This window comes from Streptomyces iconiensis (genome assembly GCF_028657195.3).
Lineage (GTDB): Bacteria > Actinomycetota > Actinomycetes > Streptomycetales > Streptomycetaceae > Streptomyces > Streptomyces iconiensis.
The window spans coordinates 1-57671 of record NZ_JANCPR020000009.1; the positions used below are offsets into that span (position 1 = coordinate 1).

Sequence of the window (57671 nt, forward strand, 5' to 3'; positions counted from 1 at the left end):
GCCCGGGTGTGCTGGGGGGTGTGAGGGCGCTGGAGGGCGCGAGGGTGGCGGAAGGGGCTGGTGGTGGCGGGCCAGGGGTGGGGGCCGTCAGTTCGCGTAGCGCCGCGTGGCCTGCGCCGAGCAGGCCGGCGTCGGGGCCCGAGACGCTGGCCGCGATGGTGAGGTCGCTGGTGGTCATCGGCAGGCACCGTTCGTAGAGCATGCCGCGCACGGCCGCCACCAGCGGTTCCGCCTCGGCGAGCGCACCGCCGAGCACGACGGCCTCCGGGTTGAAGAAGTTGACGACGACGGAGAGTACGGTGCCGATGTGCCGCCCTGCCTGCCGTACGAGGGTCGTGGCCTGCGGTTCTCCGTCGCGTACGGGGCGCAGCACATCGGCTGCGCCGTCCACGCGCAGTCCGCGCTCGCGCAGCGCGGTGACGATCGCGGCGCCGCTGGCGACCGTCTCCAGGCAGCCGATGTTGCCGCAGGAGCAGGGTCGTTCGGCCGCCGCCTCGACCCGCACATGGCTGATGTCGCCCGCTGCGCCGCCCGCGCCCCGGTAGACGCTGCCGTGGCTGATGACGCCGGAGCCGATGCCCCGGCCCGCCTTGACGAACACGAGGTGGCGCAGTGCGGGGTGCGCGGTGCGGTGCTCGCCCAGGGCCATGACGTTGGCGTCGTTGTCCACGAGGACGGGCAGGCCGAGGCGTTCGCACAGCTGGTCACGCAGCGCGTACAGGTGCCAGCCCGGCATCCGGGAGGGTGCGACGACCCGGCCTGTCGCGGTGTCGACGGGGCCGGGGAAGCCGACGCCGGCGCCGCGCACGGTGCGTCCCCGCGCGCGCTGGCGTTCGGCGAGCGCGTGCAGCCGTTCGGCGAGCAGCCCGAGGGTGGGCTCGGGGCCCTCGGTCAGGTCGAACGCGTGCTCCTCGGTGTCCAGGAGCGTGCCGGTGAGTCCGACGGCGCCCAGCCGCATGTGGTGGCTGCCCAGATCCGCCGCGAGCGCGACGGCGCCGTCGTCCGGTATGCGCAGCAGGCGTGGCCTGCGGCCCCCGCGCGAGGTGCCTTCGCCGTCCTCGGTGAGCAGCCCCTGGTCGACCAGTTCCTGTACCCGCGCGGAGACGGTGGAAGCCGCCAGCCCCAGTTCCCTGACCAGGTCGGCCCGGGAGGAGACGGCACCGCTCGCGACGAGGTCGAGCACATGCGCCGCTGACCCCGGCGGGCCGGGCGGCCTGGGCGGGCCGGGCGGGCCGGGCGGACCTGTGGGGTCGGGCCGCTGCGGTGCGGGGGGCATAGACACCTTTCGGGATGACTGGTGGCCGGACGACTGGGTGGCCGGACGACCGAATGACCGGGCGACCGGATGACCGGATGACCGGATGACCGGGCGACCGGATGACCGGGACGCGCCGGAGAACCGAACCGGACGAGGCCGGAAGGCCGGGCGGCCGGGACGCCGGAGAACCGGGCAGCCGGATGGCCCGGTGGCCGGGCGGCGGCATGAACGTGGACCAGCTTTGTTCGTGTACCGAAGTAAGTGGGCGGCTCAACTCCCGTCAGTAGACACGAGTTCCGGAGATTTCGCCAAGAGGTCTTGACCTTTTTTCGTTGGCCTCCGTACTTTTCTCGCTATCTTCGACCGCCGCTCTTCCGGAGGCAGCATGCGCCAGCCCAGGACTCGCACAGGCGGCCGTACCCGGCGCGCTTCGATCGCCGGACTGCTGCTCGCGGCCCTGGTGCTGACCGGCTGCGGCCCCAAGGTGGAGGCGGTCACCGATCTCGGCGCCGACGAGGGCACACCCGTCGAGGGCGGTACGGCGACCATGGCGCTGCCGCCGGCCGCGACCCCCAACTGGATCTTCCCGATCGGTGCCCCCGGCTATCTGGCCACGCACAACAGCGCCATCCAGAACCTGCTCTACCCGCCGCTGTTCACCCCCGAGGAGAACAAGAGCGGCAAGGTGACCATGGACAGCCCGCGCAACGTCGCGGAGAAACCGCGGTTCAGCGACGGCAACCGGACCGTCACGATCACCCTCAAGAAGCACTACCGCTGGACGGACGGCACACCCGTCACAGCCGACGACGTGCGCTTCTGGTTCGAGCTGATACGCGCCAACAAGAACGACTGGGGCGGCTACTCGCCCAAGCTGATGCCGGACAACGTCAAGAAGTTCGAGCTGCTCGGCAAGCACAGCTTCCGGCTGCACCTGGACCGCGGGTACAACCCGGACTGGTTCGTCGCCAGCCAGATGGAGTCCATCAAGCCGCTGCCCCGGCACGCCTGGAGCAAGAAGGGCGAGGACCCGAAGAAAGTCTTCAAGCGGCTGCTCTCGCACGCCAAGCAGCTGTCGAAGTTCGACAGCGACCCACTGTGGAAGACGACCATGGGCCCCTGGCGCGTCGAGAAGTGGACCACGTCGGGCGTCGTCCAGCTCGTCCCCAACAAGCGTTACGCGGGCCCCGACAAGCCGCACCTCGACCGCGTCGTCCTCAAGCCGTTCACCACGGCGGGCAGCGAGTTCAACGTGCTGCGCTCCGGCGGCCTGGACTACGGCTACATACCGCCGTCCGTCATGGCACAGTCCGAACACTTCAAGAAGACCGGCTACCGCGTCGAACCGTGGGACTCCTGGGGCATCACCTACATCGTCCCCAACCTCAACAACCCCAGGACAGGGCCCCTGATACGTCAGCGCTACCTGCGCCAGGCGCTCCAGTCCCTCATCGACCAGAAGTCCGTCGCCGAACACGTGTGGCACGGCAGCGCCCAGCCCACCCTCGGGCCCGTACCGGCCGCCCTGATGGACGGCAACCCCTTCCCCTACGACCCGGCCAAGGCCCGCCGACTGCTGACAGGCCACGGCTGGAAACGGGGCGATGACGGCACCCTGCGGTGTGCCGAGCCCGGAACCGGCGAGGGACAGTGCGGCAAGGGCATCGGCAAGGGCCGGCGGCTCGCGCTCGAACTGCTCTCGCAGTCCGGGTCGACCGAGAGCTCCAACACCATGCAGGAGATCAAGTCCTCGTTCTCCCGCGCCGGTGTCTCCCTCCAGGTGCGCGAGCAGCCGCTCAACACCGTTCTGGGCACGACCGTTCCGTGCAAGCCGGAGGAACTCGTCTGCTCCCAGTGGGAGATGGGCTTCTTCGGTACGGCGGGCAGCTGGATCTTCCCCGCCGACCCCAGCGGCGAGAAGATCTTCGCCAGCGGAGGGCCCTCCAACATGGGCAACTGGTCCGATCCGGAGACCGACCGGCTCATCAAGCGCACGGAGTACTCCGACGACCCCTCCGCCCTACGCGACTACGCACGCCACCTGGCCCGCGAGGTCCCCGTGCTGTGGACGCCCAACCCCGCCTACCAGGTGTCCGTCATCCGTAACGACCTGCGCGGCGTCGACCAGAACCCCACCCTCACCCTGGCCCCACAGGACTGGTACTTCGTGAAGAAGAACGGCAAGAGCGGCGCGCGCGGCGGCGGCAAGGGAGCCGGCCAGTGATCCGTTTCCTGGTCAAACGCACGGGACAGGCCCTCGTCGTCCTGCTTCTCGTCTCCGCGATCGTCTTCCTGCTCCTCCACCAGCTGCCCGGCGGCCCGGCCCGCGCGATCCTCGGCCCCACCGCGACCCCCGAGGCCATCGCGCACTTCAACCACCTACAGGGATACGACAGGCCGCTGCCCGTGCAGTACGGCATGTTCCTCAAGCGGCTGGTCGCCGGTGACCTGGGCGAGTCCTACAAGCTCAACCAGCCCGTGTTCACCCTGCTCGCCGAACGTCTCCCCAAGACCCTGCTGCTGACCGCGCTGTCCGTCGCACTCGCCGCGCTGCTGGCGATACCCCTCGGCATCGTGCAGGCCGTACGCAGGGGCCGGGCCTCGGACTACGTACTGACGGGCGCCGCGTTCCTCGCGTACGCCACCCCCGTCTTCTTCCTCGGCCTGGTACTGATCCTCGTCTTCTCCCAGCAGTGGCCGCTCTTCCCCGCGGAGGCACCGCAGGCCGACTCGGTCGGCGGCATCCTCAAGGAACCCGGCGGACTCGTGCTGCCCGTCGTCACCATGGCCCTGGGCATCATCGCCATGTTCAGCCGCTACATGCGCTCGGCGGTGCTCGACAACCTCGGCGAGGACTACGTACGCACCGCGCGCTCCAAGGGCCAGTCCCAGGCTCGCGTGATGGCCCGGCACGTGCTGCGCAACGCGCTGATCCCGCTCGCCTCCCTGCTCGGGCTGTACCTGCCGACCCTCTTCAGCGGCGCCCTCGTCGTCGAGTCGATGTTCAACTACCCCGGCATGGGCCTGCTGTTCTGGAACGCCGCCCAGAGCAACGACTTCCCCGTCCTGCTCGGCGTCACCCTCGTCGTCGGTGTGGCCACCGTCCTCGGATCCCTGCTGACGGACATCGCGTACGCCGTCCTCGACCCCCGCATCAGGAGCGTCTCTTGACCGCTGAAGCCGCACCCGTATCCGGCGAGGGGCCCGTTGGCTCCGGTGCTCTTGAGGAAGCCGGTGCTCTTGGGAAAGGTCCCGGGGCCGCCGGGGGTTCGGGTGCCGGTGGAGAATCCGGGGCCACGCCCAGCCTGGCCAGGCGTACGCTCGCCGTCTTCACCCGTAACCGGCTCGCGCTGCTCGGCGCGGGCGTGCTCGCCGCGCTGCTGGCGTTCTGCTTCCTGGGCCCGTTCTTCTACCACACCGACCAGGTGCACACCGATCTCGACCAGGCGAGCCTCGCGCCCGGCAGCCACGGGCATCCGCTGGGCACCACGGACGTGGGCTACGACATGCTCGGCCGGCTGATGCACGGGGGCCAGACCTCGCTCGAAGTCGGCCTCGCCGCAGGGCTGTTGGCCACGCTGTTCGGCACTGTGTACGGCGCCGTCGCCGGTTACTTCGGCGGCTGGGTCGACGCGGTGCTGATGCGGATCACGGACGCGGCACTGGCGATCCCCGCGCTCTTCCTGCTGGTGGTGGTCGCCGCGATCGTCACGCCCAGCAAGCCCGTTCTCATCCTGATCATCGCCTCGGTCGCCTGGCTCTCGCCCGCCAGGCTCATCCGCGGCGAGGCCCTGTCCCTGCGCAGCCGCGACTACGTACACGCCATGCGGCTGATGGGCGGCGGGGGAGGACGCGCCGTCTTCCGGCACATCCTGCCCAACGCGGTCGGCACGGTGATCGTCAACGCCACGTTCCAGATCGCCGACGCCATCCTCTACGTCGCCTACCTGTCGTTCCTGGGCCTCTCCATACCGCCGCCAGCCGCCGACTGGGGCTCCATGCTCAGCTCCGGCATCACCTACACCCAGGTCGGCTACTGGTGGCTGATCTTCCCGCCCGGCCTCGCGATCGTGCTGGTCGTAGCCGCGTTCAACTTCATCGGCGACGGCCTGCGGGACGCCTTCGACGTACGGCTCCAGAAGAACTGAGGGACCACTATGACGCCCACCCCGTCGCCCTCCGGCAGCGGCGCCTCCGCTTCTGGCTCCGAGCCGGCCTCCGTTTCCGGTCCGGGATCCGCCTCCGCCTCCGGTTCGGGCCCGGCTTCTGCCGCCGCCTCCGGTTCGGGCCCCGCTTCAAGCCGCGCTACGGGCTCGGCTTCCGCCTCCGCTTCGAGCCCCGCTTCTTCCTCTGCCTCTGCCCCTGTCGGCTCGGGCGCCGGGCGGCTCGGGGCGGTGCGTTCCGGGCCGGGCCGTTCCGGAACGGCCCGGAACCTGCTCAGCGTCGAGGACCTGCACCTGCGCATAGCGGGCCGCGACCGCATGGGCCGCGACCGCACCGTGCACGCGCTCGACGGCGTCTCGCTGGACCTCGCACCGGGCGAGGCGCTCGGCCTGGTCGGCGAGTCCGGCAGCGGCAAGACGATGACCGCGCTGTCCATACTGGGCCTGCTGCCGCCTGGGGCCCGTGTCACGGCGGGCCGGATCCTGCTGGACACCGGTTCGGACGGAGCCGCCTCGGGCGGAGCCGCCTCGGGCGGAGCCGCCTCGGTTGGAACCTCCTCGGGCGGAGCCTCTTCGGGCGAGGCGGGCCCGGACGACGAGGGCCCGGGCGACGAGGGTGCGAGGCACGTGGGCCCGGAGGGCATCGATCTGGCAGCAGTCGGTGAACCCACGCTGCGCGGCATACGGGGCAACTCCGTCGGCATGGTCTTCCAGGACCCGCTCAGCTCCCTCAACCCCACCATGACCATCGGGGCCCAGGTCGCGGAACCCCTCCTGCTGCACCGGCGGGTCAGCCGTGCCGAGGCCCGCGAGAAGGCCGAGGAGACGCTGCGGATGGTCGGCCTGCCGCAGCCGGGCGAGCGGATGAAGAACTATCCGCACCAGCTCAGCGGAGGTATGCGTCAGCGCGTCGCCATCGCCATGGCGCTGGTGTGCGAGCCGAAGCTGCTCATCGCGGACGAGCCGACGACCGCGCTCGACGTCACCACCCAGCACCAGATCCTGGAACTCATCGCCGAGCTGCGCGAACGCCTCGGCATGGCCCTCATCCTCGTCAGCCACGACCTCGGGGTGATCGCCCGCCGCGTGGACAAGGTCGCGGTCATGTACGGCGGCCAGGTCGCCGAACAGGCTCCCGTACGCGCCCTGTTCGCCGCGCCCCGGCACCGTTACACCCAGGCCCTGTTCGCGGCCCTCCCCGAACGCGCCGCCGGAACAGACCGCCCCCTGGCCACCATCCCCGGCCTCCCACCCACCCTCACCGACACCCTGACGGGCTGCCGCTTCGCCCCACGCTGCACATTCGCGACGGACGAGTGCCGTACGACGGAACCGGTCCCGCACAGCACGGGGGAACACGTCTTCGCGTGCTTTCACCCCGCAGCCCCGGACGCCGACCCGGCGACGGACACGCTCGCGCCACACGGGCCGACCGACGCGCCACACGGGCCGATCGGCACGATGAACGGGCCGATCAGCACGACGAACAGGCGGCCCGAGGGGGCACCCGGGCGAGCGGACGCGGGGTGCGGGCAGGCCGGTGACGACGCGCCGCTCCTCGAACTCTCCGGTGTCAGCAAGGAGTACGCGCTACGTGGCGGCCCGTTCACCCGGCGCCGCGATCGGCGTCAGGTCAGCGCCGTGGCCGACGTGTCGTTGACCGTACGACGTGGCGAGACGTTCGGCATCGTCGGCGAGTCCGGCTGCGGCAAGTCCACGCTGGGCCGGCTCGCCGTCGGGATGGAGGAACCCAGTGGCGGCGCCGTCCGGTTCGGTGGCCGCGACATGGCCTCGCTGGACCGCGCGGGGCTGCGCGCGCACCGGCGCGAGGTCCAGCTGATGTTCCAGGACTCCTACGCCTCCATGGACCCCCGGATGCGCGTCGGCGCCATCCTCCGCGAGCCCTTGGTCATCCAGGGCATCGGGGACCGCGCAGCGCAGGAACAGCGCGTCCGGGAGCTGCTGGACGAGGTGGGTCTTCCCCGCGGTGCCGTGCACCGTTACCCCCACGAGTTCAGCGGCGGCCAGCGCCAGCGCCTCGGTCTCGCCCGGGCGCTGGCGCTGGCCCCTTCCCTCGTTGTCGCTGACGAGCCGGTCTCCGCGCTGGACGTGTCCGTACAGGCGCAGATCCTCAACCTGATGCGGGACCTTCAGCGCGACAAGGGCCTCAGCTATCTGTTCATCTCCCACGACCTGGCCGTGGTGCGTTACCTCGCCGACCGGGTCGGCGTGATGTACCTCGGCAAGCTCGTCGAATCCGGCCCCGCAGAGGAGGTGTTCGCGAACCCCCTGCACCCGTACACCCGCGGCCTGCTCGCCACGGCCGACACCGCCGACGACACCCCGGACGGCCCCGCCGACGACGCCCCCGGGACGGACGCTCCCGTGACGGACGCCCCCGGGGCGGACGGAGCCAGGCCGGAAGGAGCCGTTCCCGGAGGAGCCATGCCTGGAGGAGCCGCGACGCCCGACGCGGCCTCGCCCCTCTCCGGCGAGACCCCCTCGGCCGCCGACCCTCCCTCCGGCTGCCGGTTCCGCACCCGCTGCCCCCTCGCCACCGACCTGTGCGCCACAACTCCGCCGGAGCCGACGGAACCGACCGGGCCCGGCCACCAAGTCAGCTGCCACTACCCGCTGATCGCGGCGTGACGGGCGCCCCGTCACGAGACGGACGGGACGGCCCGGACGGGACGGGATCGGACCGACACCGGGGCCGGGGCCGGGGCCGAGCCGGGCCGGAAGAGGAGCGACCCGCCTGGCGGTTCTCCGCACAGCACGAACGGGCCTTAGTCACGAACGGGCCTTAGTGAAGACGGCGGAGAAGACAGAGACGGCGGAGAAGACAGAGACGGCGGAGACAGCGGAGACAGCGGAGACGGCGGAGACAGCGGAGAGAACAGAGAAGAAGGCGAAGAAGGCGAAGGCGGAGAAGACAGAGAAGGAGGAGAAGGCGGAGACGGCGGTGCCCGTGGAGACAAGGAGTGATGGAGACAAGGAGTGACCAGCATGTTCACCACCCGACCAACCCTGCACGGCACCTTCGGCATGGTGTCCTCGACCCACTGGCTCGCCTCGCAGTCCGGCATGGCCGTACTGGAGAACGGTGGTAACGCCTACGACGCCGCGGTGAGCGCCGGTTTCGTACTCCACGTCGTCGAGCCGCATCTCAACGGCCCTGCGGGTGAGGTCCCTGTGCTGGTGGCACCGGCTGACGGCGAGGTACGGGTGCTGTGCGGGCAGGGCGTGGCCCCGGCCGGAGCGACGGTCGCGCACTACCGTTCGCTCGGGCTGTCCCTCATACCCGGGACGGGCCCGTTGGCTGCCGCTGTGCCGGGGGCGTTCGACGCGTGGATGGTGCTGTTGCGCGATTACGGCACCATGCCGCTGTCCGACGTGCTCAAGTACGCCATCGACTACGCCGAGAACGGTCATCCGGTCATGGCGCGCGTAGGGGACACCGTGGAGACCGTTCGCGGTCTCTACGAGAGCGAATGGACCTCTTCGGCTGACATCTATCTGCCGGACGGCGCGTCACCGCGCGCCGGGGAACTGTTCCGCAACCGGGCGTTGGCGGCGACCTGGCGGCGTCTGATCGCGGAGGCGACCTCAGCGGCCGGCGGAGCCGACGGGTGCAGGACCGCCCAGATCGAGGCCGCGCGGCGCGTCTGGCGTGAGGGTTTCATCGCGCACGCGCTCGTGGCACAGGCGGGGCGCCCCACCCTGGACAGCTCAGGGGAACGGCACACCGGAACCCTGAGCCTCGCCGACCTCGCCGCCTGGGAGGCCACGTACGAGCGACCCGCGACGTACGACTGGAACGGTTGGACCCTGTGCAAGGCGGGCGGCTGGAGCCAAGGGCCCACGCTCCTCCAGCAGTTGGCGCTTCTTCCGCCCGAGCTGCCCGCGTACGGGTCGGCCGAGTACGTCCATCTCCTCATCGAGGGCAGCAAGCTCGCCATGGCGGACAGAGAGGCATGGTACGGAGACGCCCTGGCCGAGGGTGTGCCCCTGGACGCGCTGCTGTCGGACAGCTACAACGCCGGCCGGCGGGCGCTCCTCACCGGCGAGGCGTCGTACGCGCTGCGGCCAGGACGCCCCGGCGGGCGGGAGCCCCGGCTGCCCTCGCATGTGCGAGCCGTCGCCGAAGTCCCCCGGCCCTGCGCGCCCGGACTCCCCGCAGGGATCGGCGAACCCACGGTCGCGCCGGACGGAACCACCCGCGGCGACACCTGCCACCTGGCCGCCGTCGACCGCTGGGGCAACATGGTGTCGGCCACGCCCAGCGGCGGCTGGCTGCAATCCAACCCCGTCGTACCGGAGTTGGGCTTCCCCCTCGGCACTCGCCTCCAGATGGCCTGGCTGGAAGAGGGCCTGGCCAACTCCCTCACACCGGGGCGGCGCCCCCGTACGACGCTGACGCCTTCGGTGGCCCTGCGCAACGGAGTGCCGTTCCTCGCGTTCGGCTCCCCCGGCGGCGACTCGCAGGACCAGTGGCAGACGCACTTCTTCCTCACCGTCGCACTGAACGCCCCCGCCCGCGGCCCCCTCGACCTGCAAGCCGCGATCGACGCCCCCAACTGGCACCAGGAGAGCTTCCCCAGCTCCTTCTACCCACGCGCCACCCGTCCTGGCAGCGTCACGATCGAGTCCCGCATGGATGAGGCAGTGCTCCAGGACCTGCGACAACGCGGACACGACATCACACTGGCCGACGCCTGGTCCGAAGGCAGACTGAGCGCCGTCGCCCGCGATCCCGAAACCGGCGTCCTCTCCGCAGGAGCAAACCCCCGCGGCATGCAGGGCTACGCAACCGGCCGCTGACCACCCGCCCCGGACTACCCGGCCCCTCCTCTGAACGCCCCTCTGGGGACAGGGCTCCCCCCTGAACGCGCCTCGGGGGACAGGGCTCCCCTCTGAACGCGCCTCGGGCTACGGGCTCCACTGAGCGCCCAACTGGCCCTGGACCCGCCCCAGTTGTGCGCCAGACGAGTTGGATACGGGGTGACCGGGGCACCCGTTGGCCGGACGTGAGGTGGGCCGCTGCCCCCACCCGGTCGCGGAATGGCGGGGACCGCTTCACCCAGGCTATGACCCCCGACGGCACGTGGGCCTACACGTACGACCCCCTCGGCCGCCGCCTCACCAAAACGGGCCCCGACGGCAGCGCCCTCACCTTCGCCTGGGACGGCGCGCGCATAGCGGAACAGACCGCGCCGGACGGCACGACGATGACCTGGGACTACGCCCCCGGTACCCACCGCCCCGTCACCCAGACCGAGGGTGGGTACAGGCGGCTGGCGGAAGCGTTCGCGGACCGGTGGGATACGGAGCGGCGGCCAGGTAATGGATGGGCGCGAGCGATTCCGTCGGTGGGCACCAGTTACGGCGCATCACACTGCACCAGGCGGCCCGCACCGCACGGGCGGGCTCCAGGCCACCAACCCCGGGCCCCGCACCCGCTGAGCACACCCACTCACGCAACCGGACCCGCCCGCGCGAACGCACACCCGCGCGAGCGGACCCGTTCACCGATTCGTAAAGATATTCCCCTGATTCTGCCCGTGCGCGCCGCCCTGCCCCATGCCGTATTGGGCGCGGAGGCCGCTGCCGATGTCGGCGCCCTGGGGCGGGAGTTGTTCGCTGGGTTGGACGAGGGCGTAGCCGTGGCCGAGGAACGAGAGTTCCCAGCCCTCGCCCGTTTCGCCGCGGCGGCGCCAGACGCCCTGGGACGAGGTCTGGGCCTGCATTTGTACGCGCAGTGAGGTGGACCAGGCGACGACGGCGTCGGAGTCGGCGTTGACGTAGGTGTCGGGGGTGACGTTCAGCAGCAGGGGCTGGCCCGAGGTCATCAGGGCGACCTTGCCGTGGCCCGTGATGTTGAGGTTGTACGCGCCGGTTCCTGAGATGCCGAACTGGCTGTCCACGGAGATGATCTCGTGGTGCAGCGTGGTGTCCATGGCGAGGACGTACGAGGCGTCGACGGTGAGGCCGTCCCGCTCGACGTCCACGACGTGGATGTACTGCGCGAGGTTGGCGAGGAAGACGGAGCCCTGGCCCGAACAGCGCATCAGGGACAGCTTCTCGCGGCTGGGGCCCCGGCCGCGCCCGCGACCCTGGTACTCGGCGTCGAACTCAAGGAGGCCCTGGTAGGCGACCATGGCGCCCTTGCGGGCCAGCACGTCGTCGTGGCCGGTCAGTGCCACCCGCAGCAACTGCGGGTTCTGTACAGCCCAACGGTCCTGCGTCTGGACCTCGGCATATCCGAAAAGCGAACTCTGCACGGCTGTTCTCCTCCCCCGTCAGCCCCGGACCCGGATGCGGTCCGTGCTGTCCTCGCTCGGCTGGACGACCACGAACCCCTGTCCGGAGAACGCGATCTGGTACGCCTCGCCGCTGCCGCGGCCGATGAGCGCGCCCGCCTTCATGCTGCGCTTGCCCTTCATCTTCAGGCCGCTCGACCAGGCGACGAGCGCGTCGGGATCGACGTACGTCTCGTCCTCACCGCGCCCGCAGTCCACGACGATCGGCGCACCACGCGAGGTGAGCGCGACCCAGCCCGTGCCCCGGATGCCGACGTTGAAGAGGCCCTGTCCCGCGAACTTGGCGAGCCCCTTGACCCGTTCGACGCCCCACTGGAGGTGGGCGTCGAAGGCGAGGAGGTTGGTGCCGTTGACGGAGAGCGACTCCTCGTTGAGGTTGACGCAGACGGTGTCGGCGCCGTAATCAGCGAGGTAGAGCAGGCCGTCGCCCCGGCAGAGCATCAGCGGGTTCTTCTCGCCCGACAGCCATTGCGAGGCCATCTGCCGTACGGCGGGCGGGTTGGCCTCGTACTGCACGAAGCCCTCGTAGGCGACCATCGAGCCCGGTCGCGCGAAGAGGTCCTGGCCCGACTGCATGGCCACCTTGACCATGTGCTGGCCATGGTTCTGCATACGGGCACCGACGGGTGCGGGTGCGAAGCCCGCGAGTGCTGCTGGCTGGTTCACTGAGATTCACCTCGCGAGGCAGTTGAGGTCGCACCCCTGACCGGGGCCTTTCGCGGGGGCACGGGGGGTCGCCCCCCGGGGGAATGCGGCATGACGGGCTCCCCCTAGACCTCGTACGGCTGGACGACGATGAAGTTCCCCGGAGCGCCCCGGAACTGGAGATTGACGGTCTCCCCGCTGTGCCCCGGATAGGCGTTGCGGTGCAGCCGCACCTGGCTGGAGACGATGACCTGCGCCGCCGCAGACCAGGCGACGACCGCCTGTGCGTCGGCGAAGGTGGTCGGTGTCACCGGAAGGACGACGGGCGTGCCCTGCGTCTTGACGACGACCGTGCCCGTACCGGTGAACTGCATGGTGAACAGGGCACCTCCGGGGATGCCGTGCCCCTCGATCCTGCGGACCTCGTGCTGCAGTGACTCGTCGAACGCCAGGACGTTCTCGGCGGAGACGCAGATCGCGTCGCCCTGCAGTTCGACCGGGTGGACATGCGCGGTGTTCTCGGCGAAAAAGACCTGGCCCTTGCCGGAGCAGCGCATGAGCTGCATCTCCTGGCCGGTCGCATTGCCGACCACCCGCCCGGTGAAGCCGGCGCCCTTGTGGGAGAAGTCGACCTTGCCCTGGTAGAGCACCATGCTGCCCTGCTTGGCGAGGACCGGCTGGCCGTCGATGCCGATGTCCGCGCGGATGAGCGACGCGTTCTGCAACGTCCAGCGCTGCCCGGTCGGCACCTCCCGGTACTTCTCCAGCGCCGCCCCCACACCCGCCGCCGGACCCTGCGGTATGTGCGGTACGTGGGGCGCCTGCGGAGCACCCATTCCGCCCTGCCCCTGCGGCGGAGCGAACGGGTTGGACAACTGCTGCCCCGGCGGCCCCTGTTGCTGCGGCGGCTGTGCCGTCTGCGGCGGCGCAGGAGGCGCGTACGGGTTGCTGCCCACCTCCGGGAACCCGGTCTGCCCCTGCGCGGGCGGCGCGAACGCCTGCTGCGGAGGCTGCTGCCCACCAGCCGGCCCCGGCGGCCCGGGCGGCTGCGGCACCTGCGGCGTCTGAACGATCGGCGCGGCCACCGTGGGCGCACCGTGCACATCAGGCACGTAAGGCTGCTGCGGAACCTGCGGCTGCTGGGCGACTTGAGGCTGCTGGACAACCTGCGGCTGAGGCGCCTGCGGTACCTGCGCCGACCCGGACGGCGCCCCCGCGCCGGGGCCCGGCCCGGGAGGCGGCGCGAACGCCGGCGGCGCCTGCTGCACCCCGGGCCCGGGCGGCGGCGCGAACCCGGGAACGCCACCCTGGGACCCCGGCTCGGGTTCCTCCTCCGCGACCTCACCGCCGAAGTTCTTCAGCAGCGCGTCAAGTCCGCCGTCGAAGCCCTGTCCGACGGCTGCGAACCGCCAGATGTCGTTCTTGCGGTAGATGTCACCGAGCATCACGGCGCGCTCGGTGCTGAACTCCGAACCGTCGAAGGCGTACCGCGCGACCTCCTCGCCACCCGCGACGATCCGGATGCAGCCGGGCCCTACCTGGGACATCTGCCCCGGTCCGTCGATCGTCGCCGTGAACGAAAGCCGCTGCACCAGCGGCGGTATCCGGTCCAGCGTCACACGGAAGGACTCGGTGTCCCCGGCCTGCGCGCCCAGGAGCTGGAGTGACTCCTCGGGGGAGGTGGGCTGGTTGAAGAAGATGAAATAGCGCTCGTCGGACAGGCGTTCTTCCCCGTCCAGCCCGAAACAGCTCATGTCGAACGAGAGACCGGCTCCGGCGATCTGTACGCCGATGTACAGGTCCGTGCCCGCCGTCAGATCACTGATCTTCGCTTTGTGGCCGCGCTGGAATTCCCTGGGCATACGAACGACCGTCCCCCGTCCCGTGTGGTGCGTGCTGGTGCCTACGGCCTGCCGCGCACAGCGCCCGCGGGCGTACGTGCCCGTCAGGCAGTGCCCACAGGCTAACGGGTGCCCCGCTGAGCCTTACCCGGCGTGCCCCAAGCCCCCCACACATGCCAGACCCACGCCTCCCGCCCCCCAACTGTTCACGCTCACCCTCAATCTTCCCCAGCCTTCCGCCAGGGGGTGCCCAAGGGACGGGCTCGAACTAGCCCCCCTCAGACTTTGACTCCAGGGCTGGTCCCGATACGGCCGGGGGAGTCCAGAGGGGGCGGAGCCCCTTTTGGCGGGGGGCAGTTGGGGGGCGGAGCCGCCCCAACGCCCGGCCGGCGAGGCCAACGGGGCAAGGGGCGAAGCCCCATTAGGAACGGAAAGCCGAAAACAAACGGAGGCCGAACGAGGAAGGCAGGCGCGAGCCACCTCGCGAACCGAAACCCCCATGCGCTTCGCGCCCCGCTCTTGTACGTTCACGGGCCGTGAAGATCAGAGACGTGAAGATCAGAGAACTGGCCTACGACCACCCAGACGCAGTCAAGCTGACAGAAGAGGTACAGGCCGAGTACGTCGCGCGCTACGGCTCCGGCGACCGAGACCCCCTGACGCCCTCCCACTTCGCGCCGCCGGGCGGCATCTACCTCGTCGCGTACGACACGTCCGGCGCCCCCGTCGCCTCGGGCGGCTGGCGCGCGCAAAACATGACCGCGGACGGATACGAGAAGGGCGACGCGGAGATCAAGCGCATGTACGTGACCCCGAGCGCCCGTGGGCAAGGGCTCGCGCGGAGCATCCTCGCCGCGCTGGAGGACAGCGCGCGCGAAGCGGGCCGCATCCGCGCCGTACTGGAAACAGGCACCCCGCTCCCAGAGGCCCTCGCCCTCTACACCTCCAGCGGCTACGTCACAACGACCGCTTTCGGTACGTACCGCGGACACCCGGAAAGCAGATTCTTCGCGAAGCCGCTGTAAAGCAGGCGGCGTCCGTCGGACGCCAGGCGTCCGACGGACGGAACTCAGACAGAACTACGGAACTACGGAACTACGGAACTGAGGGAACTGAGGGAACTCAGACAGAACCCAAGCGACGTCAGACGGACGCCAGCCCGAACGCCCGCTCAGCCTGCGGACTCTTGTTGACCGCCTGGTAATACGTCTCCGCAGCCGACACACAACTGGTCTGCCGAAGCGGAGTCTTGTACGTGTCACGACACGTACGGACCATCTCCTCGCGGAACCTCCCGTCGATCCAGTTCTTCGTCTCCCGCGTCGGACTGAGCTTCAGCTCATGCTTGCCCCCGTAGTTGCGATAGCCGAAGTCGTGGAGGTTGCACGCGAGCTCGAAGACCTCGCGGTACGGCGTGATCGAGCTGGGCACGGAGCACCCGTCGGTCGTCCAGTTGAACGGCGCGATCCGCGGGGTCTCGGCGAACTCGCCATAGCTCAGCGACATGATCCGGTCGGCCTGTTGCCTGACGCTTCCGCCAGGTGCGCCCGCCACGCCGGACGGGGGCGAGGCGGCGTGCTGAGGCGAAGCGGCGTGCGCCTGCGCCGTACCCGTGCCGGCGAGCGTGCCGACGGTGACGAAGGCAAGGGCCACTGCTGTGCTGGGAAGCTTGGGGTGCATACGTTCTCCGGTGTGCGAGGTGCCGTTCGGGACCGGCCGCGAGCGACCGTGTGGCCCTGAAAACGAGAAGCGGCGGCCCGGGTGACGTACGCCGCCACGCACACCGATGCGCCGCACACAAAGGAGGACCGCACGGTCCAGGAACCCACCGGCCGCGACCACGCACGAAGAACCGCACACGAAGGAGGACCGCACGGTCCACGACTCACCCGCCGCGAGCACGCACGGAGCGGCACGCACGGAGCGGCACGCACGGAGCGGCACGCACGGAGCGGCACCCACAGTGCGGCACGCACGGAGCGGCACCCGAAAAGCGCCCCCAAAAAACACCCACACAGCGCCCCCCAAGGCCCCCCAGACGCCTCGGGGCCAGCACACATCCACCCCACGACCTTTCGCCCGTCACTTTCCTTGGATACGGTCCCTGACGCACAGTTCAATGGCGTGTACATGAACCATTAGGAGGCGGCGACGGTGACCGAGGGGATATCGCGCAGGAAAGCCCTGGGCCTGGGGGCCGGGGTGCTGGGCGCGGGGGCCGCGGGATCGCTGTTGCCGCCCTCGCTCCGCGAGGCGATCGCGGCGCAGGCCGGGGAGACCCGCGGCGGCGGACTCCGGGACATCCGGCACGTGGTGATCCTGATGCAGGAGAACCGTTCGTTCGACCACTACTTCGGCACCCTGCGGGGCGTACGCGGGTACGGCGACCGCAACGCGGTCCAACTCCCCGGCGGCAAGAGCGTGTTCGAGCAGCCCGGGGTGCTCGGCGTCGGGACGGTGCTGCCGTTCTCCGTACGGAAGGCCGCCGAGACGCAGAAGCAGGAGGCGCAGTACATCAGCGACCTCGACCACGGCTGGGAGGGCGGCGCTTCGGCCTGGCACGGCGGCTGGATGGACAACTGGATCACAGCCAAGAGCGCCGCGACCATGGCGCACTACGACCGGCGGGACATCCCGCTCCAGTTCGAACTGGCCGACACCTTCACCGTCTGCGACGCGTACCACTCCTCCATCCACTCCTCCACCAGCCCCAACCGCAATCACCTGGTGAGCGGCTGGACCGGCTTCGAGCCCGGCAGCGGTGACAGGGCCGTCGGCAACGACGCCTACTCCGAGGACACCCACACCGGCTACACCTGGACGACCTACGCAGAGCGGCTGGAGAAGGCGGGGCACTCCTGGCAGGTCTACCAGGAGTGGGACAACTTCACCGACAACAACCTGGAGTTCTACGCGTCCTTCAAGGCGGTGGCGAAGAAGGCGCTCGCCAAGGTCGACGGCGTGCAGAACATGACCGCCTTCTACGGCAAGATGGCCGCTGCCGACGACGCCTGGCGCAAGCTCCTGCTCGCTCGGCTCGACGAGGGCCTCGCGGCGCTCAGCAAGGGCGAGCGCCGGCTGTTCGACCGGGCGCTCTTCCGGGGCGAGCCCGGTTCGACGGCCGACGCCTTCGCCGCCGACGTGGACAAGGGACGGCTGCCCGAGGTCAGTTACCTCGTGCCGTCGGCAGCCGACTCCGAGCACCCCGGCAGCTCCTCGCCCCTCCAGAGCGCCACTTTCGTCTACAAGGTGCTCGACGCGCTGGGCCGCAACCCGCAGGTGTGGAAGCACACCGCGCTGCTGCTGATGTTCGACGAGAACGACGGCTACTTCGACCACGTGCCCCCGCCCGTACCGCCGGAGGGCGTGGACGAGGAGCGCTGGAAGGGCAATCCGACCGGACTCGGCATGCGCGTTCCCATGACCGTCATCTCGCCCTGGACGGTGGGCGGTTACGCCTGCTCCCAGGTCTTCGACCACACCTCCGTCATCCGCTTCCTGGAGAAGTGGACAGGCGTGCGCGAGCCCAACATCACCTCCTGGCGGCGCACCGTCACCGGCGACCTGACCAGCGCGTTCGACTTCTCACGGCGGCGCGCGCAGCCGAGCGTCGAGGAGCCGGGCGCGATCCCGCCGTTCACCCGGCGCTGGCGCCCGCAGCCGCCGGCGCGGCAGGAGATGCCCCGCCAGGAAGAGGGCCGCCGCAAGGCGCGTCCGCTGCCGTACCAGCCCGATTCGGACGGCGTCTACGACAGCGGCGCCGGCCACTTCCGCCTCTCGCTGCGCAACGGCGGCACCGCCAGCGCCCACTTCACGCTCTACCCCTACGAAAAGGAGTACGACCAGCCGCTGCACCACGACGTGCGCGGCGGAAACGGCGAGGGCGGCCGGAGCGACAGGAACGGCGCGAGCGACACGAACGGCCGGAAGGGCGAGGCCGAGGTGCGTGTCCCCGTCAAGGACGGCAGATACCGCTTCACCGTCACGGGCCCGAACGGCTTCCGCCGCGAGTACGCGGGAACGAGCGGGGGAGCGGCGGCGGCCACCGCACTCACCACCCGCGTCGGAGTGCGCCGCCGCGAGCTGCATCTGACCCTCGCCAACGACGGCGACCGGCCCCTCACCTTCCGCATCGAGGCGCTCGCCTACACCGACGACCAGCCGCACACCGTCCGGGTCCCGGCAGGCGGCAGGCGGACGGTCACCCGCCGCACCGCCGCCGCGCACGGCTGGTACGACCTCGCGGTCACGGCCCGCGAGGACGACTCCTTCCACCGCCGCCTGATGGGTCACATCGAGAACGGCGAGGAGTCGGTCACGGGGTGAGCCCGGCGGGGCGGGCCGCCACCACCGAAGGCCCGCCCCGCACGCCAACGGCCCGCATGCCAGGGGCCCGCGACGCCAAGGGCCGCACACCACGGGCGCCCGCACACCAGGGGTGCCCGCACGCCAAGAACCCGCACGCAGACGCGAGCCCCACCCGACGCCCCCCACATGGCATCCCGCAGGGTCCTCACATGGCACCCCCGCAGGGCCCCGCATGGCACACATCGCGGCCCCGGGGGGCGGGAGGGGCGGGATGACACCGGAGAGGATGAGTTCCTCCGAGGGACACCTTGTGTGTATCGCCACAAAGGTGTCAAAGGATCTTTTCGGGATGCCACGCTGCTCGGAACCGCCCGCTCCGCGTGGGCATCCCGTCCCCGGCCCACCCCGACCGGGCCGTCGGGAGCAAACCCGCATAGCGCCCCATACGGCCCGTCCTCCCGGGAGAGCCGGCGCACAAACCCGGGAAGCAGGCGACTGCCCGTGACCGCTCTTGCCCGTTGGTGCCTGAAGCGCCGCGCACTCGTTCTGCTGCTGTGGCTCACCGCGCTCGTGGGAGCCGTGACGGCCTCGGCCCTCATCGGCAGCTCCTACTCGAACGACTACCAGGCGCCGGGCACGGAGTCGGGCCATGCGGCCGAACGGCTGGACTCCGCCTTCCCCGACAGGAGCGGTGACAGCGACACCCTCGTCTGGCACACCGGCAGGGGCACCGTACGGGCGGCGGCCGTCGAGGAACGTATGGCGGACGCCCTCCGCGAGATCGAGGCGCTGCCCGGCGTCGGTTCCGTGGACTCCCCGTACGGCGCCGACGGCGAGACGCAGATCAGCAGGGACGGGCACACCGCCTACGCCAACCTCACCTTCGAGCGGCCGGCCGAGGAACTGGGCGAGGAGCAGGTCCAGCGGGTCGTGGACATCGCCAAGGCCGCCGGGGACACCGCAGGCCACGGTCTCCAGGTCGAGGCCGGAGGAACGGGCATCGCGACCACCGAGGCCCCCAAGGCACAGCTCGCCGAGATCATCGGGGTCGCGGCTGCCGCCATCGTCCTCTATCTCGCCTTCGGCTCGCTCGCGGCGACGGCGCTGCCGCTGATCACAGCCCTCGTCGCCGTCGGCACGGCCGCTGCGGGCATCGGGCTGCTCAGCAAGGCCATGACCGTCGCCGACTTCGCCCCCATGCTGGGCATGCTCATCGGGCTCGGCGTCGGTATCGACTACGCGCTGTTCATCGTCACCCGGCACCGCAGAGGACTGCGCTCGGGGCTGTCCGTGCACGAGGCCGCCGTACGCGCCGTGACCGTCTCGGGGCGCGCGGTGATCTTCGCGGGGGCCACCGTCTGCATCGCCCTGCTCGGCATGCTCATCCTGCGGCTCAGTTTCCTCAACGGGGTCGCGCTCGCCGCCTCGCTCACCGTCGTCCTCAGCGTCGCCGCCTCCGTCACCCTGCTCCCTGCCCTGCTCGGCATGATCGGCACGCGCGCGCTCAGCCGCCGCGAGCGCAAGGAACTGACGGAGAACGGGCCGCGCCCTGACCGGCCGACGGGCTTCGCCATGCGCTGGTCGGCGTTCGTCGAGCGGCACCCCCGGCTGCTCGGAGCGGTCGCGGCCGTGCTGATGGCGGTCCTCGCGCTTCCCACCCTCGGCCTGCACCTGGGCACCTCCGACCAGGGCAACAACCCGGCGGCCAGCACCACACGTCAGGCGTACGACCTGTTGGCCAAGGGCTTCGGGCCCGGTACGAACGGTCCGCTCACCCTGGTCGGCGAGGTGGACGGCGCCGGCGACAAGCTCGCCTTCGACCACCTGCCCGAGGTGATACGGGAGACCGGTGGTGTGGCGCAGGTCAGCGGGCCTGAGTTCAGCGCCAGCGGCGACACCGGCGTGATCACGGTCGTTCCCGACAGCTCGCCGCAGTCGCAGGACACCTCCGACCTCGTCGACCGGCTGCGCGGTGACGTGCTGCCCAAGGTGCAGGAGGGCACGACGCTGGATGTGAGTGTGGGTGGGGTGACCGCGGGCTACGACGACTTCGCCGAGGTCATCGTCGACAAGCTGCCGCTGTTCGTCGGCGTCGTCATCGGCCTCGGCAGTTTGCTGCTCCTGCTCGCCTTCCGCAGCATCGGCATCCCGCTGAAGGCCGCCGTCATGAACATCGCCGCCGTCGCCGCCGCCTTCGGGGTCGTCATCGCCGTCTTCCAGTGGGGCTGGGGCAGCGAACCGCTCGGGCTGGGCAGCGCCGGGCCCATCGAACCCTTCCTGCCCGTGATCATGGTTTCGGTGCTCTTCGGGCTGTCCATGGACTACCAGGTCTTCCTCGTCAGCCGTATGTACGAGGAATGGCGGCTGACCGGCGACAACAGACGGTCCGTACGCGTCGGCCTCTCCGAGACGAGCCGCGTCATCAACTCGGCCGCCGTCATCATGATCGCCGTGTTCGGTGCCTTCGTGCTCAGCGGTGACCGGATCATCGCGATGTTCGGCATCGCGCTGGCCGCAGCCGTCGCGCTGGACGCGTTCGTGCTGCGCACCCTGCTGGTCCCCGCGCTGATGCACATGCTCGGGGGCGCGAACTGGTGGCTGCCCGGATGGCTGGACCGCAGGCTCCCGCGCCTCAGCATCGAACCCGCTCCCGGGACCGGGCCCGGATCCGCTCCCGGGACCGGGCTCCAACCCGCTCCCGAATCAGCCCCCGGACCCGGGCCGGAACCGGTCGCCGGGCACGTCCTGGAGCCCGCGGTCGGTGCCGCTGCGGGGCCCGCAGCGGGGAGGGTGCAGGAGGGCCGTTCCGGGGTGCCGGAAATTGCTGGGGTCACGATTTCGCAGCAGCGCGGGGAATCTCTCATCGCTCTCTCAGAATCGGCCCCTACCGTGGCGGCCCATGGCTACCGAGAGCACCAAAACCGGGAATGACGACAAGACCGAGAAGGCCGACGCCGCGCCGGAGGAGCGCGACGAGAGCGTAGAGGCCCGCGAGGAGGAGGGCGGCGAGAAGAAGTCCGGCGCCGCTGACGATTCCCCGGCCCTCTCCAAGGACGGCACTGCCGCCGTCGATGACGACGACGATGACGATGAGGACGACGACGACGCCCTTCTCGCCGCCGACAGGGAGGCCGCTGACCTGCGGTCCTCGGGTGGCCGGGGCTGGGGCGCCGGAGCGGGCGCCGTGGTCGGCGCCGGGCTCGGACTTGCCTCTCTCACCGGCACATCTCTGAGCGAGATGCTCCGCGAGCGCAAGTCGCTCATCGGGCAGATCGAGAGCAACCCGCAGACCGGCGGGGGCGGCGACCAGATCCAGGCGCTCTACGGGGCGCCCTGGCACACCGCTGCGCTGATCAACGGCATCTTCGCGCTGCTGGCCGTCCTGGTGGGCGGACTCCTGCTGGCCGCGCTCAGCGGGCGCTCCGACGCACGGCCGTGGGTCAAGGCGGTCGCGCTGGGCGGGCTGGTGCTCGGCGTGATCGGGCTGATCGTCGCCGGCGGCATGTACTTCGACCTCTTCGCTTCGGCACCGGAGATGCCGAGCACGGGCGGCGCCGGCGGCGCAGGTGGCGCGGGTGGCGCGCAGTAGGCACCCCCAGTAGTGGCACGTAGGCAGTGGCACAGCGCGAGTGGCGCGCAAGTAGTGGCACGCAAGTAGTGGCACAGCGCGAGTGGCACGCAAGTAGTGACGCTATGAAAGCGGCACGCAAGTAGTGCGCTGTCCGAACGGAACGCAAGTAGCGCGCTGCCCCGTGGCATGCGACTAGTGGCATGCCTCGTGGCACCGCGCGGAGGGCACGCGAGCAGTGGCCCGGCGAGCAGTTGCACAGAGAGCAGCTGCCCGGCGAGCAGTGGCACCGTCCGAGTGGCCCGTAGGAACACCGGGCCGTGTCCCTAGGGCAGTTGTCCGGTGTCCCTAAGGCCCGCGGGCCCGCAGGACCGGGCAGTTGCCCGATGTGGCGGGGTCTCCTCAGAGAGGAGTGTGGAACCTGAGCGATCCACACAACTCCCGAGGGGACACCATGCTCAACAACACCGAACACCACATGCTGCGTATGGACGATCTGCGGCGCGAGGCCGCACGTGAGCGCATGGCACGCGAGGCCCTCGCCGCACGTAAGGAGTCCGGGCACGGCGACCGGCGGTTCCACCTGCCGCTCAGCTGGCGGCGCGTAGGCCGCAGGCAGCGGGAGGACTGGGTACGGGCCGTTTGAGCTGTGCCGGCCTCCGCGACCGTGCCTGCGTACCACGACCGTGCCGACGTACGGTGCCCGTTGTCGGTCCCGGGTGCGATGCTGAGCGGCGTGCCTCTGCAACCCGCTGTCAGCCCCGTATTCGTCGGCCGCAGAACCGAGTTGGCCGCGCTCATCGACGCGCTCGCCCGCGCGGAAGCGGGCGAGCCCCAGGCACTGCTGCTGGGCGGTGAGGCGGGCGTCGGCAAGACGCGGCTGCTGGAGGAGTTCCTCTCCGGCGTCCGCGCCTCCGGCGGCGTCACCACCACGGGCGGCTGCCTCGAACTGGGTGCGGAGGGGCTGCCGTTCGCACCCTTCACCACCGCGCTGCGCGGCCTGCGCCGCACCCTCGGCGACCCCGCGCTCGCGGCGGCGGGCGAGGGCCGCGAGGCCGAGCTGGTCCGGCTGCTGCCCGACCTGTCGACACCCGCGACACCCCCAGCGCAGACGTCCCACACCCCGGCAGGGGGTGCGGGCACCCCCGTGCCTGCCGAGCGCCAAGGCACTCCCCAGCGTGAGGAGTCCGAGGAGGGCGCCGACGGCGGCAGGGCCCGCCTGTTCGAGGCGACGGCGCAGCTCCTGGAGCGCCTGGCCGCCGACCGTACGGTCGTGGTGGCGCTCGAAGACCTCCAGTGGGCCGACCGCTCCACCCGTGAGCTGCTGGCCTACCTCTTCCGTTCCGTGCGCGCCTGCCGCCTGGTCCTGCTCGCCAGCTACCGTACGGACGACATCCACCGCCGCCACCCGCTGCGCCCCTTCCTCGCCGAGCAGGACAGGCTGCGCACCGTCGTGCGGGTCGGACTGCCCCGGCTCACCCGGAGCGAGGTGCGCGCCCAGATCGCGGGCATCCAGGGCGTCGAGGAACCAGAAAGCGACCTCGTCGAGCAGGTCTTCGCCCGCTCGGAAGGCATCCCCTTCTTCGTCGAGGAACTGACCGCCACCTGCGTGGATTGCGCCATCAGCGACCCGCTCCGCGACCTGTTGCTGCTCCGGGTCGAGGCGCTGCCCGAGAGCGCGCAGCAGATGGTGCGGCTCGCCGCCGGCGGGGGTTCGGCCGTCGAGCACACCCTGCTCGCCGCCGTCTGCGGGCTCGCCGAGGATGCCATGCTGGACGCCCTGCGCGCCGCCGTGGGCGCCAATGTGCTGCGGCCGACGGAGGACGGCGCCGGGTATCAGTTCCGGCACGCGCTGCTGCGCGAGGCCGTACGCGAGGACGCGCTGCCGGGTGAACTGGCCAGGATCAGCCGCCGGTACGCGGAGGCGCTGGAGGCCGAGCCCTCACTCGTACGGGCCGAGGAGCGCACGGCCCGCCTCGCGCACTACTGGTACCGGGGCAAGGACCCGGCCAAGGCGCTGCCGGCCGCGCTCGCCGCCTCCGGCGACGCCCGCAGAAGACACGCGTACGCCGAGGAGCACCACCTGCTGGAGCGGGTGATCGAACTGTGGGACGAGGTGCCGGAGGAGACCAGGGCGGAGCTGCCGCCACTGGTCATTCCACGCACCTATCCCGCGGGGCCCGGCGGCACCGGCGAAGTACGTTCCGGACCGTCCGTCGTGCGGCCCCGTTCCGGACCGTCCGTCGCGCGGCCCCGTTCCGAACGGCCCGTCGTGCGGCCCCCGCACTTCATGGAGGTGCTGGCCGAGGCCGTCGTCGCCGCGCGTACGGGAGGGAACGTCGAGCGCGCGCACGCCCTCACCAAGCGCGCACTCGCGCTGCTGGACGAGGCGAAGGACCCGGTGCCCAGCGCCTGGTTCCGGATCAAGCGCGCACTCCTCGTCGAGGACCTGGGCAAGGGCGACGGCTGGGAGGACATCGCCAGGGCGCAGGAGCTGGTGCGTGGCCTGCCCCCGTCGGCCGTACACGCCGAGGTGCTGACCAGCGCGGCGAACTGGGGCACGCAGCACCGCCCCGGCAGGGAGGCGCTCGCGACCGCCGTACGCGCCGTCGAGCTGGCACGCGTCGTGGGTGCGACCGCCATCGAGCAGCAGGCCAGGGTAGCGCTCGGCATCCTGCTCGTCGGCTCGGGCGACCTGGAGGGCGGGCTGGCCGAGATGGCGCGGGCCCGCGACGAGGCGGCCGAGGCGGGCGCCACGGGGGTGATGACGCACGCCGCCATCAACATCGCCCGGGAGCTGGAGGCGGCGGGCCGCTCCTCGCAGGCGGCGGCCGAGGCGGCGCGCGCCGCGCATCTCGCGGCCGAACGCGGCCGGCCCGACTACCACGCGGGAGCCCTCGCGGGACAGGCGGAGGCGCTGCTGTCCACGGGGGACTGGGACGCGGCCGAACGCCTCATCGACCAGGCCAGGGGCACGGCGCGCGCCGCCGACACGCGTGGCTGGGCCGCTCTCCTGCGCGCCAGGCTGGCCAGGGACAGGGGCGATCTGGCCGCGCTGGAGGCAGCGCTGGAAGAGGCGGTCGACGTCATGGGCACGGCGCCGGTCCCAGAAGCGGTGAAGCCCGTTCCGCTACGGCACTTCGCGTTGGTCCTCGCCGCGGCGCGCGGCGACTTCGAAGCCGCCAGGGGCGAGTGGGAAGGCGCGCGCAAGGACGGTTTCCGGCCGGGTACCCATCCGCACGTCTGGCCGCTGCTGCACACAGCGGCGGCGCAGGAGGCGGAGACCCGCGGCCTCCCGGCAGCCGAGCCGGGACGTGCCGGAACGCTGGAGGGCATCCGGCGCACCCTCCGCCGTCTGCCCCGCCTGGCGCCCGTGTGGGAGGCGTACGCGCTGCTCGTCGAGGCCGAACTCGCCCGTGCCGAAGGGGAGTCGGCACCCGCGAAATGGGCCGGGGCCGTACGCGCCTTCGAACAGCTGGAGCGCCCGCACCCCCTCGCACGTGCCCGGCTCAGATGGGCGGAGGCACTGCTGGACTCGGCCGAGGGGACAAGCGGCGGCGGTACGCCTGACCCCGCTGAGCTGCTGCGCCAGGCGCACGAGGCGGCAGCGCGGCTGGGCGCCGCGCCGCTGTGTGCCGAGGCCGGGCAGCTCGCTGCGCGCGCCCGTATCGCGCTGGACGGACAGCCGCGCGAGGCACGCGAGCGGGGCACAGCGCCAGGCCCGGCGGATCCGGCCGACACCTTCGGCCTCACGCGGCGCGAGCGCGGGGTCCTCGCACTCGTGGCCGAGGGGCACAGCAACCGTCAGATAGCGGAGCGGCTGCACATCGCGCCGAAGACAGCGAGCGTGCACGTCTCCAACATCCTCGCCAAGCTGGGCGTCTCGGGCCGCGGCGAGGCAGCGGCCATGGCCTTCAGACTCCGCCTCGTTCCCCCGCCCCCGAGCACAGCCACTCCGGCACGCCCGAGCACGCTCGCCCCGCCGTCACCGGGTGCGATCGGCGCGCAGTAGCGGGGCCGGGACGAGGCCAGGTGCCCCGGTCCGGGTACGAACCCGCGTGCGGCCGGGCGCCGTCGAGCAGCAGGCCCGTCGGCCGGGGCACCCAGACCGGTCGGCCACGGGCGGCAGGGGCCGCGTGCGGCCCGGGGCGCCGCTGCCGGTCCTGCCGCTGCCGGCCTTGCCATTTCGGCCCTGCCGCCGCCGGCCCTCGCGCTGCCGGCCCTCGCGCCGCCGGCTCTCGCACTGCCGGCCCTCGCACTGCTGGCTCTTGCCGCTGTCAGCCCTTGCGCTGCTCGGGCGGGCGGATGAGTACGTGTCCCGAGGCGAGGTCGATCGGCCCCTCGCCGGGGTCGCTGCTGGCCTCGTCGACGCGGTGTGCTCCAGCCGTCTGCGCTCGTCGTCCTCGTGGCGCCGGCTCGGTGAGAACAGCTCCTGGATCAGGTTGAACATACGGTCACCTCAGCGCACCTTGAGTCGAAGGACGCGGTCGTCCCCCTTCTCCGGTGATCCACGACCGTCCGTCTCGCTCGTGACCAGCCAGAGTCCGTCGCCGCCACTGGTGCCGTGGTCGGCGACGACCGTACGGAGACGCCCGTACTTCCCCTCCAGGAACGCCTGGGGCTTCGCCGCTTGTTCCGCCCCCTTGAGCGGGATCCGCCACAGTCGCTCCCCGCGCAGCCCCGCCATCCACACGGAGCCCTTGGCGAAGGCGAGCCCGCTGGGCGAGGCTTCGGCTGTCTTCCACTGGGCGACGGGGTCGGTGAATCCCTTGCCGCCCGCTCCCTTGTCCGCGCCCTCGGCGTCCGGCCAGCCGTAGTTCTTGCCGGGTTCGACGAGGTTCAGCTCGTCCCAGGTGTCCTGGCCGAACTCGGAGGCCCACAGGCGCTTGTCGTCGTCCCAGTCCAGCCCCTGCACATTGCGGTGGCCGTAGGAGTACACGACGGAGTCCGGCTCCGGGTTGCCCTGGCCGGGCGGGTCGCCGTCGGGCGTCATCCGCAGGATCTTGCCGCCGAGCGAGTCCTTGTCCTGGGACAGCCCGCCCTCGCCCGACTCGCCCGTGCCCGCGTACAGCATCTTGTCGGGGCCGAAGGCGATACGGCCGCCGTTGTGGACCGTGCCTTTCGGGATGCCCTTGAGTACCGTGTCGGGCGCCCCGAGCTGTTCACCCGCGTCCTTGTCGCCGTCGTAGACCATGCGCACGATGCGGTTGTCCGACTCGGTGGTGAAGTACGCGTAGAGCATGTTGTCGCTGCCGGGCGCCAGCGCGAGCCCCAGCAGTCCGCCCTCGCCGCCCGGGGCGACGCCGGGCACGGTGCCCGCCTCGGTCTTCTTGCCGCTCTTGCCGTCGACCCGGACGATCTTGCCGGTGTCGCGCGAGGCGATCAGCAGGTCACCGCCGGGCAGCGGGGCCAGCCCCCAGGGCGACTTGAGGCCCGTCGCCACGGTCTTGACGACCTCGACCGAGCCTTTGGCCGGGGCTGCCGTGGCCGACGTGTCCTCGTCCGGGGTCTTTCCGGGGCTGCTGCCGAGACCCGTGGGCCGGGGCGACTTCCCGCCTCCGTCGCCGTCCCCGCCCGAACAGCCCGCCGTCAGCAGGACGGTGAGGGCGAGCCCCAGCCCCACGTTCACACCCGTCGTACGTCGCACGCCGACTCCTCCTCGCTCGCGGCAGCGGTCGGACCCAGGGGACCACACCGCGCGGGGCGAAGGGGAGGTCACCGGTATGGACGTACGTTCTGAACGTACGTCCTGAACGAGCGTTCAAACCTGCGGTACGGTGTCCGCATGGGACATCGCGAAGAGCTGATGGCTGCGGCCCGCCGCTGCCTGGAGAAGCGCGGCTACGCACGGACGACCTCCCGCCATCTGGCGACGGAGGCGGGCGCACCGCTGGGCACGATCAACTACCACTACGGGTCCAAGGAGGCCCTTCTCAACGCCGCCCTGATGGAGTCCATCCGCGAGTGGGGCGACCGGATGCACGCCCAGGGCGGGTCAGGACCCGCGTCCGAACCCGCTGACGGGGGCGGCGTCACCGAGCGCCTGGAGCGCATGTGGTCGGGGGTGCTCGACTCGGTACGCACCGACAGGCCGATGCTGGTCGCCACCTTCGAGGCGTTCGCGCAGGCGGAGCACTCCGAAGAGGTGCGCCGCCAGATCGCCGACGAGTTCGAGCGGGCACGCCCCGAGATGGCGGCACTCCTGCACGGCACCGGCCCCGCCGGGCCTGAAGCGACCCCTGGGCCTGAAGAGGCTCCCGGACCTGAAGCGACCCCCGGCCCCGAAGCGGCCGAGGCCACCGACGCGAACGAGGCCACCGGCAATGCCGAGGGCTCTGGCGAGGCCGAGGACCCTGGCGCGACCGGGGCCGGCGGAGGCAGCGAAACCGGAATCAGCGAGGCCGCAACGGCCCGTGCCGTCGGCTCCGTCCACATGGCGCTGGTCGCGGGGCTCACCCAGCAGTGGCTGGTCGATCCCGAACGCGCGCCCAGCGCTGCCGAGTTGGCTCACGGCCTGCGTGTCGTCGCCCGCAGCCTCGAAGCCGAGCGGGACACGAGCGGGACACCCGCCCTCCGGCCGGCACCTGACCGCCTGCCCACCTGACCGCTCGCCTGCCCACCTGACCGCTCGCCGGGCCGCCTGACCGCTCACCGGCACGCCTGCCCGCCCGACGACCGACCGACGCCCGACACCGACCAGGGGAGCGGGAGTGCCAGACCCCTTCACCCACCTGCACGTCCACACCCAGTACTCGCTGCTGGACGGTGCCGCGCGGCTCGGTGACCTGTTCCGTGCCTGTGGCGAGCTGGGCATGACACACCTCGCCATGACCGACCACGGCAACCTGCACGGCGCCTACGACTTCTTCCACCGGGCCCAGGACGCCGGGATCACGCCCGTCATCGGTATCGAGGCATACGTGGCACCCGACTCGCGCCGCGACCGGCGTCCCGTGCGCTGGGGGCAGCCGCACCAGAAGCGCGACGACGTGTCCGGTTCCGGCAGCTACACCCACAAGACCCTCTGGGCAGCGGACGCGACCGGGCTGCACAACCTCTTCCGGCTCTCCTCCGACGCGTACGCCGAGGGCTGGCTGCGCAAGTGGCCGCGGATGGACAGGGAGAGCATCGCCCGGTGGTCCCAAGGGCTGATCGCCTCCACCGGGTGCCCCTCGGGCGAGGTGCAGACGCGGCTGCGGCTCGGCCAGTTCGACGAGGCGCTGAAGGCGGCCTCCGACTACCACGACATCTTCGGCAGGGGCCGTTACTTCCTGGAACTGATGGACCACGGCATCGAGATCGAACGCCGGGTACGCGACGGACTGCTGGAGATCGGCCGCAAACTGGGCATCCCACCGCTGGTCACCAACGACTCGCACTACACGTACGCGCACGAGGCGAGCGCGCACGACGCGCTGCTGTGCGTACAGACCGGCAAGAACCTCGCCGACCCCGACCGCTTCCGCTTCGGCGGCAGCGGCTACCACCTCAAGTCCACCGAGGAGATGTACGCGCTCGACTCCTCCCAGGCGTGGCAGGAGGGGTGCGCCAATACGCGGCTCGTCGCCGAACAGGTCGACACCACCGGCTGGTTCACCAAGCGCGACCTGATGCCCCGCTTCGGCGTCCCCGAGGGCCACACCGAGATCACCTGGTTCCGCGAGGAGGTCGAAAGGGGCCTCGCCCGCCGCTACCCCGGCGGTGTCAGCGAACAGCACAGGCGGCAGGCCGAGTACGAGATGGACGTCATCGTCCAGATGGGGTTCCCCGGCTACTTCCTCGTGGTCGCCGACTTCATCAACTGGGCCAAGGACAACGGCATCGCGGTGGGTCCGGGGCGTGGTTCTGCGGCGGGCTCGATCGTGTCGTACGCGATGGGCATCACCGACCTCGACCCGGTCGTGCACGGGCTGATCTTCGAGCGGTTCCTCAACCCGGAACGCGTCTCCATGCCGGACGTGGACATCGACTTCGACGAGCGCAGACGCGGCGAGGTCATCCGCTACGTCACCGAGAAGTACGGCTCCGACAAGGTCGCCATGATTGGCACCTACGGCACCATCAAGGCCAAGAACGCCATCAAGGACGCCTCCCGTGTCCTCGGCTACCCGTACGCGATGGGCGACCGGATCACCAAGGCCATGCCGGCGGACGCGGGCGGCAAGGGCATCGCGCTGTCCGGCATCACCGACCCCGCCGACCCCCGCTACGCCGAGGCGGGCGAGGTGCGGGCGATGTACGAGGGCGAGCCGGACGTACGCAAGGTCATCGACACCGCGAAGGGCGTCGAGGGTCTGGTCAGACAGATGGGGGTGCACGCGGCCGGGGTGATCATGTCCAGCGAGACGATCACGGATCACGTGCCCGTATGGGTCCGGCACAGCGACGGGGTCACCATCACCCAGTGGGACTACCCCAGTTGTGAGTCGCTGGGCCTGCTGAAGATGGACTTCCTGGGGCTGCGCAACCTCACGATCATGGACGACGCGGTCAAGCTCATCCAGCGGAACAAGGGCGTCACGCTCGACCTGCTCTCGCTGCCGCTGGACGACGCCAAGACGTTCGAGCTGCTGGGGCGGGGCGACACCCTCGGCGTCTTCCAGTTCGACGGCAATGCCATGCGCTCCCTCTTCCGCCTGATGAGGCCCGACCACTTCGAGGACATCACCGCCGTCACCGCGCTCTACCGCCCCGGCCCCATGGGGATGAACTCCCACATCAACTACGCCCTGCGCAAGAACGGCCAGCAGGAGATCACCCCGATCCACCCGGAGCTGGAGGAGCCGCTCAAGGACGTACTCGGCCTCACCTACGGCCTCGTCGTCTACCAGGAACAGGTCCAGAAGGCGGCCCAGGTCCTCGCCGACTACACCCTGGGCCAGGCCGACCTGCTGCGCCGCGCGATGGGCAAGAAGAAGAAGGAGGTTCTCGACAAGGAGTTCGTGAACTTCCAGAAGGGCATGCGGGACAACGGCTACTCCGACGAGGCGGTCACGGCCGTCTGGGACGTGCTGGTGCCGTTCGCCGGCTACGCCTTCAACAAGGCACACGCGGCGGCCTACGCGCTGGTGTCGTACTGGACCGCCTACCTGAAGGCCAACCACCCGGCCGAGTACATGTCCGGCGTCCTCACCTCCGTGGGCGACGACAAGGACAAGATGGCGCTGTACCTCAACGAGTGCCGCCGGATGGGCATTCAGGTGCTCCCGCCCGACGTGAACGAGTCCGACGCGACGTTCACGCCGCACGGCGACACCCGTATCCGCTTCGGCCTCACCGCCGTACGCAACGTCGGTTCGGGCGCCGTCGAGGCCATCACCCGCTGCCGCCGCTCCCGCGGGCGCTACGGCTCCTTCCCCGACTACCTCGACAAGGTGGAGGCCGCCGGCTGCCACAAGCGCACCGTCGAGTCGCTGATCAAGGCCGGCGCCTTCGACGCCATGGGCCACACACGGAAGGGCCTCACCGAGCGCTTCGAGCCGATGGTCGACAGCGTGGTCGCCGTCAAGCGGAAGGAGGCCGAGGGCCAGTTCGACCTCTTCGGCACCGGCGGCGCGGCCGGCACCGCGGCCGACGAGAGCGTGCCCGCGCCCCCTTTCGGCCTGGACGCCGTCTTCGACGACCACGAGTGGGACAAGCGGTACCTGCTGGCCCAGGAGCGCGAGATGCTCGGTCTGTACGTCTCCGACCATCCGCTCTTCGGCCTGGAACATGTGCTGGCCGACCGTACCGACGCCGCGCTCTCGCAGCTCGCGCAGGGGGAGTTCCCCGACGGCGCCGACCTCACGGTCGGCGGCATCGTCTCGGGCCTCCAACGCAAGGTCACCAAACAGGGCAACCCGTGGGCCATCGCCACCGTCGAGGACCTGGCGGGCACGCTCGACTGCCTGTTCTTTCCCGCGACGTACGAACTGGTCTCGGCGCAACTGGCCGAGGACGCCATCGTGTTCGTCCGCGGCCGGCTCGACCGCCGTGAGGACGCCCCGCGCCTCGTGGCCCGCGAACTCCGCGTCCCCGACCTCACCTCACTGGGCACCTCGGCACCTGTACGCCTCGACATGCACGAGGGAGCGGTGACGCTGCGCGCTGTGCGTGCGTTGCGTGAGGTGCTGGTGGCCCATCCGGGGGGCAGCGAGGTGCACTTGCGGGTTCGGGGTGCGGAGAAGACCACCGTGTACCGGCTGGGCCCCCGGGTGACGCCCGGTGCCGGGTTCTGGGCCGACGTCAAGGCCGCCGTCGCGCTGCTGGTCTGACGGGGTCCTCCCGCCCCGAGACCGGGGTGCCCCTTGTTGTGCGTCGCGGGCTGCGGGCCCGTCGTGGCCGTTCGCGCAGTTCCCCGCGCCCCTGACGGGGGCGCTCCCTCTTCTGCGTGCTGCTGTGCTGGGGAGGTCTGCGCCGAGGCGCAGGGCTGGCAAGCGCAGCACCCCTATGCGGGGCACGCAGGAGTGTGGGATTACTCCCAGGAGCCGACCGCGCCTGGTAGGGCGCCGATCTCCACCAGGTCCTCGGCCGTGAGCACCAGATCGGGCGCGGCGGCGTTCTCGCGTACCCACCGCTCCTTCTTCGTCCCCGGCACCGGAATCACATGGCGGCCCTGCGCCAGCAGCCAGGCCAGTGCGACCTGGGCGGGCGTCGCGTCACCGTGCCGCCGGGCCACGCGGCGCAGCCCGGCGACGATCGGCTGGTTCGCTGCCATCATCTCGGCGGTGAAGCGGGGGTGCCGCGCACGCACGTCGTCGGGCTCGAATCCGCCGCCGGTGGTGAGCGCGCCGGTGAGGTAGCCGTTGCCGAGGGGCATCGCGGCCAGGAAGCCGATGCCGCGCGCCTCGCACCAGGGCAGCAACCTCTCCAGCGGCTCGCGTGACCAGACGGACAGTTCGGCCTGCACTCCGCTGACGGGGAACACCTGCTGGACGCGTTCGAGCTGCCGTATGGTCGCGTCGTGCATCCGCGTGCCAGCGCGCCGGTCGGCACGTGCGCCGACAGCGCAGAACCCCAGCGCGCGCACCTTCCCCGCTGCCACCAGGTCCGCCATGGCGCCCCACGTCTCTTCCACGGGCACCTCGGGGTCGGCGCGGTGGAGCTGATAGAGGTCGATGACATCGGTCTGGAGCCGCCGCAGCGAGGCGTCGCAGGCCCGCTTCACGTAGCTGGGACGGCCGTTGGCGACGAGGTGCTGTTCGCCGGCGAGCAGCCCGCACTTGGTGGAGACGAAGGCGTCGGAGCGCCGCTTCCTCAACACCCGCCCGATCAGCAGCTCGTTGGTGAAAGGCCCGTACATGTCGGCCGTGTCCAGCAGCGACATCCCCGTGTCGAGCGCGGTGTGCACGGCTTGCAGCGAGCCCTCGCCGCGCTGTTCCGAGGTGGAGTACGCCCAGCTCATGGGCATGCACCCCAGCCCGACAGCGCCCACTTCCAGGGCTGCCGCACCGATAGTCCTGCGCTCCACCTGGACGAGCTCCCTCCTGAACGGCCCCCGAACTAGCGGTTGCCTCTGGCGTCACACGCGCACCCTCTGATCACAGGGGCCACTCCTGATCGCCCTACGTGCGCACTAATCTTTCCCCATGGCTCCCGCGACAGAGATCTGGCTCTCGCTTCCACCCCACTCCGTCGAGGGTCTCCCGGACTCTCTGACGTACCACTATTGGAACGGTGCGGAGGAGTTTCCGGCGGACCCTGCCGACTGTGCCTTCTACGTCGTTCCCTATTACCAGGGTCCGACGGTCGCCGTACGGCCGCTCCCCCTGATGACGGGCTTGAGAGTGGTGCAGACCCTGACGGCAGGAGTCGACCATCTCATGTCCGCCATCCCGCGCCTCCCCACCGGGACCCGGGTGTGCAACGCCCGTGGTGTGCACGACGCGAGCACCGCCGAACTCGCCCTCGCGCTCACCCTCGCCTCCCTGCGTCACCTCCCGGAATCCGTCCGTGCGCAGGATCGCGGAGCGTGGCTGCCCGAGCTGTGTCCCGCGCTCGCGGACAAGACGGTGCTGATCGTCGGCTACGGGGCGATAGGCGCCGCGATCGAGGAGCGGCTGCTGCCCTTCGAAGTCGCCGCCGTGCACCGCGTGGCCCGTACCGCGAGAACCGCTCCGAGGGGCCCTGTACACGCGCTGGACGATCTCGGTCAACTCCTCGGGCCCGCCGATGTGGTGATCCTCGCGACGCCCCTCAACGAGCGCACCAGAGGGCTGGCCGGACCTGACTTCCTCTCCCGTATGAAGGACGGAGCGCTGCTGGTCAACGTCGCGCGAGGGGGAGTGGTCGACACCAAGGCGCTGCTCGCCGAAGTCGGCACACCCGCCTCGGAGCCCGGTGCGGAGGACGGCGCTCCGGGGCGGCTGCGTGCGGCGCTCGATGTCACGGATCCCGAGCCCCTGCCGGAAGATCATCCGCTGTGGAGAGTGCCCGGCGTGCTGATCACCCCGCACGTGGGAGGCGTCACCTCCGCGTTCTACCCCCGTGCCGGAAGACTGCTCAGCGAGCAGTTGAGGCGCTGGGCGGCCGGTGAGGAGCTGGAGAACACGGTGGCCGTGGCGTAGCCGCCGTAAACCCTCGGAGGCCGTCAGAAGCCACTCTACGGAGGCGTACGACTGCACCCTGTACTGAAGGGCCCTCTTGTCGTTACCGTCTGTATTGGGACTATGTCCCTGAGTGACGAACCTGGTGTATCGTCCCGACGGGGGGCGAAACCCGGACACGAGGGGGGCGACGGGCGAATGCGCGATCAACGGACGAACTGTCGGGCGCGGCATACGGATTGGCCGCTACCACACCCCACCGGCCGTGCGCGGCCCCCGCGTTCAGCGGTGGAGCACTGCGGAAAGCAGCACAAGTACGCGAAGAAGCCCCCGGCCGTACGGGTGGCGCGATGAGTACTCACGAAGCGGCCCCCCGGCGGGGCCGGTACTGGCCCACCGCAACCGCCTCGCGCGCCAGGCGCACCGTCCCGCACGGGAAGCCGGAGCCGCACGGGAAGCCGGAGCCGCACGGAAGGGGTTCCGACAGCGGCGCACGGAGCGGCGTGCTGCCACAGCTCGTACTCGCGGCCGTCTGCGCGGCCTACGCCGTGGGCGCGCTCGTCGGCTGGGGCTCGGAGACCGTGGCCCTGCTGATGGGGGACTTCGGACTGAGCGCTGCCGCGCTCCTCGCCGCCGTCTCCTGCCTGTGGTACGCGCGCACGCTCCCCACCCACAGGCCACACGGCGGCTCGCCCTGCGACGCCAGCCGCCCCGCGTGGGTGCTCTTCGGGATCTCCTCGCTGATGGCGGCGGTCGGCAACGGCGTATGGGGCTGGTACGAGCTGGTGCTGGGGCAGTTCGTGCCGCAGCCCTCGCTCGCCGACTTCTGTTTCCTGCTCTTCGCGCCTCCGGCCATCGTCGGCCTGCTGGTGCTCGCCAAACGTCCGGTCACCCGCGCCGGCTGGGTCTGCCTCAGCCTCGACGCCTGGCTGATCGGCGGCTCGCTGCTCACCCTCTCCTGGTCCCTCGCGCTGGCCCACACGGCTTACTGGCAGGGCGACTCCGTGGCCAGGGCCGCGCTCAACCTCGCCTATCCGCTGCTGGACATCGTGCTCGTCAGCATGGTGCTGGCACTCCACTTCCGGCGCACCTCCGTGCACCGCAGCGCCATCAACACCGCCATCGGCGCCCTCGCGCTGACGGTGCTGTGCGACGCGCTGTTCACCTCGCCGATGCTGCGCGAGCGGTACACCTCGGGGCAGTTGCTGGACGCGGGCTGGTTCGCCGCTTCCCTGCTGCTCGCGTACGCGCCATGGGTGGGCAGGCGCGGCCCCGCGCCCGCGCCGCCTGCCCCCGGGCCGCGGCTCAACCTGGCGAAGGTCAGGGAGGCCGAGGCGCGTGCCACCCCTCCCAGCCGCCCCATCACCGGTTCGCTGGCCGCGCTCACGCCGTATCTCGCGGCTGCCGTGTGCACGCTGGGCATCCTCTACAACTCCCTGGACGGCCGTGAGCTGGACCGCGTCGTGCTCTTCACGGGCTGCACGGTCGTGCTGGCGCTCGTCGTCCGGCAGGGCATCATGCTGCTGGACAACATCACGCTCACCCAGGAACTGGCCCAGAAGGAGAACCACTTCCGCTCCCTCGTCCAGGGATCCAGCGACGTCATCATGATCGCCGCCTCCACCGGGGTGCTGCGCTACGTCTCCCCGGCGGCAGCGGGGGTCTACGGCAGGGAGGCCGACAAGCTCGTCGGCTCCGAACTCGCCTCCCTCGTGCACCCCGAGGACCTCGGCCAGGTGCTGCACGAACTGCGCCGCTTCCTGGCCACCTCCTCCGAGCAGGAGTCCTGTACGAGGATCGAGTGCCGCTTCCGGCACGGCGACGGGCACTGGCTGAACGTCGAATCGACGGTGAACCGCTACCAGGGCGGCCTCATCTTCAACAGCCGGGATGTCACCGAACGGGTCAGGCTCCAGGCGCAGTTGCAGCACAACGCCTCGCACGACGCGCTCACCGACCTGCCCAACAGGGCCCTGTTCACCGAGCGCGTCCGTCAGGCCATCGGCGGGCGGCGCGGCGGCGACGGCGGCACCGCTGTGCTCTTCATCGACCTGGACGGCTTCAAGGCCGTCAACGACACCGTCGGACACCAGGCGGGCGACGAACTGCTCGTGCACGCGGCCCGCAGGCTGCGCGAGTCCGTACGGGCGGGCGACACGGCTGCCCGGCTCGGCGGTGACGAGTTCGCCGTGCTCATCCGCGGCGACGGCGAGCCGGGAGCAGCCCCCGACGCCGAACGCGAGCTGCGTATACACGACATCGCCGACCGGCTCAGGCTCACACTCTCCGACCCGTACCGCGTCGAGAGCACCGAGGTCAGGGTCGCGGCCTCCATCGGGATCGCGTTCGCCGAGCCCGGGATCACGCCGAGCGCGCTGATGCGCAACGCCGACCTGGCGATGTACCGCGCCAAGCAGGCGGGCAAGGCACGCGTCGAGCTGTACGCGCCCCAGATGCAGGCCGAGGTCGTCAAGCGCGCCGAACTGGCCGCCCGCCTGCGCAGCGCCCTGCACGACGGCGAGTTCGCGCTGCTGCACCAGCCGATCGTCGAGCTGGCCAGCGGCAAGGTGACGGCCGTCGCCGCCGAGGCGCGCTGGCGCTCGGCACAGGGCATCCTCTTCACCCCCGCCGAGTTCCTGCGCACCGAGGGCGCCTCGGCCCGCGAGGCGCGGGGTGCCAGCGGTGAGCGCGCGGCCGAGGTGAGCCGCTGGCTCCTGGAGGAGGCCGTACAGCAGGCCGCCACCCGCCAGCGCGCCGGATACGGGGCTCCGGTGACCGTCCGCATCCCCGCACGCCGGCTCACCGAGCCCGGGATGGAGCCACGCAACGTCGGCGCCCTCCTGGCCCGGCACGGTCTGGCGGCTGCACCCGGGCCGACGGGCGCGGCGGCGCTGGGCGCACCGGCGGGTTCGGCGGGGCTGCCCGGCGCCCCGGGCGCGCTGATCCTGGAGCTGTCCGACAGCGACCCGCGTATCCCGCTGGACGAACTGGAGCGGAGGCTGACCGCGCTGCGCCGCCTGGGCGTGCTCATCTCGCTGGACGGCTTCGGCAGCGGAGCGGCTGGGGGAGCGTCGATCTCCGCGCTGCGCAGGCTGCCCGTGGACATACTGCGTCTCGACCGAGGGCTGACCGACGGCATCGTGGAGTCCTCGCGGCAGCGGAAGATCACCGCCGGTCTGCTGCGGATCGCGGGCGACCTGGGCCTCACCACCGTCGCCGAGGGCGTGGATCTGCCCGAACAGGCCACGCTGCTGCGCGAGATGGGCTGTACGCACGGGCAGGGCGCCGTCTTCTCAGGACCGCTGGACGAGCACAGGCTGCGCCGGGCGCTGGCACGCGGGGTCTACGCCGTACCTGAGACGGCGCCCCGTACCGGCGGCCGGGCCGCCGGGCACGGCGAGGAGCACCCGGGCAGCCGCGCCGTCGCGGTCGCGGGCGCGCTGCCCGTACGTCAGGGGGGAGTGGCGGGACCTGATCCCGTGGCCACGCACTCTCCTGTGACGCACTCGGCCCTGCGCTCAAATGCTGAGACGCCCGTCCCACCCACTTGACACCCGGGGCTTGACGGGGAGAGGGTCAAGACCATGCGCACCCGAATTCTCGTACTTGGAAAGCGCGTCGGCTGACCGGGGTTCCCACACGAATCCCGCGACCAATCAGCGGCGCGCTCCCCTCGCTTGCCTCACGGCACGGGGGGTTTTTTGTTGCATCAGCACCTGAGCACGTACCGGAAATTTCGGTACGAACCCGCACAGAACGAGCGTCAACCCTCACTCTTCGAGAAGAGATAAAGCCGATGACCGAGCAGGCCACCGGGGCCCCCAAGCCGCAGCCGCGGGCCCGAAACGGCGGACAGCAGCAGACCTCCGTTCCGGCGCAAGCTGCCGCCCGCATCACGGGCGCCCAGTCCCTCATCCGTGCTCTTGAGGAAGTCGGCGCCGACACCGTATTCGGCCTTCCCGGCGGGGCGATCCTGCCCGCCTACGACCCGATGATGGACTCCTCACGCGTCCGTCACGTCCTGGTCCGCCACGAGCAGGGCGCGGGTCACGCGGCCACCGGTTACGCGCAGGCCACCGGCAAGGTCGGGGTCTGCATGGCCACTTCGGGCCCCGGCGCCACCAACCTGGTCACACCCCTCGCCGACGCGCACATGGACTCCGTTCCGCTGGTCGCGATCACCGGACAGGTCGCGAGCGCGCTCATCGGCACGGACGGGTTCCAGGAAGCCGACATCTGCGGCATCTCGATGCCCGTCACCAAGCACAACTTCCTCGTCAGAAGAGCCGACGACATCCCCAGGACGATCGCCGAGGCGTTCCACATCGCCTCCACGGGACGCCCGGGACCCGTCGTCGTCGACATCGCCAAGGACGCGCTCCAGGGCCAGACCACCTTCCAGTGGCCGCCCGCCACCGACCTGCCCGGGTACCGCCCGGTCACCAAGCCGCACGGCAAGCAGATCCGCGAGGCGGCCAAGCTGCTCGCAGAGGCAAGCCGTCCGGTCCTCTATGTCGGGGGCGGTGTCCTCAAGGCCGGCGCCACCGCAGAGCTGAAGGTGCTCGCCGAGCTGACCGGCGCACCCGTCACCACCACGCTGATGGGCATCGGCGCCTTCCCCGACAGCCACCCGCAGCACCTGGGCATGCCCGGTATGCACGGCACCGTCGCCGCCGTCACCGCGCTCCAGAAGGCGGACCTGATCATCGCCCTCGGCGCCCGCTTCGACGACCGCGTCACGGGCAAGCTCGACTCCTTCGCGCCGTACGCCAAGATCGTGCATGCCGACATCGACCCCGCCGAGATCGGCAAGAACCGCGTGGCCGACGTCCCGATCGTCGGGGACGCGCGCGAGGTCCTCGCCGACCTGGTGGTCGCACTCCAGGGGGAGACGCCCGAGGCGCGCATGACGACGGGCACCGACAGGTACGCGGACTGGTGGGCGCTGCTCAACCGCTGGCGCGAGGCGTATCCGCTGGGCTACGACATCCCGGAGGACGGCTCGCTCGCGCCCCAGCAGGTGATCCAGCGGATCGGCCAGCTGGCGCCCGAGGGCACGATCTTCGCGGCAGGCGTCGGCCAGCACCAGATGTGGGCCGCGCACTTCATCGACTACGAGAAGCCCGCGACCTGGCTCAACTCCGGCGGCCTCGGCACCATGGGCTACGCGGTGCCCGCCGCGCTCGGCGCCCAGATCGGCGAGCCCGACCGTACGGTGTGGGCCATCGACGGTGACGGCTGCTTCCAGATGACCAACCAGGAACTGGTCACAGCGGCGCTCAACGGCGCCCCGATCAAGGTCGGCATCATCAACAACGGCGCCCTCGGCATGGTCCGCCAGTGGCAGACGCTGTTCTACAACCAGCGCTACTCGAACACCGTGCTGCACAACGCCGAGGAGGGCGAGCCCAACAAGGGCACCCGCGTCCCCGACTTCGTCAAGCTCGCCGAGGCGATGGGCTGCGTCGGCATCCGCTGCGAGGACCCCGCCCAGCTCGACGCGGTGATCGAGAAGGCCAACTCCATCAACGACCGGCCGGTCGTCGTGGACTTCATCGTCCACGAGGACGCCATGGTCTGGCCCATGGTCGCGGCAGGAACCTCCAACGACGAGGTCATGGCGGCGCGCGGCGTCCGCCCCGACTTCGGCGACAGCGACGACTGACGGCCACGGAACGGAACGGAAGACAGACACATGTCCAAGCACACGCTCTCCGTCCTGGTGGAGAACACGCCCGGCATCCTCGCCAGGATCGCCTCGCTCTTCTCCCGCCGCGGCTTCAACATCGACTCGCTCGCCGTAGGCGTGACCGAGCACCCCGACATCTCGCGCATCACCATCGTGGTGAACGTCGAGGACCTGCCCCTGGAGCAGGTCACCAAGCAGCTCAACAAGCTGGTCAACGTCCTCAAGATCGTTGAACTGGAGCCGGGCTCAGCCGTCCAGCGCGAACTCGTCCTCGTGAAGGTCCGCGCCGACAACGGCACCCGCTCCCAGATCGTGGAGATCGTCCAGCTCTTCCGCGCCAAGACCGTCGATGTCTCGCCGGAGGCCGTCACCATCGAGGCCACGGGCGGCAGCGACAAGCTGGAGGCGATGCTGAAGATGCTGGAGCCGTACGGCATCAAGGAACTGGTGCAGTCCGGAACGATCGCCGTAGGACGTGGCGCGCGCTCCATCACCGACCGGAGTCTCCGCGCGCTTGAGCGCTCCGCGTGACCCCACGCACAGCACAGGCAGTACCGCACGACCGGCCCGGCATAGGTTGGGCCTCACCATTCATCAGCACAAGGAGAATTCCCCAGTGGCCGAGCTGTTCTATGACGACGACGCCGACCTGTCCATCATCCAGGGCCGCAAGGTCGCGGTTCTCGGTTACGGCAGCCAGGGCCACGCCCACGCGCTGTCGCTGCGTGACTCGGGCGTCGACGTCCGGGTCGGCCTGCACGAGGGCTCCAAGTCCCGCGCGAAGGCCGAGGAGCAGGGCCTGCGTGTGACCACGCCGGCGGAGGCGGTCAAGGAAGCCACCGTGATCATGGTGCTGGTTCCCGACCCGGTCCAGGCCAAGGTCTACGAGGAGTCCATCGCCCCGAACCTGAAGGACGGCGACGCGCTGTTCTTCGGTCACGGCCTGAACATCCGCTACGACTTCATCAAGCCCCCGTCCTCGGTCGACGTGTGCATGGTCGCCCCCAAGGGCCCGGGCCACCTCGTCCGCCGCCAGTACGAGGAGGGCCGCGGCGTTCCGTGCATCGCGGCCGTCGAACAGGACGCGAGCGGCAGCGCCTTCGCGCTCGCGCTCTCGTACGCCAAGGGCATCGGCGGCACCCGCGCCGGTGTGATCAAGACCACCTTCACCGAGGAGACCGAGACCGACCTCTTCGGCGAGCAGGCCGTGCTCTGCGGCGGCACCTCGGCGCTCGTCAAGGCGGGCTTCGAGACCCTCGTGGAGGCCGGTTACCAGCCGGAGATCGCCTACTTCGAGTGCCTCCACGAGCTGAAGCTCATCGTGGACCTCATGTACGAGGGCGGCCTGGAGAAGATGCGCTGGTCGATCTCCGAGACCGCCGAGTGGGGCGACTACACCTCGGGCCCGCGCGTGGTCAACGACCAGACCAAGGCCGAGATGAAGAAGCTGCTCGGCGAGATCCAGGACGGCAGCTTCGCCAACAACTGGATGGCCGAGTACAACGCCGGTCTGCCCAAGTACAACGAGTACAAGAAGGCCGACCAGGACCACCTCCTGGAGACCACGGGCAAGAAGCTCCGCGGCCTCATGAGCTGGGTCGACGAGGACAAGTAACCCCCACGGACCGCGGGGTCACCGGCCCGCACCCCGGCAGCGGCGGGAACAGGCACCTCCAGGGTGCCGCCCGTCGCTGCCGGGGTGCGGTGGTGCGGTGGCGCGGCATCCGCCGGACTCCGGCGTGCCCCGTCCCGCCCTCAAGCCGGGAGGCGCTCCCTGTCCGGTGAGTGACCGCGCTGTCCGGTGGAGTGACCATGCCCGCGGGACGGGACGATCCCCGAGATCGCCCCGTGCCCTCTTCCCCCCGCGGCTAGACTGCGTAGCAATCAGGCTCACAGCGTCGTGTGTCTGCCCTGCGCCCTGCGGGGATGACCCTCCGCGCCCTTCACGGTGGCAGGCCGACGGGCCGCCACCTGCCCCGTCGCCGCCACCTGCCCCGCCGCCGTGGCGCGGGGACGATCGTCAGGACTGGAGCCCACGTGAGCAAGCCCGTAGTTCTCATCGCCGAAGAGCTGTCGCCCGCCACTGTCGACGCACTCGGTCCGGATTTCGAGATCCGGCAGTGCAACGGCGCTGACAGGGCTGAACTGCTCCCCGCGCTCGCCGACGTGGACGCCGTACTCGTCCGGTCAGCGACCAAGATCGACGCCGAGGCCATCGCTGCGGCGAAGAAGCTCAAGGTGGTCGCGCGCGCCGGTGTCGGGCTCGACAACGTCGACGTTCCCGCCGCCACCAAGGCGGGCGTCATGGTCGTCAACGCGCCCACCTCGAACATCGTGACCGCCGCCGAGCTGGCCTGCGGCCTCCTCATCGCCTCGGCCCGCAACATCCCGCAGGCCAACGCCGCGCTGAAGAACGGCGAGTGGAAGCGCAGCAAGTACACCGGTGTCGAGCTGAGCGAGAAGACGCTCGGCGTCGTCGGCCTCGGCCGCATCGGCGTGCTCGTCGCGCAGCGCATGTCGGCGTTCGGCATGAAGGTCGTCGCCTACGACCCGTTCGTGCAGCCGGCGCGCGCCGCGCAGATGGGCGTCAAGCTGCTCTCGCTGGACGAGCTGCTGGAGGCTTCGGACTTCATCACCGTCCACCTCCCCAAGACCCCGGAGACGCTGGGCCTCATCGGTGACGAGGCGCTGCGCAAGGTCAAGCCGGAGGTGCGGATCGTGAACGCCGCACGCGGCGGGATCGTCGACGAGGAGGCGCTGGCCGCCGCCGTCAAGGAGGGCAGGGTCGCGGGCGCGGGGCTGGACGTCTACGCCTCCGAGCCGTGCACCGACTCGCCGCTCTTCGCCTTCGACCAGGTCGTCGCCACCCCGCACCTGGGCGCCTCGACCGGCGAGGCGCAGGAGAAGGCGGGCATCGCCGTCGCCAAGTCCGTACGGCTCGCGCTCGCGGGCGAGCTGGTTCCCGACGCGGTGAACGTCCAGGGCGGGGTCATCGCCGAGGATGTACGCCCGGCACTGCCGCTGGCCGAGAAGCTGGGCCGGGTCTTCACCGCGCTCGCGGGCGAGGTCGCGATGCGGCTCGACGTCGAGGTGTACGGCGAGATCACGCAGCACGACGTGAAGGTGCTGGAACTCTCCGCGCTCAAGGGCGTGTTCGAGGACGTCGTGGCCGAGACGGTCAGTTACGTCAACGCGCCGCTGTTCGCGCAGGAGCGCGGCGTCGAGGTCAGGCTGACCACCTCCAGCGAGTCGGCCGAGCACCGCAACGTCGTCACCGTGCGCGGCACCCTCGCCAACGGCGAGGAGATCTCGGCCTCCGGCACCCTGGCGGGCCCCAAGCATCTCCAGAAGATCGTCGCCATCAACGGCCACGGCGTCGACCTCGCGCTCGCCGACCACATGGCCTTCCTGCGCTACAGCGACCGTCCCGGCGTCGTCGGCACCGTGGGCCGGATCCTCGGCGAGGCGGGCATCAACATCGCGGGCATGCAGGTCTCCCGCGCCGAGGAGGGCGGCGAGGCGCTGGTCGCGCTCACCGTCGACGGCACGATCGGCGCCCCCGTCCTCGCCGAGATCGCCGGTGAGATCGGCGCGACCCGGGCACAGGGCGTGAACCTCAGCGAGTGACAGCGTCCGGTCGCGCGTCACAGTTCGGTCGGTCGCGGGGCACAGCGTCCAGCCGCCAGTGACGGATACGGCGGGGAGAGGGCCGGAAGGGAGCGTTCCTTCCGGCCCTCCGCCGTATGCGTGTTCGGACGTGATCGGTAGGGTCTGCTCCCCATGGGGACACGCAGGGAGCAGAGGGGCGTGGAGTGCGACTGGATCGCGCCCACCGAGGTCGAACGCGCGCTCGCGGAGGCCAAGTCCCGTGCGGACTGGGACGGTTACCTCAGCGTGCTGACCGGCGCCGAGGTCTTTCTCTACGTCTTCAAAAAGGACCTGGACAAGCACACGGCGCAGCCCCGGCTGCGCCGTGACCGTGACGGCGGCTGGTGCGTCCACGTCTATACGCGCGGCGCGCTGCTGCGCGAGCCGCGCGAGCAGTTGGTCGCGGTGCGCCTGGACAGGCCCGAGCGGCTGTGGAAGCGCTGGAAGCTCTCCGACTCCGCCTACACCGGCCTCCTGGTGAACCCCGGCACCCCCACCGAGGCGTTCTTCCCCGGCCGGCGGAGCCTGGCACGCCGCTGGCGCACGCTCGCCCGTGCCCGCGGCGTATCGGCGCCGCGCCGCGAGGAGAACGTGCTGCTCACCCGCCGCACCGGCGTACTGGAGGGCCCGCTCGCGCACGGCCTGGCCTGCGGCGCCCATCTCGCCGTCGCCAACGCGGTGTTCTGGAACGATGTGGGCGATGTGTACGTCGATCACCCCACCGAGGTCGAGCTGCTGCGTGACCTGTGGGACGTCACCGACCACGAGAGCTGGCGGCGGGAGCTGACAGCGCTGCTGGAGGGGCGCAACAGCCCGCCCCAGCCCGAGTTCGTCCTCGCCGTCCGCGAGGTGGTGGAGGAGCGCTACGGGAAGCCCGTCACGGCGGGTCAGTGGCGCGAGACCGCCGTACAGAGCCTTCTGGACGCGGCCGACGACACCCCGGGCGAGGAGGAGTACGAGGCGGCGATGGCCGTGGTCACCGCCGTCACGGGCCAGATACTGCGCTACGAGGCCCGCTTCCGCGCCGACGGGCTCCTTCCCCCGAGCGGCAGGGTCCGCTCGGCCCTCGCCTACGACTACGGCCGCGCCGTCAACCTCGCCCGCTGGGGGAGAGGCGCGCGCTACGCCACCACGCCCCAGGCCGAGGAAGCCGTGCTGCGCGCGGGCGAACTGTGCCGCGCCACCTACACCTCCTGGGCCGAGCTGTCGGCAGGCTATGTGCTGGGCCGCGCACTCCGCTTCGACCAGGAGTCCTTCGGCGACTGGTACACCTCGGCCCTCACCCCGCACCGCATCCTCACCAGCGACCCCGAGAGCCCCTGGCGCACCCTCTCCTTCACCCTCACCGAGGGACCGGGCTGACGCCGGCGCGCCGGCCGGACGGCGGGTGCCCGCTCAGGCGAGGGTCGCCTCGCCCGTCGGGGCCCGCAGCCGCGCCGTTTTGAGCGCCATGTGGAGAAGCAGCCGGTCCTCGCCCTCGTCGAGGTCGAGCGTGGTGAGGCGTTCGACGCGCGAGAGCCGGTAGTAGAGCGTCTGGCGGTGGATGCCGAGCGCCGCAGCAGCGCGCCCCGCCTGCCCCGCACAGTCGAGGAACACCTCGGCGGTACGGGCGAGTTCGCGGTGTGCCGGACGCAGCAGTTCGCGCACGACGGGGTCGGGGGCGGCCTCGTCGGTGCCGGGGAGCCTGGCCAGCATCCGGTAGGGCCCGATCGCGTCCCACTCGGCGACGGCGCCGGGCACCGAAGCGGCCCGCGCCGCACGCGCGGCGGCCAGGGCCTCACGCCAGGCGGGCGCCAGTTCGGCCACCCCGGTGCGCGGCGCGCTCAGCCCCGCCGTGGGCGTACGCGGGTCAGGCGCCGCCGTGGCCGGTGAGCGCAGCAGGCGTTCGGCCGCTGTACGCGCGGGTTCCAGGCCGTGCGGACCGCGCAGCCGTACGAGGGCCGCGAGCGCTCCGTCCTGTACGCACTGCGCCGCGAGCCGGGGGAGGCCGGCGGGCACGCGCCCCGCCGCGTTCGCTGTGCTTTCCGCGGTTCCTGCCTTTCCCGCGGGCCCTGCGTTTACGGCGTTTTCTGTGGCCCCTCCGTCCTCTCCACCGGGCCAGGGCAGCACGGCGACCAGGGCCAGCGGGCCCGAGGCCGCGGCGCCCAGCGCGCCGCGCAACCCCGCGACCGCCTCGTCGTGTTCGGCGCCGCCCCGCTCGTCGAGCACGGCGCTCAGCAGCTCTCCGGTGCGGGCCTCGGCGCGGGTCTGCGCTGCCAGCAGCGCGCCCGTACGGTCGGCGACCGCCATCGCGGCGGCGAGCCGGGGGTCGTCGAGGCCGATCGCGCCGTCGTCCAGCAGCCAGATGTAGCCGTAGACGACGCCCCGGTCCCGTACGGGCAGACAGATACGGCCGTTGACCACGCCCGCCGCCGGGTCGGGAGGGACGCGGACGGGCCCGGTGGCCCTGGCGATGCCGAAGCTCTCGAAGAAGGCCCGCACGGCCGGGGTCGAGCGGCGCTGCAGGATCGTACGGGTGCGTACCGAGTCCAGCGGCAGGTCGACCACGCCGTCGGCACCTCCGGAGTCCGTGCCCTCGTGCGCGCCGAAGGCGATCAGCGCGAAGTCGCGCCCCTCCAGCGTCGCCGGGGTGCCGAGGAGCTGCGAGACCTCGTCGATCAGCGCCTGATAGTCCTCGCGCATGGAATCCGGCTCTCTCCTGTGCTGTGGTGCTGCCACGTGGCCCGCCGTGCGGGGCCCGCGCACCCATTGTCATACATCTGTCTGAGATGCAGGGCACGGACGCGTGACAGCTGTCGATGGCAGCGCGGCGCCGCGATCCTTACGTTCTGGGAGTACCCCTGCTCGAAGAGTTCGGGGGAGGCTCTCGCGCTCCCGTGCGGTTGAGCCGCGTACAAGAACAATGTGGAGGTGCCCCGTGCTGGGACCCGTGCTTCTCGCCGCCGCGCGCAGCGACAGCATCCGCCGCCTCGTCTCGGCCGCGCCGGTCACCCGCCCGATGGTGGACCGTTTCGTGGCGGGCGAGCAGCTCGACCACTGCCTCCGGGCCGTACGGTCGCTGGCCGACCGGGGCATGGAGGTCACCATCGACCACCTTGGTGAGGACATCACCGACAGGTCGGAGGCGGTCCGCAACCGAGACGCCTATCTGGCGCTCACCGACGCCCTCGCGTCCTCCGGACTGGCCGAGCACGCCGAGATGTCGGTCAAGCTCTCGGCCTTCGGCCAGGCGCTGCCGGGCGGGCACGATGTGGCGTACGACAACGTGCTGCCCGTCGTCGAGGCGGCGACCGCTGCCGGAACGACGGTCACCCTGGACATGGAGGACCACACCACGGTCGACTCCACCCTCGCGATCCTGGCCGACCTGCGGCGCCGCTTCCCCGGCACGGGCGCCGTGCTCCAGTCCTACCTGTTCAGGACCGAGGAGGACTGTCACACGCTGGCCGGTGAGGGCTCCCGCGTCCGCCTGGTGAAGGGCGCCTACAACGAGCCGGCCCACGTCGCCCACCAGGACAAGCACGAGGTCGACAAGGCGTACGTGCGCTGCCTGAAGATCCTGATGGCCGGCAAGGGCTACCCGATGGTCGGCTCGCACGACCCCCGGATGGTGGCCATCGCACAGGAACTGGCCGGGCGTTACGGTCGGAAGCAGGACGAGTACGAGTTCCAGATGCTCTACGGCATCCGCACGGGTGAGCACGAGCGGCTGGTGGCCGAGGGCCACAGGATGCGCGTGTACATCCCGTACGGCACCGACTGGTACGGCTACTTCATGCGCCGCCTCGCGGAGCGCCCGGCGAACATGGCGTTCTTCTTGCGTTCGCTTGTCACCAGGGGGTGAGAAGGATGACCCTCACGCTTCCTTCCGGCCGGGGGTCCGGGGGTTGTCCCCTGGATGAGTGCAGCTTGCGTTCGCTTGTCACCAGGGGGTGAAGAGGATGACCGTCATGCTCGCTTCCGGCCGGGGGTCCACGTTCCCCCGGGTGAGCACAGTCCGCGTCGGCTCGCCACGCGTGGCCGGCCCGGCGTAGGCGCCCGCACCGCCCCTGCCCACAACTTCCCTCCCGCACCACTGATCGAAGGAGACACGGCCATGGACGCTGTGACCCAGGTCCCCGCCCCGTACAACGAGCCGGTGCACAGCTACGCGCCCGGCAGCCCCGAGCGCGCGCGCCTGGAGGCCAAGCTCAAGGAGCTGGCCGAGAACCCCGTCGACCTGCCGATGACGATCAACGGCGTCAAGCGCATGGGCGGCGGCGAGCGCCACAACGTCGTGCAGCCGCACAACCACAAGGCCGTCCTCGGTACCTACGCCGACGCCACGCGCCAGGACGCGCAGGACGCCATCGACGCGGCCCTCGCCGCCGCCCCGGCCTGGCGCGCGCTGTCCTTCGACGACCGCGCGGCGATCATCCTCAAGGCCGCCGAGCTGCTCTCGGGCCCGTGGCGCGAGACCATCGCGGCCTCGACCATGCTGGGCCAGTCCAAGACCGCGCAGCAGGCCGAGATCGACGCGCCCTGTGAGCTGGTCGACTTCTGGCGCTTCAACGTGCACTTCGCCCGCGAGCTGATGACCGAGCAGCCGCTGGTGCAGCCGCACGGCGTCTGGAACCGCATGGACCACCGCCCGCTGGAGGGCTTCGTCTACGCGGTCACGCCGTTCAACTTCACCGCCATCGCCGGCAACCTGCCCACGGCCCCCGCGCTCATGGGCAACGTCGTGATCTGGAAGCCCTCCCCGACGCAGACCCACTCCGCCATCCTCCTCATGGAGCTGCTGGAGGAGGCGGGCATGCCCAAGGGCGTCATCAACCTGGTGACGGGCGACGGCAAGGAGGTCTCCGAGGTCGCGATCCCGCACCCGGACCTGGCCGGCATCCACTTCACCGGCTCGACCGCCACCTTCCAGCACCTGTGGAAGTCCGTCGGCGAGAACATCGCGGGCTACAAGTCCTACCCCCGTATCGTCGGCGAGACCGGCGGCAAGGACTTCATCGTCGCCCACCCCTCGGCCGACCCGAAGATCCTCAAGACCGCCATCACCCGTGGCGCCTTCGAGTACCAGGGCCAGAAGTGCTCGGCGGCCTCCCGCGCCTACGTCCCCCGCTCCATCTGGGACAGCGGCTTCAAGGACGAGCTGGCGGCCGAGGTCGAGAGCCTGGCCATGGGCGATGTCACCGATCTGTCGAACTTCCTCGGCGCCGTCATCGACGACCGTGCCTTCGCCAAGAACAAGGCCGCCATCGACCGCGCCAAGGCCGACCCGACCTGCGAGATCGTCGCGGGCGGCAGCTACGACGACAGCGTGGGCTACTTCATCAGCCCGACCGTCATCGCCTGCTCCGACCCGGAGGACGAGGTCTTCAAGACCGAGTACTTCGGCCCGGTCATCGCCGTCCACGTCTACGAGGACGAGCAGTGGGACGCGATGCTGGACCAGATGGAGTCGGCCTCCGCCTACGCGCTGACCGGCGCCGTCCTCGCGCGGGACCGCGCGGTGCTCGCCGCCGCTTCGGAGAAGCTGCGGTTCGCCGCGGGCAACTTCTACCTGAACGACCGGCCCACCGGCTCGATCGTCGGCCAGCAGCCGTTCGGCGGCGCGCGTGCCTCCGGCACGAACGACAAGGCCGGCTCGAAGTTCAACCTGATCCGCTGGTCCTCGCCGCGCGCGATCAAGGAGACCCAGGTCGCGCCGACCGACTACCGGTACCCGCACATGGGCTGACCCCCCGCGGTCCCTGTGCGATGAGGGCCCGGCCCCTTCCTCCGCCCTCCTCCGGCCTTCGGCCGGGGGAGGATCCCCAGGAGGAGGGGCCGGGCCCGTCTTTTGTGTGGGGCTCGTCTCAGATAGTAGGAAGGCCAACTAATTGGCGAGACATGACGGCCGTTCGCTCCTATCTTTGTAGGAGCCGAACGTCCCGCTCCATCGAGCGTCGGCGGTCGAGGATCCGTACTTTTCGCAGGCGACCCCTGCCGCACGGACCGCTCCCGCCCCTTCCGGCCGCATCGCAGATCTCTTCGCGTTCTCCGTGCGCAGTGCAGAAGGAGTTGCTTTCCATGGCCACCACCACCGCTCCCCACACCGCCCCGGCCTCCCGCACCCGCCGTTCCCGCGCCGCCGCCCGCCTCCGTGAGGAGGAGCGCCGTCAGGCAGCGGCTGCCCTCCAGCGCGCCTTCGACCGCCGCGGCTGAGCCTTCGCAGCTTCCCGGTCCCTTACCGTTCCGCTACCGTTCGCCGTCCTCAGCGGTGCGCCACCGCGAAGTGGTCGATGCGCCGCCCTGACTCGGCGAGGGCTGTCACTTCGAGCGAGGGCTGTGTGCCGGGCCGGGACTCGACCGCGAGGAACGAGTAGCCGGTGTAGCGGATACGGGACCACTCGACCCGGTCAGGTGCGCGGACCCGCCCCTTCGTCCAGCGGAAACTGCGCACGCTGTCCCTCTCGTTCAGCGCGCCCTCGTAGCTGTCGGGCGCGGGGAAGTCGTACAGCTCCTTGCCCGCGCCGCCGGCGGTGACGTACACCGTTCCGTCCCGGGACGGAACGGTCGTCTCGCCGACGGCGAGCTTCCGCTTGCGCTCGCCGCCCCGTACGGGGTCCGTCCGTTCGTACACGTGGTTGTGCCCGTTGACGACGAGATCGACATGGTGCTCGTCGAAGAGCCCGGTCCACGCGTCGCGTACGCCGCCGTCGGACGCGTGGGTGCTCGTGGAGTACGCGCAGTGGTGGAAGAAGACGACGACGAAGTCGAGCCCCGGGGTGGCACGCAGCCGCTTGAGCGTGCGGGCGAGCCAGCGCGTCTGCGCCCCGCCGGTGTGGCCGCGGTTGGCGGGGATCTCGTACGAGACATCGTTGGCGTCCAGCGCGACGACACCGACGTTGCCGTACACGAACGCGTAGACGCCGGGCGCCTTTTCGGGGTCGGGGCCGTTGTCCGGGAGGAACCAGCGCGCCGACTGGCCGCCGTATCCGTCGGGTGAGTACCACGCCTCCATGTCGTGGTTCCCGGTCGTCACCATCCACGGCACCCGCGCGGCCACGGACTCGGTCTGGGCGAGGAACTGGTCCCACACGCGCGCGTCGTAGGTGTCGGACTCCTTGCCGTGCCCCGAGCTGTCGGCGTAGCAGATGTCGCCGGCGTGCAGATGGAAGGCGGGGTTCTGGCCCAGCAGGAGCTGGTCGTTGGCGAGCGCGTCGTAGCTGACGCCCTGGTCGCCGAACGCGGTGAAGACGAACCCGCCGTCGGCCGCCGACGGCGCTGTGGTGAACGAGCCGACGGTGCCCAGGCGTTCGGCCGAGGCCGGGTCGAAGCCCTCGTGGCCGATGCCGTAGTAGTACGTGGTGCCGGGGCGCAGCCCGTCGAGTCCGGCGTGGAGATAGTGCTGTTCGACCTCGGGAACGTCGCGCCCGAGCGACGGTGTGCGCAGGGGGCGCGTCTCGGCATCGACCTTGCGGCCCAGGTCCCAGGGCTTGAGGCCGACGCGCACATAGGGGCCGCGTACGGCGAACGGGACCTGCCAGGAGATCCGCATCTGGGTCTTCGGGTCGGCGCCGAAGGCGAGATGGCGGCCGAAGGGCGCGACGAGCGAACCGTCCACCTTCACGGGCGAGACGGCGAGCGTGGGCCCGGCCGGCGCCGGTTCGCCGCTCAGCGCGGAGTCCGAGCCGGCGACGAGTCCGGTGGCTCCGGCCGCGCTCGCCGCGACGAGTCCGCCGCCGTACAGCACCCCGCGCCGCGAGGGCCCTGAGCGCGCGCCGCGGGTACGGGGCGCCAGCTTCTCGCGCAGATACGCGTGCTGCTCGGCCATGCTCATCCGCGCGGCCAGCCGGCCGGGGATGCCCACGTTCGGAAGGTCGTTGGCAGTCATGGAGAACACGTTCCCCGCGGGTCACAACTCGCGGAAGACCCGCGGGAGTACACGCGGTGAACGGCGCCCGACCGGCACGGCGACGGCACGATGTCGTGCCGGGGTCGGCGTCCGCCATGTGGAACGGTTGTGTCAGGCGCTGGGACGCGGAGTAGGGTCTCCGCCATGTCTCGCAGCATCAGCCTCGCAGTGATCCCCGGTGACGGAATCGGCCCTGAGGTCGTCGCCCAGGGCCTCAAGGTCCTGTCCGCCGTCCTCCCGCAGGACGTGAAGCTGGAGACCGAGGAGTACGACCTCGGCGCGAAGCGCTGGCACGCGACGGGGGAGACCCTCCCGGACGCCGAGATGGAGCGGATCAGGCAGCACGACGCGATTCTGCTCGGCGCCATCGGCGACCCGAGCGTTCCCTCGGGGACGCTGGAGCGCGGCTTGCTGCTCAAGCTCCGCTTCGCCTTCGACCACTTCGTGAACCTGCGCCCCTCGAAGCTGTTCCCCAACACCACGTCGCCGCTCGCGGGCGATCCGGACATCGACTTCGTCGTCGTCCGCGAGGGCACCGAGGGGCCGTACGTCGGCAACGGCGGCAGCATCCGCAAGGGCACCCCGCAGGAGGTCGCCAACGAGGTGAGCGTGAACACCGCCTTCGGTGTCGAGCGGGTCGTCCGGGACGCCTTCGCGCGTGCGCAGGCCCGTCCGCGCAAGAAGCTGACGCTGGTCCACAAGAACAACGTCCTCGTGTACGCGGGTCACCTGTGGAAGGACACCTTCGACCGGGTCGGCCAGGAGTTCCCCGAGGTCAGCACCGACTATCTGCATGTCGACGCGGCCACGATCTTCCTGGTCACCGACCCGGCGCGGTTCGACGTGATCGTCACCGACAACCTCTTCGGTGACATCATCACCGACCTCGCCGCCGCCGTCAGCGGCGGTATCGGCCTCGCGGCCTCGGGGAACATCAACCCCTCCCGCGCGTTCCCCTCGATGTTCGAGCCGGTTCACGGCTCGGCACCCGACATCGCGGGCACCGGCAAGGCGGACCCCACCGCCACGGTGCTGTCCGCCGCGCTCCTTCTGCGCCACCTCGGCTACGAGGCCGAGGCCGAGCGCGTCGACGCGGCGGTCACCGCCGACCTCGCCGAGCGCTCTGGCGCGGTCCGCACCACCGATGAGATCGGTGACGCGCTGGCGGTACGAGTAGCGAGCTAGGGCTCGGAACTCCCGCTTCTCCAGCGGCCGGGCCCGGTGCCCGGCCGCTGTGCTGCGTGCAGCTGTGCTACTCGGCGGTCGGGTGCCACCATCTCTCACAGGACCGCCCACCCCGTGGCTTCTGCACCGCTCCTCTCGCGCGATAATCGAACGTGAGGCCGCTGTACGAGGTAATGCTCGGACGTCCACGTACCGGTTTCGGCTACCGGACGTGCCGGGGGGCGCGGTCCGACACGACACAAGCGAAGGACGCGCTGACATGACGACGCCCCGAATCGATTTCGATCTCAAGCCCTCCGCGCAGCCGCTGCCTGCGGCGGAGCGCGACGCGGTGCTGGCCGACCCCGGCTTCGGGCGGTACTTCACCGACCACATGGTCACCATCAAGTGGACCGAGGGCCGCGGCTGGCACGAGGCCCAGCTCCAGCCGTACGCGTCGCTCCAGATGGACCCCGCCAACATGACGCTGCACTACGCGCAGTCGATCTTCGAGGGCCTGAAGGCGTACCGGCAGCCCGACGGCTCGGCGGCGGTCTTCCGCCCGGACGCCAACGCGCACAGGTTCCAGCGCAGCGCGCGCCGCCTGGCCATGCCCGAGCTGCCGGTCGAGACCTTCATCGAAGCCTGTGAACTGCTGGTCAAGCAGGACAAGGACTGGGTCCCCGGGGTCGGCGAGGAGTCGCTGTACCTGCGTCCGTTCATGTTCGCGAGCGAGGTCGGGCTCGGTGTGAAGCCCGCCAACGAGTACACGTTCATGGTCATCGCCTCGCCCGCGGGCTCGTACTTCCCCGGTGGCGTGCAGCCGGTCTCGGTCTGGCTCTCCGAGGAGTACGTGCGCGCTGCACCCGGTGGCACGGGCGAGGCCAAGTGCGCAGGCAACTACGCCGCCTCGCTCGTCGCCCAGGCCGAGGCGGCCGAGCAGGGCTGCGACCAGGTGGTCTGGCTGGACGCCGTCGAGCGCCGCTACATCGAGGAGATGGGCGGCATGAACCTCTACTTCGTCTACGGCGAGGGCGCCGAGGCGAAGGTCGTCACCCCCGAGCTGACCGGCACGCTGCTGCCGGGCATCACCCGGGACTCGCTCCTCCGGATCGCCGCCGACCTGGGGTACGCCACGGAGGAGGCCCGTATCTCCACCGAGGACTGGCGGCTGGGCAACGAGGACGGCTCGATCAGCGAGGTCTTCGCCTGCGGTACGGCGGCCGTGATCACTCCGGTCGGCGAGGCGAAGTCCGCGCGGGCCGCGTGGAAGGTCGCCGACGGCGGCGCCGGCGAGATCACCATGAAGCTGCGCGAGACGCTGCTGGCGATCCAGACCGGCCGCGCAGAGGACACGCACGGCTGGATGCACAAGCTCGACTGAGCCGCCTCGACGAGCCGCCACGACGGTGAACTCGTGAACCCGGCTGAGCCGGCACGACGGTGAAGGGGCCCCGAGCAGGCTGCGCGGGGCCCCGTGCGTGTGCCCGCCGGCGGTCGGCCGGTGGCTGATCAGCTGCTGGTCAGCCGGTCGGTCGGCCGAGGGAACGCCGCCGGGTCAGTAGACGCTGACCCCGTAGGCCGAGAGCGCCTCGGGTACGGGCTGGTGGATGGCCGAGCCCTGGGTGCCGGTGCAGCCGGACGAGCCCGAGTGGATGCCCAGCGCCGTGCCGCCGGAGAAGTGGGCGCCGCCGCTGTCCCCGCCCGCCGAGCAGGCGGTCGTACGGACCATGCCCTCGACGACGTTGCCGCTGCCGTAGTTGACGGTGACACCGGTCGCCGTGACGGTGCCGCTGGTGACCTTGGTGGTGCTGCCGCTCTTCTGGATGTTCTGGCCCACGACGGCGTTGGCCGCGCCGGTGATGTCCCTGCTGCTGCCGTTGTAGAGGTTCACGGAACCGCCGGGGTTGGAGCCGTCGCTGTAGCGCACGAGGCTGTAGTCGTTGCCGGGGAAGCTGAAGCCCTCCTGTTTGCCGATGGCGGGACCGCCGGACACCGCGCTCCAGTTGGTTGCCGACTCGGAGCAGTGCCCCGCTGTGACGAAGAACCGGGTGCTGCCCTGGGTGACGTTGAACGCGGCCGAGCAGCGCACTCCGCCGCCGTATATCGCGTCACCGCCGAGCACCTCCTCGCGGAACGTGCCGGGTACACGGGTGACCCGTACGGCGCCGTCCTGGCCCTTGGCCACGGTGCGCAGCCGGGCCAGCGCGGTGGCCGAGACGGTGGAGTCGGCCTCCACCACCACCTGGTTGCGTCTGGGGTCCACGCCCCAGGAGGTGCCCGGAGTGGCGGCGCGCTTGTCCAGCGCCGTCATGGCGGCGCGCAGATCGGCGGCGCTGTGGCGTACGCGCTGCGCGGCTGCGCCCGCGGCCCGTACCTGCTGGGCCGCGCTCTCGCTGGTCACGGTGACGACCAGCTTGCCGGTCTCCGCGTCGAGATAGCTGCCCGCGCTGCGGGAGCCGAGCGTGCGGTCGATCTTGGAGTCGAGGGCGTAGTCCGTCGTGGACGCCCGGACACCCGGGTCGCGCTGTTCGGTAGCGGGGGCGGGGGCCTGGGCAGAGCCCGAGGCCGCTGCCAGCGTGGTGGGGATGAGCGTCAGCACGGCGGCGCTGACGACGGCGAGAGTCGCACGCTTGCTCAGCACGATGGCGTCTCCACTTCATGGCTCTGGTATGAACCTGTCAAACGCAGAAGTAAACAGCGGAAACCGCCGAAGCGCGAGAGGGTGCGCGCCCCCGGTGTCCCCAACAAGGGGAACTGCGGCCGGAGTTGAGGTGTCCCTACAGAGAGACGGACTCCCGGCCCGGTGCGAAGGTTGTACGTAAAAGCGCGGATTGTCCCGTACATGAGGGCTCTGCTTGGATGCCGTATACGCCCTCCTGACGGAGGAGGGCACGGGGGAATCCGTACTTCAGGGGGAAACGCACCATGCGCAATGCCAAGCGCGCGGCTCTGGGAGCCGCGCTTGTCTCCGCCGTCACCGCCACCTTCGCCGTGCCCGCGCTCGCGGCGCCCGGGGACACGGCGGCCGAGAAGGCCGCGACGCCGCGCACCGAGCGGATCAGCGTCGCGGCCGACGGGACCGAGGCCAACGGGCCTTCCCGCGAGGCGAGCGTCAGCCGCGACGGCACGCTCGCCGTCTTCACCTCGGAGGCGAGCAATCTCGTCGCGGGGGACGACAACGGCGCGGCCGACATCTTCGTCAAGACGCTGGCCTCGGGGAAGACCGAGCGCATAGCCGTAGCGGGCCGTACCGCCTCCGAACCGGTGCTCAGCGCCGACGGCAAGGTGGTCGCCTTCACCACCGAGGACGGCGGAGGCGACAGGCGCGTCCACACCCACGACCTCGCCACGGGGAAGACCGAACAGATCAAGACCCCGACGATCTCCTACGACGTCCAGGGCCGGAACCCCGCGATCAGCGCGGACGGCAAGTACGTCGCCTTCATCGGCACCCCGCCGCCCGGCGAGGAGGAGAACGCCTGGATCTACCTCAAGGACCGCGAAGGCGGCGGAACGCGTGCCTTCGCGCACAGCAAGCCCGACTGGCAGGACCGTACGGTCTCGGACCTGACCATGGACGACAAGGCGACGAGGTTCAGCTACCGCTACAACTTCACCACCGGGCCGCGCGCCGACTGCTGCGACGTGTTCGTACGCGACCTGACCAACAGCGCGCTCACCCAGCTCGACGGCAAGAGCACCAGCGACCAGCAGCGGGGCCGGGACTCCACCCAGCCCGTCACCACGGCCGACGGCCGCTTCGTCACCTTCCAGTCCGGCGACGACGGTCTTGTGCCGGGCGACAACGACAAGGCGGTCAACGCCTTCGTGTGGAACGCCGAGACCGGGAAGCTGCGGCGCGTACCGGGCAGGCACGGCAAGGGCTCCTTCTCGCGCTCCCCGGTCCCCAGCCCCGACGGCAAGGCCCTCCTGTACGCGGGCGAGGGCACCTCACCCACATACCTCCTCGACCTGACCACCTCGGCCCCGGCCCGGCAGATCACCCCGAACCCGGCCGGCAACTACGTGGAGACCACACCCCACGCACTCTCCAACGCCGCCAAGACAGTGGCTTACGCCACCCCGGACGCCCTCACCACCAAGGACACCAACGAGGACTGGGACATCTACGTGGCCCACGCCTAGGCCCCTCGCGGGGGGCCTCGCCGCCTCGTGGGGCCTCGCCGCTTTGGTGCTGTTTCGTCGCCGTCCTCGCGCCGTCCGTGACTGGTCGCGCAGTTCCCCGCGCCCCTTGGGGGTGGGGCCGCTTCGCCGCCGTCCTCGCGCCGTCCGTGGCTGGTCGCGCAGTTCCCCGCGCCCCTAAATACCCACGGCGAGCCCTCCCCCGCGGCGGAGGGGCCCACCCCCTCCCCGCCGCGACGGCGAGCCCCTCAGCGGCGCTGTCCGGCGGTGCCGAACAAGCGCACCCACACGATCGCGATCCCCGCGACAGCGGGCCCCGCAAGGGGCGGAGCCCCGGGAGACGGACGAGGCGGCAGCAGGCCGCTGAACAGGCAAGGCGCGGGACCGTAACCGCGCCGCAGCCCGCATGGTGAGACGCCCCAGAGCCGAGGGCAGTGGTGTGCCAGACTGCCCTCGTGCCCTCTTTCGTCATGATTATTGGCAACAGGCGCGCCGGTCCGCAGTGACCG

At 70.9% G+C, this 57671-nt stretch carries 37 protein-coding genes and 1 pseudogene; 27 read left to right on the forward strand and 11 right to left on the reverse strand.

From position 1 onward, the window contains the following. Nucleotides 1–1276 (reverse strand): ROK family transcriptional regulator (locus NMN56_RS10950; protein WP_283742481.1); only part of this gene is annotated, 1276 nt, incomplete at its 3' end. Between the two features lie 367 nt (nucleotides 1277–1643). On the opposite strand from NMN56_RS10950, the gene NMN56_RS10955 reads away from it, so the two are divergent. From NMN56_RS10955 to NMN56_RS10980, 6 genes are all read left to right on the forward strand, one after another. Beyond that, entirely contained in the window at nucleotides 1644–3482 is a 1839-nt protein-coding gene (locus NMN56_RS10955) for a peptide ABC transporter substrate-binding protein (protein ID WP_274044184.1), read from the forward strand. Beyond that, nucleotides 3479–4429 (forward strand): ABC transporter permease, encoded by a 951-nt coding sequence (locus NMN56_RS10960; RefSeq protein ID WP_274044183.1) that lies wholly within the window; start codon nucleotides 3479–3481, stop codon nucleotides 4427–4429. Before NMN56_RS10955 ends, NMN56_RS10960 begins: the two co-directional genes overlap by 4 nt. 134 nt (nucleotides 4430–4563) lie before the next feature. Continuing rightward, complete coding sequence (locus NMN56_RS10965) at nucleotides 4564–5406, forward strand: ABC transporter permease (RefSeq protein WP_274044263.1); 843 nt, start codon at nucleotides 4564–4566, stop codon at nucleotides 5404–5406. A gap of 246 nt (nucleotides 5407–5652) precedes the next feature. Next, nucleotides 5653–8070 carry a dipeptide ABC transporter ATP-binding protein gene (locus tag NMN56_RS10970; RefSeq protein WP_274044182.1) on the forward strand — a complete coding sequence of 806 codons (2418 nt, stop codon included), beginning with the start codon at nucleotides 5653–5655 and terminating at the stop codon, nucleotides 8068–8070. A gap of 157 nt (nucleotides 8071–8227) precedes the next feature. After that, nucleotides 8228–8422, forward strand: a complete 195-nt coding sequence (locus tag NMN56_RS10975) for a hypothetical protein (protein WP_274044181.1) — start codon at nucleotides 8228–8230, stop codon at nucleotides 8420–8422. A 5-nt stretch (nucleotides 8423–8427) separates the two neighbouring features. Then, nucleotides 8428–10242: a gamma-glutamyltransferase family protein gene (locus NMN56_RS10980; protein ID WP_274044180.1), complete on the forward strand. Its 1815-nt coding sequence runs from the start codon at nucleotides 8428–8430 to the stop codon at nucleotides 10240–10242. 704 nt (nucleotides 10243–10946) lie between these two features. Here NMN56_RS10980 and NMN56_RS10990 read toward each other — a convergent pair. From NMN56_RS10990 to NMN56_RS11000, 3 genes are all read right to left on the reverse strand, one after another. Further along, complete coding sequence (locus NMN56_RS10990; protein ID WP_274044179.1) at nucleotides 10947–11702, reverse strand: AIM24 family protein; 756 nt, start codon at nucleotides 11700–11702, stop codon at nucleotides 10947–10949. Between the two features lie 18 nt (nucleotides 11703–11720). Beyond that, nucleotides 11721–12407, reverse strand: coding sequence for an AIM24 family protein (locus NMN56_RS10995; RefSeq protein ID WP_274044178.1), 687 nt, complete (start codon nucleotides 12405–12407; stop codon nucleotides 11721–11723). Nucleotides 12408–12511: 104 nt separating this feature from the next. Then, entirely contained in the window at nucleotides 12512–14248 is a 1737-nt protein-coding gene (locus NMN56_RS11000; RefSeq protein WP_274044177.1) for a TerD family protein, read from the reverse strand. 530 nt (nucleotides 14249–14778) lie between these two features. On the opposite strand from NMN56_RS11000, the gene NMN56_RS11005 reads away from it, so the two are divergent. Then, nucleotides 14779–15252 (forward strand): GNAT family N-acetyltransferase, encoded by a 474-nt coding sequence (locus NMN56_RS11005; RefSeq protein ID WP_430542543.1) that lies wholly within the window; start codon nucleotides 14779–14781, stop codon nucleotides 15250–15252. Nucleotides 15253–15370: 118 nt separating this feature from the next. Here the strand turns inward: NMN56_RS11005 and NMN56_RS11010 are convergent, their stop codons facing one another. Further along, the gene (locus NMN56_RS11010; RefSeq protein ID WP_274044176.1) at nucleotides 15371–15907 is read right to left on the reverse strand and encodes a phospholipase A2; all 537 of its coding nucleotides are present in this window, start codon (nucleotides 15905–15907) and stop codon (nucleotides 15371–15373) included. Between the two features lie 474 nt (nucleotides 15908–16381). Here NMN56_RS11010 and NMN56_RS11015 point away from each other — a divergent pair, with 474 nt between their 5' ends. The 5 genes from NMN56_RS11015 to NMN56_RS11035 all read left to right on the forward strand — a co-directional run bounded on the left by NMN56_RS11015 (nucleotide 16382) and on the right by NMN56_RS11035 (nucleotide 26115). Continuing rightward, complete coding sequence (locus NMN56_RS11015; protein WP_274044175.1) at nucleotides 16382–18553, forward strand: phosphocholine-specific phospholipase C; 2172 nt, start codon at nucleotides 16382–16384, stop codon at nucleotides 18551–18553. A gap of 483 nt (nucleotides 18554–19036) precedes the next feature. Further along, nucleotides 19037–21466 carry an MMPL family transporter gene (locus NMN56_RS11020; protein ID WP_274044174.1) on the forward strand — a complete coding sequence of 810 codons (2430 nt, stop codon included), beginning with the start codon at nucleotides 19037–19039 and terminating at the stop codon, nucleotides 21464–21466. Further along, entirely contained in the window at nucleotides 21435–22124 is a 690-nt protein-coding gene (locus NMN56_RS11025) for a hypothetical protein (RefSeq protein WP_274044173.1), read from the forward strand. The genes NMN56_RS11020 and NMN56_RS11025 overlap by 32 nt, the downstream gene beginning before the upstream one ends. Before the next feature lie 433 nt (nucleotides 22125–22557). Then, complete coding sequence (locus tag NMN56_RS11030; RefSeq protein WP_274044172.1) at nucleotides 22558–22749, forward strand: hypothetical protein; 192 nt, start codon at nucleotides 22558–22560, stop codon at nucleotides 22747–22749. Nucleotides 22750–22827: 78 nt separating this feature from the next. Continuing rightward, nucleotides 22828–26115 (forward strand): helix-turn-helix transcriptional regulator, encoded by a 3288-nt coding sequence (locus tag NMN56_RS11035; RefSeq protein WP_274044261.1) that lies wholly within the window; start codon nucleotides 22828–22830, stop codon nucleotides 26113–26115. A 265-nt stretch (nucleotides 26116–26380) separates the two neighbouring features. On the opposite strand, the pseudogene NMN56_RS43235 reads toward NMN56_RS11035, so the two are convergent. Beyond that, a pseudogene (locus NMN56_RS43235) lies at nucleotides 26381–26449 on the reverse strand (DUF6191 domain-containing protein); the annotation flags it as partial. A gap of 113 nt (nucleotides 26450–26562) precedes the next feature. Next, nucleotides 26563–27750: a PQQ-dependent sugar dehydrogenase gene (locus NMN56_RS11045; protein ID WP_274044171.1), complete on the reverse strand. Its 1188-nt coding sequence runs from the start codon at nucleotides 27748–27750 to the stop codon at nucleotides 26563–26565. 138 nt (nucleotides 27751–27888) lie between these two features. Here NMN56_RS11045 and NMN56_RS11050 point away from each other — a divergent pair, with 138 nt between their 5' ends. Together NMN56_RS11050 and dnaE are read left to right on the forward strand one after the other, a co-directional pair. After that, a complete protein-coding gene (locus tag NMN56_RS11050; protein ID WP_274044170.1) occupies nucleotides 27889–28707 on the forward strand; it encodes a TetR/AcrR family transcriptional regulator in 819 nt (272 codons plus the stop codon). Nucleotides 28708–28813: 106 nt separating this feature from the next. After that, complete coding sequence (dnaE, locus tag NMN56_RS11055) at nucleotides 28814–32356, forward strand: DNA polymerase III subunit alpha (protein WP_274044169.1); 3543 nt, start codon at nucleotides 28814–28816, stop codon at nucleotides 32354–32356. A gap of 200 nt (nucleotides 32357–32556) precedes the next feature. Here dnaE and NMN56_RS11060 read toward each other — a convergent pair whose 3' ends face one another. Further along, the gene (locus NMN56_RS11060) at nucleotides 32557–33552 is read right to left on the reverse strand and encodes an aldo/keto reductase (RefSeq protein ID WP_274044168.1); all 996 of its coding nucleotides are present in this window, start codon (nucleotides 33550–33552) and stop codon (nucleotides 32557–32559) included. A 118-nt stretch (nucleotides 33553–33670) separates the two neighbouring features. Here NMN56_RS11060 and NMN56_RS11065 point away from each other — a divergent pair, with 118 nt between their 5' ends. The 7 genes from NMN56_RS11065 to NMN56_RS11095 all read left to right on the forward strand — a co-directional run bounded on the left by NMN56_RS11065 (nucleotide 33671) and on the right by NMN56_RS11095 (nucleotide 45326). Further along, nucleotides 33671–34648 (forward strand): 2-hydroxyacid dehydrogenase, encoded by a 978-nt coding sequence (locus NMN56_RS11065; protein ID WP_274044167.1) that lies wholly within the window; start codon nucleotides 33671–33673, stop codon nucleotides 34646–34648. A 329-nt stretch (nucleotides 34649–34977) separates the two neighbouring features. Continuing rightward, nucleotides 34978–38178, forward strand: a complete 3201-nt coding sequence (locus NMN56_RS11070) for a putative bifunctional diguanylate cyclase/phosphodiesterase (protein ID WP_274044166.1) — start codon at nucleotides 34978–34980, stop codon at nucleotides 38176–38178. A 245-nt stretch (nucleotides 38179–38423) separates the two neighbouring features. Beyond that, nucleotides 38424–40292, forward strand: coding sequence for an acetolactate synthase large subunit (locus NMN56_RS11075; protein WP_274044165.1), 1869 nt, complete (start codon nucleotides 38424–38426; stop codon nucleotides 40290–40292). Nucleotides 40293–40322: 30 nt separating this feature from the next. After that, entirely contained in the window at nucleotides 40323–40847 is a 525-nt protein-coding gene (ilvN, locus tag NMN56_RS11080) for an acetolactate synthase small subunit (protein WP_274044164.1), read from the forward strand. Between the two features lie 85 nt (nucleotides 40848–40932). After that, nucleotides 40933–41931: a ketol-acid reductoisomerase gene (gene ilvC / locus NMN56_RS11085; RefSeq protein ID WP_274044163.1), complete on the forward strand. Its 999-nt coding sequence runs from the start codon at nucleotides 40933–40935 to the stop codon at nucleotides 41929–41931. Nucleotides 41932–42353: 422 nt separating this feature from the next. Next, nucleotides 42354–43943, forward strand: a complete 1590-nt coding sequence (gene serA, locus NMN56_RS11090) for a phosphoglycerate dehydrogenase (RefSeq protein ID WP_274044161.1) — start codon at nucleotides 42354–42356, stop codon at nucleotides 43941–43943. Between the two features lie 153 nt (nucleotides 43944–44096). Further along, entirely contained in the window at nucleotides 44097–45326 is a 1230-nt protein-coding gene (locus NMN56_RS11095; RefSeq protein ID WP_274044160.1) for a DUF1266 domain-containing protein, read from the forward strand. 33 nt (nucleotides 45327–45359) lie between these two features. Here NMN56_RS11095 and NMN56_RS11100 read toward each other — a convergent pair whose 3' ends face one another. Then, nucleotides 45360–46646 (reverse strand): PucR family transcriptional regulator, encoded by a 1287-nt coding sequence (locus tag NMN56_RS11100; protein ID WP_274044159.1) that lies wholly within the window; start codon nucleotides 46644–46646, stop codon nucleotides 45360–45362. A 235-nt stretch (nucleotides 46647–46881) separates the two neighbouring features. On the opposite strand from NMN56_RS11100, the gene NMN56_RS11105 reads away from it, so the two are divergent. The 3 genes from NMN56_RS11105 (at nucleotide 46882) to NMN56_RS11115 (ending at nucleotide 50159) form a co-directional block, all read left to right on the forward strand. Next, nucleotides 46882–47808, forward strand: coding sequence for a proline dehydrogenase family protein (locus NMN56_RS11105; protein WP_274044158.1), 927 nt, complete (start codon nucleotides 46882–46884; stop codon nucleotides 47806–47808). Nucleotides 47809–48060: 252 nt separating this feature from the next. Continuing rightward, nucleotides 48061–49692, forward strand: coding sequence for an L-glutamate gamma-semialdehyde dehydrogenase (pruA, locus tag NMN56_RS11110; RefSeq protein ID WP_274044157.1), 1632 nt, complete (start codon nucleotides 48061–48063; stop codon nucleotides 49690–49692). Between the two features lie 332 nt (nucleotides 49693–50024). Further along, entirely contained in the window at nucleotides 50025–50159 is a 135-nt protein-coding gene (locus NMN56_RS11115) for a hypothetical protein (protein WP_274044156.1), read from the forward strand. 49 nt (nucleotides 50160–50208) lie between these two features. Here the strand turns inward: NMN56_RS11115 and NMN56_RS11120 are convergent, their stop codons facing one another. Continuing rightward, nucleotides 50209–51831: a purple acid phosphatase family protein gene (locus NMN56_RS11120; protein WP_274044155.1), complete on the reverse strand. Its 1623-nt coding sequence runs from the start codon at nucleotides 51829–51831 to the stop codon at nucleotides 50209–50211. A 165-nt stretch (nucleotides 51832–51996) separates the two neighbouring features. Between NMN56_RS11120 and NMN56_RS11125 the strand changes: the two genes are divergently transcribed. Together NMN56_RS11125 and NMN56_RS11130 are read left to right on the forward strand one after the other, a co-directional pair. Next, complete coding sequence (locus NMN56_RS11125; RefSeq protein ID WP_274044154.1) at nucleotides 51997–53037, forward strand: 3-isopropylmalate dehydrogenase; 1041 nt, start codon at nucleotides 51997–51999, stop codon at nucleotides 53035–53037. Nucleotides 53038–53296: 259 nt separating this feature from the next. Further along, the gene (locus NMN56_RS11130) at nucleotides 53297–54400 is read left to right on the forward strand and encodes a branched-chain amino acid aminotransferase (RefSeq protein WP_274044153.1); all 1104 of its coding nucleotides are present in this window, start codon (nucleotides 53297–53299) and stop codon (nucleotides 54398–54400) included. A 174-nt stretch (nucleotides 54401–54574) separates the two neighbouring features. Here the strand turns inward: NMN56_RS11130 and NMN56_RS11135 are convergent, their stop codons facing one another. After that, complete coding sequence (locus NMN56_RS11135; protein ID WP_430542528.1) at nucleotides 54575–55660, reverse strand: S1 family peptidase; 1086 nt, start codon at nucleotides 55658–55660, stop codon at nucleotides 54575–54577. Nucleotides 55661–55944: 284 nt separating this feature from the next. Between NMN56_RS11135 and NMN56_RS11140 the strand changes: the two genes are divergently transcribed. Then, a complete protein-coding gene (locus tag NMN56_RS11140) occupies nucleotides 55945–57165 on the forward strand; it encodes a TolB family protein (RefSeq protein WP_274044152.1) in 1221 nt (406 codons plus the stop codon). Nucleotides 57166–57671: the final 506 nt, after the last annotated feature.

What these genes read in the sequence shown, in the direction of transcription:
- NMN56_RS10980 (WP_274044180.1), top strand. Translation starts at nt 8,428, where the DNA reads ATGTTCACCACCCGACCAACCCTGCACGGCACCTTCGGCATGGTGTCC.
- NMN56_RS11050 (WP_274044170.1), top strand. Translation starts at nt 27,889, where the DNA reads ATGGGACATCGCGAAGAGCTGATGGCTGCGGCCCGCCGCTGCCTGGAG.
- NMN56_RS11125 (WP_274044154.1), top strand. Translation starts at nt 51,997, where the DNA reads ATGTCTCGCAGCATCAGCCTCGCAGTGATCCCCGGTGACGGAATCGGC.
- NMN56_RS11010 (WP_274044176.1), bottom strand. Translation starts at nt 15,907, where the DNA reads ATGCACCCCAAGCTTCCCAGCACAGCAGTGGCCCTTGCCTTCGTCACC.
- NMN56_RS11130 (WP_274044153.1), top strand. Translation starts at nt 53,297, where the DNA reads ATGACGACGCCCCGAATCGATTTCGATCTCAAGCCCTCCGCGCAGCCG.
- NMN56_RS11000 (WP_274044177.1), bottom strand. Translation starts at nt 14,248, where the DNA reads ATGCCCAGGGAATTCCAGCGCGGCCACAAAGCGAAGATCAGTGATCTG.
- NMN56_RS11120 (WP_274044155.1), bottom strand. Translation starts at nt 51,831, where the DNA reads ATGACTGCCAACGACCTTCCGAACGTGGGCATCCCCGGCCGGCTGGCC.
- NMN56_RS11025 (WP_274044173.1), top strand. Translation starts at nt 21,435, where the DNA reads ATGGCTACCGAGAGCACCAAAACCGGGAATGACGACAAGACCGAGAAG.
- NMN56_RS11075 (WP_274044165.1), top strand. Translation starts at nt 38,424, where the DNA reads ATGACCGAGCAGGCCACCGGGGCCCCCAAGCCGCAGCCGCGGGCCCGA.
- NMN56_RS11070 (WP_274044166.1), top strand. Translation starts at nt 34,978, where the DNA reads ATGAGTACTCACGAAGCGGCCCCCCGGCGGGGCCGGTACTGGCCCACC.
- NMN56_RS11115 (WP_274044156.1), top strand. Translation starts at nt 50,025, where the DNA reads ATGGCCACCACCACCGCTCCCCACACCGCCCCGGCCTCCCGCACCCGC.
- NMN56_RS11030 (WP_274044172.1), top strand. Translation starts at nt 22,558, where the DNA reads ATGCTCAACAACACCGAACACCACATGCTGCGTATGGACGATCTGCGG.
- NMN56_RS11065 (WP_274044167.1), top strand. Translation starts at nt 33,671, where the DNA reads ATGGCTCCCGCGACAGAGATCTGGCTCTCGCTTCCACCCCACTCCGTC.
- NMN56_RS11100 (WP_274044159.1), bottom strand. Translation starts at nt 46,646, where the DNA reads ATGCGCGAGGACTATCAGGCGCTGATCGACGAGGTCTCGCAGCTCCTC.
- NMN56_RS11035 (WP_274044261.1), top strand. Translation starts at nt 22,828, where the DNA reads ATGCTGAGCGGCGTGCCTCTGCAACCCGCTGTCAGCCCCGTATTCGTC.
- NMN56_RS10955 (WP_274044184.1), top strand. Translation starts at nt 1,644, where the DNA reads ATGCGCCAGCCCAGGACTCGCACAGGCGGCCGTACCCGGCGCGCTTCG.
- pruA (WP_274044157.1), top strand. Translation starts at nt 48,061, where the DNA reads ATGGACGCTGTGACCCAGGTCCCCGCCCCGTACAACGAGCCGGTGCAC.
- NMN56_RS11095 (WP_274044160.1), top strand. Translation starts at nt 44,097, where the DNA reads ATGGGGACACGCAGGGAGCAGAGGGGCGTGGAGTGCGACTGGATCGCG.
- NMN56_RS11140 (WP_274044152.1), top strand. Translation starts at nt 55,945, where the DNA reads ATGCGCAATGCCAAGCGCGCGGCTCTGGGAGCCGCGCTTGTCTCCGCC.
- ilvN (WP_274044164.1), top strand. Translation starts at nt 40,323, where the DNA reads ATGTCCAAGCACACGCTCTCCGTCCTGGTGGAGAACACGCCCGGCATC.